48 protein-coding genes (2 of these 48 cut by a window edge) are annotated in these 57,671 nt (G+C 46.8%); 17 read left to right on the forward strand and 31 right to left on the reverse strand.

Annotated elements, in window-relative coordinates:
• The 4 genes from DC345_RS06195 to DC345_RS06210 all read right to left on the reverse strand — a co-directional run.
• Positions 1-258, reverse strand: partial view of an amidohydrolase gene (locus DC345_RS06195; protein WP_113052365.1) — the 5' end (the start) only. The gene continues 1,035 nt to the left of window position 1, outside the view; only the first 258 of its 1,293 coding nucleotides appear in the window; it begins with the start codon at positions 256-258; its stop codon lies beyond the left edge, outside the window.
• Positions 259-337: 79 nt separating this feature from the next.
• Positions 338-631: a hypothetical protein gene (locus tag DC345_RS06200; RefSeq protein ID WP_113052366.1), complete on the reverse strand. Its 294-nt coding sequence runs from the start codon at positions 629-631 to the stop codon at positions 338-340.
• Positions 632-719: 88 nt separating this feature from the next.
• On the reverse strand, positions 720-1,817 hold the full coding sequence (locus DC345_RS06205; RefSeq protein ID WP_113052367.1) for a saccharopine dehydrogenase family protein: 1,098 nt from the start codon (positions 1,815-1,817) through the stop codon (positions 720-722).
• The gene (locus tag DC345_RS06210) at positions 1,801-2,508 is read right to left on the reverse strand and encodes a class I SAM-dependent methyltransferase (RefSeq protein WP_113052368.1); all 708 of its coding nucleotides are present in this window, start codon (positions 2,506-2,508) and stop codon (positions 1,801-1,803) included. Before DC345_RS06210 ends, DC345_RS06205 begins: the two co-directional genes overlap by 17 nt.
• Positions 2,509-2,637: 129 nt before the next feature.
• Here DC345_RS06210 and DC345_RS06215 point away from each other — a divergent pair, with 129 nt between their 5' ends.
• Positions 2,638-3,753 (forward strand): helix-turn-helix transcriptional regulator, encoded by a 1,116-nt coding sequence (locus DC345_RS06215; RefSeq protein ID WP_113052369.1) that lies wholly within the window; start codon positions 2,638-2,640, stop codon positions 3,751-3,753.
• A 145-nt stretch (positions 3,754-3,898) separates the two neighbouring features.
• Here DC345_RS06215 and yidC read toward each other — a convergent pair whose 3' ends face one another.
• The 3 genes from yidC to DC345_RS06230 form a co-directional block, all read right to left on the reverse strand.
• Positions 3,899-4,765, reverse strand: coding sequence for a membrane protein insertase YidC (yidC, locus tag DC345_RS06220; RefSeq protein ID WP_064638829.1), 867 nt, complete (start codon positions 4,763-4,765; stop codon positions 3,899-3,901).
• Complete coding sequence (locus tag DC345_RS06225; protein ID WP_181586503.1) at positions 4,702-5,052, reverse strand: hypothetical protein; 351 nt, start codon at positions 5,050-5,052, stop codon at positions 4,702-4,704. The genes yidC and DC345_RS06225 overlap by 64 nt, the downstream gene beginning before the upstream one ends.
• Positions 5,053-5,144: 92 nt before the next feature.
• The gene (locus DC345_RS06230) at positions 5,145-6,791 is read right to left on the reverse strand and encodes a DUF4153 domain-containing protein (RefSeq protein ID WP_181586504.1); all 1,647 of its coding nucleotides are present in this window, start codon (positions 6,789-6,791) and stop codon (positions 5,145-5,147) included.
• Between the two features lie 135 nt (positions 6,792-6,926).
• Here DC345_RS06230 and DC345_RS06235 point away from each other — a divergent pair, with 135 nt between their 5' ends.
• On the forward strand, positions 6,927-8,702 hold the full coding sequence (locus DC345_RS06235) for an ABC transporter substrate-binding protein (RefSeq protein ID WP_113052371.1): 1,776 nt from the start codon (positions 6,927-6,929) through the stop codon (positions 8,700-8,702).
• A 61-nt stretch (positions 8,703-8,763) separates the two neighbouring features.
• Here DC345_RS06235 and DC345_RS06240 read toward each other — a convergent pair whose 3' ends face one another.
• Together DC345_RS06240 and DC345_RS06245 are read right to left on the reverse strand one after the other, a co-directional pair.
• The gene (locus DC345_RS06240; protein ID WP_113052372.1) at positions 8,764-10,113 is read right to left on the reverse strand and encodes an FtsW/RodA/SpoVE family cell cycle protein; all 1,350 of its coding nucleotides are present in this window, start codon (positions 10,111-10,113) and stop codon (positions 8,764-8,766) included.
• Positions 10,110-10,445, reverse strand: coding sequence for a PadR family transcriptional regulator (locus DC345_RS06245; protein ID WP_024631897.1), 336 nt, complete (start codon positions 10,443-10,445; stop codon positions 10,110-10,112). The genes DC345_RS06240 and DC345_RS06245 overlap by 4 nt, the downstream gene beginning before the upstream one ends.
• A gap of 298 nt (positions 10,446-10,743) precedes the next feature.
• Here DC345_RS06245 and DC345_RS06250 point away from each other — a divergent pair, with 298 nt between their 5' ends.
• Positions 10,744-11,328 carry a P-loop nucleotide/nucleoside kinase family protein gene (locus DC345_RS06250; RefSeq protein WP_113052373.1) on the forward strand — a complete coding sequence of 195 codons (585 nt, stop codon included), beginning with the start codon at positions 10,744-10,746 and terminating at the stop codon, positions 11,326-11,328.
• Between the two features lie 175 nt (positions 11,329-11,503).
• On the opposite strand, the gene DC345_RS06255 is transcribed toward DC345_RS06250, so the two are convergent.
• The 4 genes from DC345_RS06255 to DC345_RS06270 form a co-directional block, all read right to left on the reverse strand.
• Positions 11,504-13,660, reverse strand: a complete 2,157-nt coding sequence (locus DC345_RS06255) for a cytoplasmic protein (protein WP_113052374.1) — start codon at positions 13,658-13,660, stop codon at positions 11,504-11,506.
• Positions 13,661-13,968: 308 nt separating this feature from the next.
• A complete protein-coding gene (locus tag DC345_RS06260; protein ID WP_113052375.1) occupies positions 13,969-14,934 on the reverse strand; it encodes a sugar phosphate isomerase/epimerase family protein in 966 nt (321 codons plus the stop codon).
• A gap of 72 nt (positions 14,935-15,006) precedes the next feature.
• On the reverse strand, positions 15,007-16,212 hold the full coding sequence (locus tag DC345_RS06265) for an ROK family transcriptional regulator (protein WP_113052376.1): 1,206 nt from the start codon (positions 16,210-16,212) through the stop codon (positions 15,007-15,009).
• 223 nt (positions 16,213-16,435) lie between these two features.
• Complete coding sequence (locus DC345_RS06270) at positions 16,436-17,275, reverse strand: YitT family protein (RefSeq protein WP_113052849.1); 840 nt, start codon at positions 17,273-17,275, stop codon at positions 16,436-16,438.
• A 376-nt stretch (positions 17,276-17,651) separates the two neighbouring features.
• On the opposite strand from DC345_RS06270, the gene desA reads away from it, so the two are divergent.
• The 3 genes from desA to DC345_RS06285 all read left to right on the forward strand — a co-directional run bounded on the left by desA (position 17,652) and on the right by DC345_RS06285 (position 20,548).
• Positions 17,652-18,710, forward strand: a complete 1,059-nt coding sequence (gene desA, locus DC345_RS06275) for a Delta(5) desaturase DesA (RefSeq protein WP_113052377.1) — start codon at positions 17,652-17,654, stop codon at positions 18,708-18,710.
• 93 nt (positions 18,711-18,803) lie between these two features.
• Positions 18,804-19,952: a sensor histidine kinase gene (locus tag DC345_RS06280; RefSeq protein WP_113052378.1), complete on the forward strand. Its 1,149-nt coding sequence runs from the start codon at positions 18,804-18,806 to the stop codon at positions 19,950-19,952.
• Positions 19,949-20,548 (forward strand): response regulator transcription factor, encoded by a 600-nt coding sequence (locus DC345_RS06285; RefSeq protein WP_090896853.1) that lies wholly within the window; start codon positions 19,949-19,951, stop codon positions 20,546-20,548. Before DC345_RS06280 ends, DC345_RS06285 begins: the two co-directional genes overlap by 4 nt.
• Before the next feature lie 144 nt (positions 20,549-20,692).
• On the opposite strand, the gene DC345_RS06290 is transcribed toward DC345_RS06285, so the two are convergent.
• The 3 genes from DC345_RS06290 to DC345_RS06300 all read right to left on the reverse strand — a co-directional run bounded on the left by DC345_RS06290 (position 20,693) and on the right by DC345_RS06300 (position 23,303).
• Positions 20,693-21,601: a hypothetical protein gene (locus tag DC345_RS06290; protein WP_113052379.1), complete on the reverse strand. Its 909-nt coding sequence runs from the start codon at positions 21,599-21,601 to the stop codon at positions 20,693-20,695.
• A gap of 60 nt (positions 21,602-21,661) precedes the next feature.
• Entirely contained in the window at positions 21,662-22,402 is a 741-nt protein-coding gene (locus tag DC345_RS06295; protein WP_076291010.1) for a polysaccharide deacetylase family protein, read from the reverse strand.
• 397 nt (positions 22,403-22,799) lie between these two features.
• A complete protein-coding gene (locus tag DC345_RS06300; protein ID WP_076291009.1) occupies positions 22,800-23,303 on the reverse strand; it encodes a ferritin in 504 nt (167 codons plus the stop codon).
• Positions 23,304-23,476: 173 nt separating this feature from the next.
• Here DC345_RS06300 and DC345_RS06305 point away from each other — a divergent pair, with 173 nt between their 5' ends.
• The gene (locus DC345_RS06305; RefSeq protein ID WP_113052380.1) at positions 23,477-24,739 is read left to right on the forward strand and encodes an amino acid permease; all 1,263 of its coding nucleotides are present in this window, start codon (positions 23,477-23,479) and stop codon (positions 24,737-24,739) included.
• Between the two features lie 52 nt (positions 24,740-24,791).
• Here DC345_RS06305 and DC345_RS06310 read toward each other — a convergent pair whose 3' ends face one another.
• The 4 genes from DC345_RS06310 to DC345_RS06325 form a co-directional block, all read right to left on the reverse strand.
• Positions 24,792-24,911, reverse strand: a complete 120-nt coding sequence (locus DC345_RS06310) for a hypothetical protein (protein WP_024631887.1) — start codon at positions 24,909-24,911, stop codon at positions 24,792-24,794.
• Positions 24,912-25,032: 121 nt separating this feature from the next.
• Positions 25,033-25,290 (reverse strand): YolD-like family protein, encoded by a 258-nt coding sequence (locus DC345_RS06315; protein WP_076291006.1) that lies wholly within the window; start codon positions 25,288-25,290, stop codon positions 25,033-25,035.
• Between the two features lie 163 nt (positions 25,291-25,453).
• Positions 25,454-27,148 carry a DUF11 domain-containing protein gene (locus DC345_RS06320; RefSeq protein WP_113052381.1) on the reverse strand — a complete coding sequence of 565 codons (1,695 nt, stop codon included), beginning with the start codon at positions 27,146-27,148 and terminating at the stop codon, positions 25,454-25,456.
• Positions 27,145-33,879: a DUF7507 domain-containing protein gene (locus DC345_RS06325; protein ID WP_258530573.1), complete on the reverse strand. Its 6,735-nt coding sequence runs from the start codon at positions 33,877-33,879 to the stop codon at positions 27,145-27,147. Before DC345_RS06325 ends, DC345_RS06320 begins: the two co-directional genes overlap by 4 nt.
• Positions 33,880-34,085: 206 nt before the next feature.
• Between DC345_RS06325 and DC345_RS06330 the strand changes: the two genes are divergently transcribed.
• Positions 34,086-35,204, forward strand: a complete 1,119-nt coding sequence (locus tag DC345_RS06330) for a GGDEF domain-containing protein (protein WP_113052382.1) — start codon at positions 34,086-34,088, stop codon at positions 35,202-35,204.
• A 103-nt stretch (positions 35,205-35,307) separates the two neighbouring features.
• On the opposite strand, the gene DC345_RS06335 is transcribed toward DC345_RS06330, so the two are convergent.
• Both DC345_RS06335 and DC345_RS06340 read right to left on the reverse strand, forming a co-directional pair.
• The gene (locus DC345_RS06335; RefSeq protein WP_113052383.1) at positions 35,308-35,829 is read right to left on the reverse strand and encodes a hypothetical protein; all 522 of its coding nucleotides are present in this window, start codon (positions 35,827-35,829) and stop codon (positions 35,308-35,310) included.
• Positions 35,830-35,880: 51 nt separating this feature from the next.
• On the reverse strand, positions 35,881-37,572 hold the full coding sequence (locus tag DC345_RS06340; protein ID WP_258530574.1) for a sensor domain-containing diguanylate cyclase: 1,692 nt from the start codon (positions 37,570-37,572) through the stop codon (positions 35,881-35,883).
• 258 nt (positions 37,573-37,830) lie between these two features.
• Between DC345_RS06340 and DC345_RS06345 the strand changes: the two genes are divergently transcribed.
• Genes DC345_RS06345 through mnhG form a run of 6 tightly spaced genes read left to right on the forward strand, consistent with a single transcriptional unit; the run spans position 37,831 to position 43,739 of the window.
• Positions 37,831-40,785: a Na+/H+ antiporter subunit A gene (locus tag DC345_RS06345; protein WP_113052851.1), complete on the forward strand. Its 2,955-nt coding sequence runs from the start codon at positions 37,831-37,833 to the stop codon at positions 40,783-40,785.
• 1 nt (position 40,786) lies between these two features.
• Complete coding sequence (locus DC345_RS06350) at positions 40,787-41,125, forward strand: Na(+)/H(+) antiporter subunit C (protein ID WP_024631879.1); 339 nt, start codon at positions 40,787-40,789, stop codon at positions 41,123-41,125.
• Positions 41,118-42,596, forward strand: a complete 1,479-nt coding sequence (locus DC345_RS06355; protein WP_113052385.1) for a Na+/H+ antiporter subunit D — start codon at positions 41,118-41,120, stop codon at positions 42,594-42,596. Before DC345_RS06350 ends, DC345_RS06355 begins: the two co-directional genes overlap by 8 nt.
• A gap of 6 nt (positions 42,597-42,602) precedes the next feature.
• On the forward strand, positions 42,603-43,079 hold the full coding sequence (locus DC345_RS06360; protein ID WP_113052386.1) for a Na+/H+ antiporter subunit E: 477 nt from the start codon (positions 42,603-42,605) through the stop codon (positions 43,077-43,079).
• Positions 43,079-43,363, forward strand: a complete 285-nt coding sequence (locus DC345_RS06365; protein ID WP_053782045.1) for a Na(+)/H(+) antiporter subunit F1 — start codon at positions 43,079-43,081, stop codon at positions 43,361-43,363. The genes DC345_RS06360 and DC345_RS06365 overlap by 1 nt, the downstream gene beginning before the upstream one ends.
• On the forward strand, positions 43,347-43,739 hold the full coding sequence (gene mnhG, locus DC345_RS06370; protein WP_113052387.1) for a monovalent cation/H(+) antiporter subunit G: 393 nt from the start codon (positions 43,347-43,349) through the stop codon (positions 43,737-43,739). Before DC345_RS06365 ends, mnhG begins: the two co-directional genes overlap by 17 nt.
• A 137-nt stretch (positions 43,740-43,876) precedes the next feature.
• Here mnhG and DC345_RS06375 read toward each other — a convergent pair whose 3' ends face one another.
• From DC345_RS06375 to DC345_RS06400, 6 genes are all read right to left on the reverse strand, one after another.
• Positions 43,877-45,049: a rhamnogalacturonan acetylesterase gene (locus tag DC345_RS06375; RefSeq protein ID WP_113052388.1), complete on the reverse strand. Its 1,173-nt coding sequence runs from the start codon at positions 45,047-45,049 to the stop codon at positions 43,877-43,879.
• 42 nt (positions 45,050-45,091) lie between these two features.
• Positions 45,092-46,111, reverse strand: coding sequence for an alpha/beta hydrolase family protein (locus DC345_RS06380; protein WP_113052389.1), 1,020 nt, complete (start codon positions 46,109-46,111; stop codon positions 45,092-45,094).
• A gap of 218 nt (positions 46,112-46,329) precedes the next feature.
• Positions 46,330-48,591, reverse strand: a complete 2,262-nt coding sequence (locus tag DC345_RS06385) for an MMPL family transporter (protein ID WP_113052390.1) — start codon at positions 48,589-48,591, stop codon at positions 46,330-46,332.
• A gap of 41 nt (positions 48,592-48,632) precedes the next feature.
• Entirely contained in the window at positions 48,633-49,790 is a 1,158-nt protein-coding gene (locus DC345_RS06390) for a type III polyketide synthase (RefSeq protein WP_113052391.1), read from the reverse strand.
• 213 nt (positions 49,791-50,003) lie between these two features.
• Positions 50,004-50,624 carry a flavin reductase family protein gene (locus DC345_RS06395; protein WP_397333651.1) on the reverse strand — a complete coding sequence of 207 codons (621 nt, stop codon included), beginning with the start codon at positions 50,622-50,624 and terminating at the stop codon, positions 50,004-50,006.
• Between the two features lie 154 nt (positions 50,625-50,778).
• Positions 50,779-51,774 (reverse strand): iron-hydroxamate ABC transporter substrate-binding protein, encoded by a 996-nt coding sequence (locus tag DC345_RS06400; RefSeq protein WP_258530575.1) that lies wholly within the window; start codon positions 51,772-51,774, stop codon positions 50,779-50,781.
• A gap of 260 nt (positions 51,775-52,034) precedes the next feature.
• Between DC345_RS06400 and DC345_RS06405 the strand changes: the two genes are divergently transcribed.
• Complete coding sequence (locus DC345_RS06405) at positions 52,035-52,637, forward strand: hypothetical protein (protein WP_113052394.1); 603 nt, start codon at positions 52,035-52,037, stop codon at positions 52,635-52,637.
• A 132-nt stretch (positions 52,638-52,769) separates the two neighbouring features.
• On the opposite strand, the gene DC345_RS06410 is transcribed toward DC345_RS06405, so the two are convergent.
• Both DC345_RS06410 and DC345_RS06415 read right to left on the reverse strand, forming a co-directional pair.
• Positions 52,770-54,011 carry a multidrug effflux MFS transporter gene (locus DC345_RS06410; protein ID WP_113052395.1) on the reverse strand — a complete coding sequence of 414 codons (1,242 nt, stop codon included), beginning with the start codon at positions 54,009-54,011 and terminating at the stop codon, positions 52,770-52,772.
• A 41-nt stretch (positions 54,012-54,052) separates the two neighbouring features.
• A complete protein-coding gene (locus DC345_RS06415) occupies positions 54,053-54,799 on the reverse strand; it encodes a GTP pyrophosphokinase (protein ID WP_113052852.1) in 747 nt (248 codons plus the stop codon).
• 243 nt (positions 54,800-55,042) lie between these two features.
• Between DC345_RS06415 and DC345_RS06420 the strand changes: the two genes are divergently transcribed.
• The gene (locus tag DC345_RS06420; protein WP_113052396.1) at positions 55,043-55,912 is read left to right on the forward strand and encodes an alpha/beta hydrolase family protein; all 870 of its coding nucleotides are present in this window, start codon (positions 55,043-55,045) and stop codon (positions 55,910-55,912) included.
• A 133-nt stretch (positions 55,913-56,045) separates the two neighbouring features.
• The gene (locus DC345_RS06425; RefSeq protein WP_181586506.1) at positions 56,046-56,774 is read left to right on the forward strand and encodes a YoaK family protein; all 729 of its coding nucleotides are present in this window, start codon (positions 56,046-56,048) and stop codon (positions 56,772-56,774) included.
• 23 nt (positions 56,775-56,797) lie between these two features.
• On the opposite strand, the gene DC345_RS06430 is transcribed toward DC345_RS06425, so the two are convergent.
• Positions 56,798-57,671 carry the 3' portion of a LysR family transcriptional regulator gene (locus tag DC345_RS06430; RefSeq protein WP_113052398.1) on the reverse strand. 23 nt of this gene lie beyond the right edge of the window, so 874 of the gene's 897 nt are visible here — the last part of the coding sequence; its start codon lies beyond the right edge, outside the window; it ends in the stop codon at positions 56,798-56,800.

Below are 57,671 nucleotides of genomic sequence, written 5' to 3' on the forward strand. Positions count from 1 at the left end.
TTTACGATCAAGCCAGTCCATGAGCTTCAGATCATCCGAGAATGCTCGTAACAGACTCATCGGTGTATGCTGGTGAGCATTGATCAGTCCCGGCATGGCCAGTTTATGTTGACCATCCATAATGTCATCACCCGGTTGGGCCATAATGTGGGGAGCAATCTCTGCGATACGGTCGCCTACAATGCGAATATCCCCCTTGAAGGGGGAATCGGTGTCTTTCATCGTTAAGATTGTGGCTTGCTGGATTAAAACACTCATTGTTTCACAACTCCTCTAGATTTGGATTGCCTTACTTCCAAATCCGAGGATAAGCCTTCACGTAACGGCAAGGTCAAGATTAAGTTAATTTTTGAGTCGTCATTGTTCTAAAACTTTGAATAAAAGGCTTGGGATCTGTGTTGACCATATAAGGATAGACTCCGGTGCTGGTATGTAGATAGAAAAATCCACCTTCATTCCCCATTCTCCGAAAGGACATGTCGAACACTTCTGTAATATTAAACTCGCGGTATTTCGTTACAATCTTGTCCGAGTACAGGATCATGGACCGATCGCTCTGCATTACTTCCTGTGCGAGACCCGTCACTTCTCTCTGTACTTTGTAATATGGCAATACAGCAATGCAGTTCATGATCTGCCTCCGTTCTAGCATGATTATTTGTTCCATCATAGCAGATCGGAGAGCCTGAGCAAAAAAATGATCCAACCACATATATGATTTACGTGATCTTCGTTGTTACTTTCAATGGAAAACGAAGTGCTTCCTGAACATGCTGCAAGGAAAGGCATTGTTCAATGTGATAGACACCATGCGGCAGTTCCGTCCGATACATTCGCTCCGCTACTGCCGCCGCAACTGCTGCTGTTGCATCTGCTTCACGTTCGCCAATCAGCAGCTGCTCGACATGGACTTGTTTGCCCTTTTTCCATCCCACTGCATCTACCTTAACTGCATACATCGGCTCCCCTCCGGGAATAACCCCAAAAGCCTTAACCGTACCATTACGAAGGGAGGGAATACGAAGTAGTGTGAACAGCCCCATACGTTTCGAGATTGCCATGGATCTGGTCATCCAACGGGAATCGAGACATAACCGGGTGGACACCGTCGGAATACGAAGTGTACGAGCAACGACGTGTTGATCCGAAAAGTTAAACCGATACGCTTTCCTGCGGCCCAGGTCTGCACCAAAATCAATCCATTTCCCATCGTGAAAGCTTTGCACTTCAGCTGGTTTACCCTTTTTCATGACCTGATAGGTTGCATTCATCTGATCCACAGTCCACTCTACCGCGGCTTTCCCGTGTTTCTCACCCAGTCCCAGCATGACGGTAATGTCCGCTTCGTCCACTTGATCCATATGGGCACCTGCTTCACGCACAAGCAGATTGGTCACACCAGGCGACAGTCCCACACTAAGCATGGCTGTTGCTTTGGAACGCTGCATTTTGGAATGCAGCTGTTCGACCTGACCCAGAAAGTCATAATTGGCTGAAATATCGATATAATCTGTCCCTGCTTTCGCACAAGCCTCGACAAATCGGGTATCCGTCTGGTCCACACACATGACCACCAACTTGACCGATTGAAGCACAACAGGGTCAATCGCTTTTCGCACATCTAATTGAAGCGGATGGACTATACCACCCGTAGATCGACTGAATTCCTCAGCCCGATTCATCCGCGTACCTGCCGCCCATACCTTGCCGGGAAACGAGCGTCCCAGCTGCGTACATATCATTTGCCCCACCTGACCATATCCGCCAACAACCCAAATCTGATCTTTCACAGACTCTATTTTAGATTCGATTTGCATAATATCCCTCCACCCAGAATGCTCCGAAATAACGTGTAATGTGCGAGAACCCGCATCCTTTCATTAGCTCTATCATTTGTTCAGATGAGATGGGATCCGACTCTCGGCCAAGTGAAGCTGCAAACCGCTCCCATTCTTCAGGCTGAATCCCATTACTTAACATGTGTTCCTGCCAGGCTTGCATCATGGTTGGATATACAGGCGAATGAAGATCGGCATTCACTGCTGCAATAATGAGTGGCGCCCCAGGCTTGAGTCTGGCCGCTAGATTGGACAGAAACCGTCTTTTGGACTCGATCCCCTGAATAAAATGCAGCATTAGCATACTTGTCGCCCCGTCGTAGACCTCATCTTCCGGTAACGCTTCAAGCGTCATGGATTTAAGTTGCACTCTGGCGTCGATACCCGTTTCCTGGATTCTACGTTCTGCTAACTGAAGCATCGGCTGGGAAGGATCTACTCCAGTAAATGTCCATCCCGCATGGCGAGAACCAAGCACAGATATTTCCTTACCTCCACCCGCTCCGACAATTAGTATTTCAGCTTGGTTGTTATCTGTGATAGAAGCGGCAAGTAGCCGCTCCATCAGATCATGCATATGAGAATAACCCGGAATTTTCAAGGCTATTGATTGTTCGTAACGGTTTTCATCCGCCGTATCCCAGCTCATAGGGGGTTGATTGTGGTCCATTGATACTACACTCCTCGTGGATTCAAGTTAGACTTGACTCTTCGTTCGTCTAATTTCATTATAAAAGGATACGCAGAGCGTACAATCCCAGAACAATGGGATATCTGCAGGAGGAGAGGAGAAAGCTTTATGACATCACGTATGGAACGGAACCAGCGACTCATTACTTCTCTCGAAAAAGGAACCTGGACCTCGCGCACCTACCGGGAAGCTGTACTAAAACAAATTCAGAATATCGTTCCCTATGACGCGTATTGCTTCACAACGGTTGATCCACAGACTCTTCTCTCAACGGGTGCCGTGACGGAAGACGGCATTGAAGCCATTCATGATCGACTTTTCGTTAATGAATACATGGAAGAAGATATACATAAGTATGCTGATTTGGTTCGCAGCGGTGAATATACAGCGATTCTTCATGCATCGATAAGCGAAAACCCTGTACCAAGCGCCCGATATCATAACATCCTTCAACCAGCAGGTTTCGGTGATGAACTTCGGGCTGTACTGGTCAGTGGCGGAGCCTGTTGGGGCTATTTAACCCTATATCGCAAAACGGAACAACCCGTATTCACGGAAGAGGAGCGACTAAGCATTCAGGCCTGGACACCTTCAATTGCATTGATGTTACGATCCACAAGTCTGACTCTTGTGGACGAGATTAAAAGCGGAAGTCCCTCGGACCCAGGTATTATGATTACATCGGACGCTTTCGAGCTGTTATCCGTGAATGCTGCCGCTCAGTATTGGCTGTCGCAATTACGTTTACTGGAGCATGTGGGACCCGATGTATTGCCCCGCCCAGTCCGTGCAGTCAGCTCGCATTTACAGCGTCAGCTTCGTACAGATTCCGATCTGATGGTTGCGCAAGAACCTATCCTTCATTCGCCTTCCAAAGTTTGCATTCAACTCCAGGATGGCCGTTACCTTGTGCTTCATGCCAGCCGCATGCAACAGTTTTCAGGTCCGGATCAGATTGCAATCAGGCTTGAACAGGCGATGCCGCAGGACTTACTGCCTTTACTCGCCGAGAGTCATGGGTTGTCCATTCGGGAACGGGAACTATTGGGTTACGTGCTGCGCAGTTATTCTTCCAAAGAAATTGCGGAAGCGATGCATATATCAGCCTACACGGTACAGGATCATTTAAAATCCATTTTCGCCAAAACAGACGTATCCTCCCGCCGTGAGCTAATCTGGTATTTTGTATCCCGTTTCCAGTTGTCTGATGAACCAGCTATTTGAATGTTATAACCCTGGACATACAAAAAGATGCCTTGTCCCATGGGACAAGGCATCTTTGCGCTACATTATGGTGAAGAACATCAGTTATATCAACACATACGTTATATTTATACGATTCTACTGCACCATTCTCATAAGTGCAAACTTAGGACTTAGCGGGCTTCGCAGGTTTGATGTTTTTGTTCTTCACCTGCACAGCCACGGGCTCTTGCGGGTGTTCAACCGGATACAATTTGCGGAACAACAACGTCTGCAAGACCAGGAATGAACCGCCGATCGTCCAATACAGCGGCATCGCTGCAGGTGCCGAAAGCGAGAAAAAGGCCATCATCAAAGGAGAGATATATCCCATGATTGCGAATTGTTTTCGCTGTTCCGGCGCCATATTGGCTTGCGAAACCTTGGCTTGGATCAGATAAATTATTGCTACCACGACTGCAAGCACATAGTCAGGCGCTCCTAATTTGAACCATAGAAAGGAGTGGGAAGATAGCTCCGGCGTAAGCCGGATAGCCGTGTAGATACCTGACAAAATGGGCAACTGAATTAGCAGTGGCAAGCATCCAATATTCAGCGGATTGAATTTGTGCTTTTTGTAGAGCTCCATCGTTTCCTGGGAAAGCTTCTGCTTATCGGCTGGGTCGTTTTTGCCCTCATACTTTTTCTTGAGCGCATCCATCTCCGGCTTCATAGCATTCATGATCACTCGGGTGCCTTGCTGAGATTTGGCTTGTCGCATCATCAATGGCAACAACGCAAGACGGATAACGAGGGTAATCACAATAATGGCTACCCCATAACTTCCATTAAATATCGTTGCGATGTGCTGAATAAGATACGACAGTGGAAATACAACATAATGGTTAAAGAACCCTGGTGTTGATGAATTAATCTCGGAGACGTTGTTACTGCATCCAGCCAGTAGCATAACTGCAAAAAGAATTGCAATCAGGCCATAGATCCGTCCCTTGCCAGATGTAAAAGTGAACCCCTTGCTTGTCTTATGTTCCATATATATCCTCCTCGTTGTTTTGTAGAAAGTACATACAACGAGGGATGGCAATCTGGTTCATCTTCATCCGGGGATTCTCTTCGTCTGACGATTCGACTTAACGCTTCAGGTCTGTGTTGTCCGTCCAAGGACAAGGTTGGCAATCCAGGTTCCAGACCACCTCCGGCTCCACCTTCCATCCAGTACTCTGTAATGCCGCAATGCAGATGGGCAATATAAGCATAACTGACGGTAAAAATGAGGCCGAGTGAAAATATATACGGTATCAATTCCTGAAGTTCAAACAAGGGATTCACCCCCTTTATAGGTTAGTTTTTATAGTATAACACTTACATATTGATTTTGCATAAATTCATTGCTGGAAAACAGGTAGATGAATTCACTCCATTCTCCATTTGGACAATTCTAGCTTAGCTCTATGTCTTGCCATATTAAAAGAAGTCCATGAACTCTCTGCTTCACCCAAGTCGAAGTTGGCTTGACGATCCAACATCTCCCCTTTCAAATCCGGGTACTCCCTCTGGGCAAACTCTCGCAATAGCGGAACGGCATCTGCAGATAAACTCGCCAAGTAGGATGCATCAATAATGCCTGTCTCATGATATCGTGCAATATTGAGCTCCGCAATCCGTTTATCCATACCCACATAATTGACTGTCACATAGGCTGTAAGGGACAGTACAATATACCAGCGGATCAACGGTATGGATGTATAACGGATTCGAAGAGCTGCAATAAGCAGCAGCAGGGCCAGAAAAATCATAAATGCATGTACGAGAAATCGAATGTAGGTGTATCCGTAAGCCTGTTCATACAGGTTGAGGCGTATAAACGCCGAGTACAGCATGATAGCGGAACAAGCCACCAGTATAGAGAGCAGCACCTGATGCACAACAGAACCTATTTTGCCGCTTGAACGGGTGAACTGAAGAGCGATGATCAGGATGAAAAAATTAATGCCTGTTACCAGTATCAGCTCCACAAATCCACTTCTTGCATACTCCGCATAAGACAAGTCTGACGGAAGATGCCCCTCACCCGCTCCAAAAAGATAAGAAAATTGTACAAGCACAAACAGAACGTACACACAGTTAATAACCAGCAGCATCGTGCCCACAATGACGGGGTCCAATCTAAAAGGTCCACGATGAGCTTGAGAATGAATCGTCTCAGGTGCGATTTTATTTACTTGCTTATCCCCTATGATTGAGTTCGAGGAAGGATTCTCTTGTATGAAATTCACGGAAACGTCTTCTCGCTTTTCGATTTCTGAAGCAACCGTAATTACTTTTCCATTTTTCCAATGTGCATTCTCTCTTTTCTGCACTTCATATTGCATCGGCTGCACGAATCCCCATACGTAACTGAACAATAAAACGCCCGCGATGAGAATCCAGATCATTCTCGGTAGCCCTGGTGTCAGTGTCAGTTGATTTAACCATTCCGGAAAACCAGATAAATACTGATTAAAAATTCCATCTGCAGAGGAGAGCAGTGCTATTACCACGATGAGGATGGGAACGGATGCGATAAGGCCAATGAATACTTTGAAAGCAGCCGTTTTCTGTGTTTTGCCCAATCCCCGCCCTCCTGTTTTCACCACAATACTTGCAACAGTTCCCCAATGACGGATGGATTGTGGCAGCAAATGGTCCAAGGCGGTACCGATCAATTCAATATTCCACCATTGTCTCTGTTTTCTGCCGACTAGATAAGTCATATGTAAGATAATAAGCCCTGGTACGACCAGGAAATTAAGTATACGCAGCGGTTTATTGTCGTATAACAGAAACGTCAGCGCCAGCATCAGCACCACCCCAGCCACAAAAGCATTAATCATGGTCAATGGCCGCATACGGTCTCTGGCAAACAAGAACATAAAGCCATAAAAGAGGATAACAAAGATGGGATAAGAAACACCAGGTTCCTTACCATAAAACAAATACTGATGAATGATAGCTAACATGAATGCCGATAGTAGCGTAATTAAAGCGCGATTGGGTGAAGCCATTATCTTATCAATCATGGGAAATACCTCCATTAACTTTCTAGGTTTAATTCTAGATGATAAAATAAGAATATAAATAGAAATTAAAAACGATAAAACTTCTTATTTTATAATATGATGCATCAGCTACAACCTCCAGGAGGAATCTAAACCTTGAAATTACATCAGCAATATTTGCTGCTCCATAGCCAGTTTGGTCAACTTGCAGAGCATGAAGTAACGCTTTCTGACCTTGCGAAACTGCTTGAGTGTACACACCGTAACACATTAACGATCGTCAAAAAAATGATTGCCCAAGACTGGATACGGTGGGTGTCCCAGCGCGGACGTGGACGGCGTTCTACACTCACCCTGCTTGTTCCGGCTGATCAAATTGCTGCAGAATACATGATGCAGGCCATGAATCGCCGCGAGTTGCAGCAAGCCGCCGAACAGGTTGGTGCTTATTCTAGTTCTACGACAATGCAGGATCACCTAAACCAGTGGCTGCTTGGTTATTCTGGACACCATACGGAAGCTGGTAGCCATTATGAGCGAATTGATACGCTCAGGTTACCGATCCGCCAACAACTGCATGCGCTTGATCCTCTTTTTATCAATTTGCTGGCAGAATCTTTTGTCACCAGTCATGTGTTCGACGGGCTGGTTCAACGTAATGAACATGGAGAGATTGTTCCTTGTCTGTCTCATACCTGGGATGTCAGTTCAGACCGGAAAACATGGTTCTTTTATTTGCGTAAAGGGATTACTTTTCACAATGGACATCTGCTGACAGCCGCGGATGTGGTGTATACATTTGAACGACTGCAATCCACAGAACGGCGGACATTATACCGCGATGTGAGCAAACAAATTCTATCGCTTGAAGCAGCAGATCCCTTGACCGTTTGTTTCAAACTCAAAGCACCTCACGAATTGTTTTTGCCCTTTCTTTCTACGAGCCGTGCAGCGATTGTTTCACAAGCCACGTACAGGCAACATAGAGATGGAGACAAGGAACCAGATGTACCGAATACCATGCAAAAGCCTATAGGAACCGGGCCTTTCAAGGTTACAACCTGGGATGATCACCTGTGCAGACTTGAAGCTTTTCCAGTATATTTTCAAGGCAGAGCGCATCTGGACCGAGTAGATATTCTACAAATTCCGTGGAGTGCTCCTGCACATTTGGATGAAAAGCAAGATATCGAATCTCCTTTCTTCCACCTTGTTCATAATCCATCCTCGTCTGAGGGTAGGGACTGGACACAGATTAGTGCAGGCGTGATGGTACGCAAACTACTCACTTGTAATACACAAAAAACCGGACCGCTAAGCGATCCGGATGTAAGAGCACATGTTCATGCGTGTATTACTAAATTGTATGGGAATGGCATGAATGAAAGTAATGGTGATTCAGGAGATGCTGATAAAGTGTTGATGCACGCAGAAGAATTGACTTATCTGTCTCAGCACCCCACTTTTGAGCTACCTATCCCTTTGCACATCACAACCATTCCTCAGTATCGGATGGATGCTAGACGTTTGGCATCGTCATTGGAAATGTACGGCTTCACATGTACTGTCCGCATAGGCACGATGGAGCAATTCAAAGGCAACCTGAGACTGGAATCCGATCTGATTCTCTTCTCCCTGATTCGGGACCGGGACGAAGAATTACGCAGATACGATCTCTATCTCACTTTATCCGAACATCTGGAGGACTCTTCCAAGAAGAGTGTTCAAGAGATGCTGCAAACCGTTGTTTCTTCCCAAATATCCGCGGACCGAACTGCCGAATTGGATCAGATCGAAAAATTTCTGGTGCAGCAGAGTTTATTGTTCCATTTAACTGAAAAACCTGTGGAGACGGCCTACCTGCCTTCCGTTCGCGGCCTCTCCTTCAACAGCCAGGGATGGGTAAACCTCCGGCACATCTGGTTTCCGTGAATGCTCGTTAAACGAGCATAACAATCCATTCGTTTCAAGATGCGGTAATGATTTTGGATACTTATGAACTGGTCATTGGGTCGGCATCCACTTTCTGCCGTATTTCTTCATTTCTCTTCGAAATGGTATCCTTCCGACGATAAATACCGAGAAGTAAACCGAGCATGGCATAATCAAACATCAGGTGATTTCCGTATCCAATAAAAGGAAAAGAAATACTTAGGATTGGAACCTTCCCGGTAGTCATCGCCAACGAATAGATGATTTGCAATGCAAACACGGCGGTGATACTGACAATAATCATACGACCAAAATCATCCCGGATGCGAGGAAGCGTCTTCACCATACTGGCAACAAACCAGATGATACCCACCAATAACAGTATCCCGGCTGACCAGCCAAACACATCAATAAGCAGCACACCTGGGTAATTATAATAACTCGTTTTAAACATGTCGAACGTTGTATTAACCCCATTACCCCACCAGCCGGATGATCGAATAACTTCAATAATGGAATTGTTGCTATAGCCACTCCCGTTAGGGTCATCCTGAAGATTCAAAACGACAGACAGCCTCTTCAGGCGGCCGTTTTGATCTGCAAAAAACAATAACAATAAAAAAATACTTCCTGTTATAGCAGCACCTACGACGGTATAAAGCCATTTTCGCGTGAGCCAACCAAATAAAATAATGGACATTGTGCCAAACAGAAACATGCGAACCCAGTCCGACATTTGAAACAATAGCACTACAGGTAACGCTACCATAGCAGTGTAGGTCAATATGGATTGCATATTGCAATTGGCACGAAGCTTGTCCAGCATAATGGCACCTATAGCAATTGGCAAAATCCACACTGAAGCTGTGGTTAGGTCTATTGTTAAGCCAAATAAGCTCCAATACCTGCTATTACCATAAAAATCTGTAGTTATCATTGGACTGATCCACAACATGACATTAAGCAGAATATAGTTCCACCAGGCCGCTCTTTTCAACTTACGATAATCAAAGTAGATAAAGAACAACATCATCATTACACCTATAACGGTATACACCACATGCCCCCGATATAAGGGATGATACTTTTCATCTGTAACATTGGTTGTAAAAATCCACATTAACAATAGACTAACTGTAGCCAATCCAATTAGTCCAACTAACAGCCCCCAATGCATGCGATGACGATGCAATCTGTGCATACTTTTGCCCACCACTGCGGGATCACCCATCTGCTCAATGGCGTATGCAGCTGCCTCTTCCTGGCTCAGTCCCTCCTGTTCCTTGTCCAACATCATTTCTTCCATGTGGTTGCCAAACTCATCACGCAGATCAGTATGTACTTCACGTGCCTTAACCTGACTACACAGTTGATCAAGATAATGTTTAATCTTCTCATGTCGATCCGTCATGTTAAGCCCCCCTCCCCAAGCACCCGATCCACTGCACCGCGGAATAAAAGCCACTCGGCTTTTTTATGCTGTAACGCCTCCACACCCTTGTCACAAATGGAATAATATTTACGTTTCCTACCTTCAACCTCCATCCAGTAAGACTCCACCCAACCCTCAAGCTCCATCGCGTGCAGAATGGGATATAACGTACCTTCCTTTAAATTAAATACACCTTCGGATTGACGATGGAGTTCCTTGATCAATTCATAACCGTAAAGCGGCTGTTCCTTCAATAACGTAAGAATCAATGTCTCCGTGCTGCCTTTAATCATTTGTTTGTTTACCTGCACAGCTGTCACTCCCTTTTGTTCATGCTTCAACGTCCAAAAACAACAACCACTTTTACCACACTTTTTAAAACTTCTAATGAACCTAAAAAACCACTCGGTTATATACATCGGAAATCTATGCATAGTAAAACTAGGTATAATATTACCTGATCCTTCCTTTTCTGTCTAGCTATCTATTGAAGGCGTTTATGATAAAATAAACAAGTCCTTTCACACCAGAGGGGTCATCATGAATATCTTATTCGTACTCACATATTACATATTCTTTCTATCGATTATAAGGAGGCAATTTCAAACCATGAGCAAACTGATTTTCTTTCTTGGCGGGGCCGGGAGCGGCAAAACAACTCTTGCCAAAGCCCTCTCGCGTAAACATAAAGCTGCTTTTTTGGATATGGATATCCTGCTGCGTCCTGCTGCTGAAGCCATCATGACCCTGCAGGGACTCGATCCATCCGATCGGGATTCACCGGAATACAAACGGCTGTGCCGTGATTTGGGATACCGTATTACGATGGATGCTGCATTGGACAATGTGCAATTGGGTATCGATACGGTGGTTGTGGGACCCTTCACCAAAGAAATCGGAACTCCGGACTGGATCGAGCAGGAACTCGCACGGATTGGACGTTCCCTGGATGATACAGATGTACGTGTGGCCTATATTTATCTTGCAAATGAAGCGTTGTATCGTGAGCGAATTACAGCCAGACAATCACCCCTGGATGAGTGGAAGCTGGAGAACTGGGATGCCTTCACAGCTTCACTTGCCCGTAAGCAAGTAGCCTGGCCATTGCCCGCCCTCGCCGTGGCTTATATCGATAATTCCGATGAGAACCCTGATATCGCTTTTGCTGAAGTCGAACAACGAATGTACGAATAAAATGTGAATTGAATGGAATGACCTTGAACTTCTCCATTCTCTTTTCATGCTGCTTATATGCTCAATAAAACTAATTCACACCCAAAAGGGGTACTTGTCATGGTGACCCGCTTAGGTCCAACGTGACAAATACCCCTTTTACAATGATCTATGGCCCAAAATCCAAACCTACATGTTACAAAAACTGCTCCACAATATAGTCCTGCTCCAGAGGTGTAATCACGGTGCGCTCCACGGGTGGGCCTTCTGTCAAATACTCTGCCACCTCAGCCACACGAATCGACTCCAGTTCCGCTGTAAATACGAGATTGGCCATCCCTAATGTCTCAACTAATGTTCCCCGCGCTTTAGCGTGAAGCATGAATAAGGTATATAAATCGGGACGTTTCAACTCCGTCATTGCCCGAGCGATCAAAGCCACATCGGCTTTGTTGTTCTCCACCGGATGATGCACTTTAGACTGTCTTTTCAAGTCAAGATCGCACCACAAAATGCGCCGCTCCTGTACATCAATAATGGCTGGAATACAATTACGGGAATCTGCCGTCAGATCGATTCGCTCCTGCACCGTTGAAGGTTCGAATATTTCATCCGACTGTGGCGCCTGACGCATCATCCAGCCAGCATAACACTCCAGCAAATCCTTGATGACATTATCCCTGAATGCGTTAACCATGATTACAATATAACGTGCGCCTAACTTAGAAATGGATGGCAAATGCAGATCCATATACTTCGCCGCTCCATCCGGTGCAGTCACCTTAAGCCCGCTATTTGCAGCTACATATTCACTCGATTGCAGAGGGGTCCGGAATGTTTGGTCCATATAACGCCAATCCTCATCATACAGCACTCCTGACAGATCGGTATTCACACATTCGATTCGCTCCTCACCGCCCAAGCCTTCTCTCCACAACAGAAAAAAACGAACGGTATCTCCTGCGGGTAACGATATCCATGACGCACGCGATAGAGCTCGAAGAGATTCGCTTGCCCTTCGTTCTCCCGATGGAACCGAAAACTCTTGAAGTCTTTCATCAATATAGACATTACCGAGTGAAGGTAACTTGGCAAACCGTTTCAACAATGTATGTTCTACCGCAGATATTACCTTATGAACATCCTCAACATTGAGATGAGGCAATGGCTGAGTGGAGACATACAGATTTGCCATGTTACCTTTTGGGAAAAAGTTCCTCCTGACCTGAAGCTCCGTCCGTGTGCTGAAGTGGGCCAACACTCGAAGCAGCGCCCTTGTCGATACCTTTTCTTCCACAGTTTCCATTTTGCCGATCACTTGCTGTACCGCAACACCGGAACGTATCATTCGGTCCAGCTGACCGACCATCTCTCCCGGACGTTCGGCGAGCGTCTCCAGAATAAGCTGGTTTTCTTTCTGTTCAAATGCCCGCTCCACTCTGCCATGAAAGGTAAGCGGTCGTTCCCCATGTCGCAATTGGTCCAGCACCGCTAATGCCTCTGGATAACGGTGAAGATATTCACCCGGATGTAGTCGCTCGGCCAATCTCTTCCAGCGCTCTTTATATTGAAACAAATCTTCCAACGGGATTGAAGCACCCTCCAATAAAGCAAGTATGATCCGACGTTCAAATCGGGTAAATGAACGGAAACGGGTCATCTCCTTCAGACTGACATCTCCATCGGAACACGCCACCGCCAGCCGCAATATATCTGTTGCCGAGTGCAAATGTCGCTGGAATTGCTCCACCGAAGCACGCCCCGCCTTTAATAAAGCCGCACAATAAACGGCTGCATTTTCCCCTACTGGTATTTGCCCTGCTTCTGGCTCAAATGCGACCCAGCCTTCGTACTTGGTCGCAAACCAGATCAACTGCTCTCTTGCAACTAGCGATAACGCAGATTTCGCTGTAAGCAGGTTCATTCCCACTTGGTTAAAATCTGCTTCACTGCCGAGATGAATCACACGCAGTCGCAGCTTGTTGAGCAGTAATATGCGCTGCTCCTGCTCCTTTTCAAGAAGCTGCTGTCTCCATGAATACATCAGAGCATTTAAATAAAACTTACTTTCCTGAATATTCATTTTTCGCTTGGGAAATCTCGGATACACGAGGGTTTCCTTTAAATGGATTCCTTTTATCTGTTCAAGCTCTTCCATCAGTCGCTCGAACCAGGAAATGAATCTATCACGTTCCCAGGTGCGCAGCACCTCTATCAGATTCGTCGAAAACGTATATCCCAGCGATTCCAAATTTCTCAGTGCAGTCGCCAATATACGCACAGGCAGCTTGCCTTTGCGCTCTGCGATGATCACTTTCAAATTCCTGCTGAAATAGATTGAGAATAAGTCCATCAATTGTACTCTCCCACATGACAATAATATATTCAGCATTGGTATAATTGGCCTAGCTTTGTGCCGATTCTTCATATGTATGACACAGTCCAAAAACTAAAAAAATCAGGGAAGCGGCACCCCTAATACCATTGTAAGAGTTCAGAAGGAAGGGATACCATAGCCTGATTAATGCATATTATATCTTATAATTGCAGATTAGAGAATATCACATCGAAAGAGAGCGGCAGAAAACCACTTAACCTGAAAGGTAAGAGTATTCTGACCGCTCTCTTTACATTTATTTATTGTCGCTGTTCACCTGCAAATTATCCGTGCTGACTTGCCGCTTGACGTCCGGCGATACGAGCTGTAATTAACTGATGACTGTCATCAATCTCTTCCGGCGTGCATGCTGCTTTCAACTCATATACTTTGACCGGAGAACGATCAATAATATCCAGAAATGAATCAAAAAACGCCATGTCCTTACTATGGATATACGGACACCAATGATCCGACAAGCCTACCGTCTCATGAATATGGACTCCGACGACATGGTCGATCAATTCGTTTGCTTCGCGTACATTATCATAGAGCCCCATACGGTCCATCATCATCCCGTGACCGATGTCGTACCATAAGCCGAGTGGTGCCCCTTTCATACTGCGGATAATTGCACCCGCCTCCTGCAGCGTCGGCATCTGGTAACAGCGTGATCGGGTCTCAATCCCGAAATTCACCCCGTACCCGCGCTGTTCAGACAACTCACACACTTCTTCCAGACTCTCCTGAATCCTTTTCAGATAATGTGTGCTCACTGCTTCACGCTTCTCTATCATCTCTTGCCACAACGATTGATAGTCCGAGGAGTCCGGCCCTTGATCGTGATATATCTTTTTCAATGCTTCATCAATATTATATTCAAACGGCACCTCACCTGGATGCACGACGACTGCCTTCGCACCATATCGGTGTGCATACTCTGCTGAACCGAGCAGCAGTTCAATGGCGCGCTTACGACGAGGCTCATCGTCGAAACCGAGCAGAACCGAATCGGTTCCATAATCGGTATCTGGTACATGCGGAAACGTGTTGTGCACACTGGATATTCCGATTTCTCCCCGTTCAATCATCGGTTCAATTGTTTGTAACAATTCATTTGTAACGTTATAGTTGAGCTCCACCTGTCTAAACCCTAGAGATTTGATCTCCTCAATCATGCCCTGACCCGTAGTGTGACGTTTGATATTCCAGCAAGTTGAAAATGAATATTCCTTTTTGTCGGTAAACATGGCTTCGTCCTCCTAATATGCGATGTTCAACCCGTTCAATGTCTGATGAATCTTCTCTATTTTCAAATCAGCCTAGTTGATGTTTAATGTTGCCTCTTGCTGAAGACTCCACATCGTTTGTTGTAACGCCACCTGCACTGCTCCGGTCACTACAGCCCGCTCGCCCAGCTCTGAACAGATCAGTTCCGGCTGCGCCGGGAATTGTTCAGATACGATCTGTCTGAGGTGCGGCAATAACACATCCCCGTTTCCCCCAATACCTCCGCCAAGTACAATGAGATGGGGAGCGAGAACGACACAGATATGCCGCAGAGCCGATGCGATCATTTGACTGTATTGTTTCAGAATGTGCACAGCCTGCGTTTCTCCACGTCGGGCAGCTTCGAACAGTTTCTCAGGAGTCTGCTGTTCACGAAGATCTTCTATACCAGAATCAATGTCCTCAAGAAGACTGGCATCCCACTGACGCTTGGCCAGTTCCATCAGACCATCAGCAGACAGGATATCCTCCAATCGACGGCCCTCTTCCAACAACATCTCCGCGAGTTCGCCTGTCAACCCACCCATGCCTCGTAGCAATTGTCCGTTCACCATGATGCCTGCACCCGTTCCAGTACCGATGGAGAAAAAAACAAACAGATTGGAATCCGCTGCGGCTCCCCTCCTGTACTCACCCAGTGCAGCCAGGTTCACATCGTTCTCCAGGATCACTTCACACGAAAATACCCCCGACAATGATTCAAGTGAGAGCAACTTTTCCAATCCCTCTAACGGGGCAACGATTCGGTCAATATCTCCAGATCCCGGGACTACAACACCAGGGATGCCAAAACCAACACATTGAATCTGCTCCCAATTCAATTGGTTTTCCGTCAGTAATTCATCCATATGGCTTCGAAGAACATCAAGGAGAGTCGTCCCCACTCGATCAGCACTTTGAACGAATAACATCGGATACGTTCTGTAATCCATAATCTCACCATTCAGATCAGAGAGTGCGATCCGAATTCGGGTTGCCCCAATATCGATTCCACACACATAATAAGCTGTTTCGTTGAATCGAATGAGTGTTGCTTTGCGACCCTGTGCATTGTCGGCTCTACCGGTTTCCAGCACCAGATTTCGTTCAATCAGATGTTCAATCGCCGACGACACCGTAGGTTTGCTGAGTCCGGTCTGACGACTGATATCTGCCCTGGACATTGCACCAGTTGCGATCAGCGCATCCATGATCAGATTCTCGTTCAGATTGCGGATATATTGAGGTGTGCCAGCCATTTTATCGCCTCCCTGTATAGTTAGTTAAGTTTCTTAACGAATTAAATTTAATATATCATCGGCCTTTATACGTGTACAGCTTTTTGTCTGTATCGGATGATATGATTTCAATATCAAATCCTGAAATCGTCGAGATCATTTAATTTCAACTTTTACACTATATAAATCGAAAAAAGCCGCAGTGATAAACACCGCAGCTCCTTAATTCCTTATATACGCTTCATTACGATTTGGACAATTCGATGAACCCTTCACCAAATACGTCACGCACGTCATGGATCGTTATGAAAGCAATTTCGTCCTCCGCTCGCACAATCTTCTTCAGCATTGGAACTTCTTGTTTGCTAATAACAATATATAAGATCTCTTTCGGGTTCTTTGTATAGTAGCCATGGCCGGACAGAACGGTGACTCCCCGATCCATCTTCTCAATGACCTGTTGAGCAATGGCGTCCTGCTTGGTAGATATAATCGTAACTGCTTTTTTCGGATTGAGCCCTTCAATAATGAACTCCATCGTTTTGGTGCCGACGAACAGCATGACAATCGTACACATCAAACCTTGCGGCCCTATAATGAAGAAAGACGAGAATGCCACGATCAGATCGAAGAATAACAGTCCATAACTGATGTTCCAATCCAGATATTTGTTGGCAAGACGGGCCAGAATAACCGTACCCGCCGTTGTACCACCTACTCTAACAATCAAGCCGATACCCAGACCGGCAAATAATCCACCAAAAATAGTATTAATCCAGAGCTCGTCCGATGCAATCGTCCAGCTCTCGGTCAGGTGCAGGAACAGCGAGTTGAATACCACCGCAATAATGGTATACACGGTTGTCGTTCTGTCCAGAAACTTGTACCCCACAATCAGCAGGATACCATTCAGGAGCAAGTTCATCAGTCCTGGAGACCATTCAAAAAGGTAATACAAAATAATAGTAATCCCTGTAACGCCGCCTTCAGCCAAATCATTCGGGATGACGAACAGGTTTACTGCAAGTGCAAACAGAAATGCACCCGCCATAATAAATAGAATATCCGTTATTCTTTTCTTCATCATGCACTCCATCCAATCCATCAGAAAATCAACCTATCAACCAATTTCATAAGTTGTCATAACCACTCAATGATAGATTCTACCATGCCATGAACAAAATTTGTATACATAATACAAATTGTTGCGCGAATTGTACAAAGGAATTCGAAATCCGTGCTTATTTAGGCTATATAAAGCAGTTTAACTTCATCCACCCATGACAAATGTCATGGGTCGTCATTGATATTCATCATTACAGTGTACTGACGTTTATGACTTACTGTACTGGATGCATTCTTATACAATGATAAAAACGCCTCACTTGGAGACATCTTCCCAGGAAGCGTTAGGTTATAACTGATTACAGTTATTAACCATTGAAGGAGGACGTACGTCAATGAGCAGATCCAAGGAAATGGCGCTAAAAAAAGAAGTCACCCCTTATGAGAAAAACAATCTTCGCCTGAGTATTCAACAATTAGTGAATTCCATACTGCCATTATTATTATTATGGGCCGCAGCGTACTATAGCTTGTCTGTGTCCTACTGGTTAACATTTCCGATTGCTCTCGTAGCCTCGGGATTTGTACTTAGAACGTTTATCATCTTCCATGACTGCTGTCATGGTTCATTCTTTAAAAGCAAACGTGCCAACGACATTCTCGGCACCATTACAGGGGTATTAACCCTGACGCCTTACCTGCAATGGAAAAACGAGCACTCCATTCATCACGCAACCAGCAGCAATCTCGACAAACGTGGTGTTGGCGATATCTGGGTTATGACCGTTGAAGAATACAAAACAGCTTCCCCTTGGGGTCGTCTCTTCTATCGTATTTATCGTAATCCGTTTGTCATGTTTGGTATTGGTCCCATTTATGTATTCCTGTTCGCTTACCGTTTTAACCGTAAAGGTGCAAGACGCAAAGAACGTATGAATACTCATCTGACTACAGTGTTAATCGTAGCCCTCTATGCCTCCATGTGTTGGTTGATCGGCTGGCAGGCTTTTGTACTGGTGCAAGCACCCGTATTTTTCTTCTCCGGTTTCTTCGGTATCTGGCTGTTTTACGTACAGCATCAATTCGAAGATACGTATTTTGAACATGAAGATGAGTGGAGTTATGTAAAAGCAGCTGTAGAAGGTAGCTCATATTACAAACTGCCGAAACTGCTGCAATGGATTAGTGGCAATATCGGGTTCCACCATGTGCATCACTTGAGCCCACGTGTTCCCAACTATTATTTGGAAGAAGCACATAACGCAACACCGCCTTTGCAGAAGGCAACAACGATTACACTGCGTTCCAGTCTGGCTGCCCTGCGCTTCCGTCTGTGGGACGAAGAATCCAAGCGTTTCATCAGCTTCGGCGAGATCAAAACGTTATCCCGCAAGCCTTACGTTCAACCGCCTATTCGAGTAAACAACCAAGCGGGTCTGACAGAGAAGCCTTAACTCTGTCGGATTCGTTTTCTTGTATTCAGGCTAAAGTCGTGCTACAGTCAGGCTAAGTTTGAGTACAATGCAAGTCCGAGGAGGAGAATTTTCATTCAAAAGTGGATGCAGCTCTTTTATAAAAATACAGGTTTAAATCCTTATGTATGGCTCGTCTTTTTTATCCTTCCCTTCTATTATATTTCACAATATTCCAAATTGTGGCCCATGGTTGCGGGGATTTTCATCATTCTGTTCTTCTTTGTTTGTTATCTGCTTGCCTTCATCACAAAGGGCTGGCAGGTCTATATGTGGATTGGATTGTTGATCGCCATATCGATAACGATGACCATCGCTTATGATTATGCCTATTTCTCATTGTTTCTTGCTTTTTTTATTGGGAATATTAAAAATAAAGCCGGTTTCTTCACCCTCTATTCGGTGAACTTGGCAGCCAGTTTTCTAACCATTAATTATAGTTTCATCAAACAGAGCACCCTGCTACTCAGTCAGTTCCCGTTTGTATTCATTAGTTTGATGGCATCCATTCTGCTTCCGATCAGTACGTATAACAAAAATAAGCGTGAACAGCTGGAAGGCCAACTGGAGAATGCAAACAAAAGGCTGGATGATCTTGTAAAAATGGAAGAACGGCAGCGTATTGCACGTGATCTGCACGATACCCTTGGACAGAAGCTCTCTCTCATCGGTCTGAAAACCGATCTGGCGAAGCGTCTGCTCCGCATAAATCCAGATCAGGCCGAGATTGAACTGAACGATCTGAGACAGACAGCGAGTACGGCACTAAAGGAAGTTCGGGAAATGGTAACGACCATGCGTGGAACACAACTGGTGGATGAGCTGTTCCGTGCTGAACAGATTTTGAAGGCCGCTTCCATTGAATTTGTACTGGAGGGCAATCCGAAGTTGCAGGATACGTCACAGTTAAATGAAAATGTGCTCGGCATGTGCCTGAAAGAAGCCGTGACAAATGTTGTCAAACACAGTCAAGCAGCGGTATGCACCATTCGGATCCAGGAAACACTGGCCGATAATATACTAACGGTTCAGGATAACGGAGTCGGAATCGAGCGTACCCGCAAGCAAGAACGGCGCGGTACCGGAATCTTGGGAATGAAAGAACGACTTGAATTTGTGAACGGTTGTTTGGATATTCGTTCCGGAGCAGACATGGAAGGTACAGGCATTGTCATCCATGTTCCCAAGCTGGTCCGCAAACCGATAAAGGAGGTTGAACAATGATTAGGATCGTAATCGCCGAAGACCAGCGTATGATGCTGGGCGCCTTGTCTTCCCTACTCAATCTGGAAGAGGATATGGAAGTGGTAGGTCGTGCAAGCAATGGACAGGAAGCTCTTGCTCTGGTCAGGGAGCTTACACCAGACATCTGTCTGATGGACATTGAAATGCCCGTCAAAAGTGGCCTGGAGGCCGCTGAGGAACTTAAAGGCCTGAACTGTAAAGTCATTATTTTGACAACCTTTGCCCGGACCGGATATTTCGAGCGTGCTTTGAAAGGCGGTGTACGCGGTTATCTGTTAAAAGATAGCCCGATCGAGGAACTTGCCGAAGCAATCCGTCAGGTCATGAATGGAAGACGTATTTTTGCCCCCGACCTGGTGGACGAGGCTTATGTTCAGGAGAACCCGCTGACCGAACGTGAAAATGCCGTTCTCGGCCTGATGGCGGACGGTAAAAATACAAAGGAAATAGCCGGACATTTATTTATTACAACCGGTACCGTGCGAAATTACATCTCTATTATACTCAACAAGTTAAACGCAAGTAACCGCATTGAAGCTATCACCCGTTCCAAAGAAAAAGGGTGGTTTAAATGAAAGTACCGCTTTAACCCAATGAAACATAAATAAGCAAGGTGCACCTTCCCATCGGTGCACCTTGCTTTTATAAGGATAGGCTGGACTGGAGCACTCACTCCAACCCAGCCTATTCCCCCTTTGAAACCTTATTTCCGGGCCATGTTACTTTACAGAAACAACCATGCCCAAAGCTTCCAGTGGCACCTGTTCGGTCTGGAGCTGATGAATCTGCTTGCCATCTTGCCAGGAGATCGTTACATTGACGCTTTTACCACCGCTTGGGTACTCCACGTTTACGAATCCTTTATCCTTTGGTGCAGGAAGTGTATGGGACTCCAAATATTCCACCATTCTCTTCGCAATTCCCGGATTATTCATGTTATCTTCGGAAACGGATCGAATTTGAAGCGTCCATCTGCCTTCTGTCCAAGTCAGATATTGACTGCCCGCCGCACCTTCGGTCATCCCCTTGATACCATGTCCCAGATCCACTGTCATATCCTTAGGAAAGTCTTTCAAGTCTGTCTCAGGGAAAATATCGGTACTGTTCGGATCTTTGTACGTCTTCACTTCATAGGATGCCAGAACAGGCACCTTGCTGCCAGAGGCCGTCAACGAAGCATCATTCACCGCAACAGGCTGGTCAGTGGAATAATAGTTAATGTGGAACGCATCTGAAGTATTCGATGTGATCGATGCAGTCAGATGTTTTCCCTTTTCCAGGGAAAATGAAGTAGGTAATGAAGCGTTCTTCATCTTCAGCTGACTGCGAATGTCCATAATGACATCGTTCCCACTTTGCTGGGTTTGACCGTCACTGCCCGTTTCCGAATTCGATGTCCCGCTTCCTGCAGAACCTTTGGTCCCCGTTGTTCCTGTAGTATCTGTTCCGCTATCTTTCGTTCCATTGGAGAAATCGGCTCCTCCACTGCCTGACTGAGCCTGTTCGCCAGCCGCGGGGGACGTGTTGTCCGCTGATGATGGTTTGGTATCCTGACCACCACACCCCGCAAGAGCAAGCAGCACGGCTGTTGTCACAGGAATCGTCATCCATAGTTTAGGTTTACTCATGTTGTTGTCCTCCTTGAAGCCGTTATTGGAATCAGCTTACATTGTTGTCTAGCTTGAATTTTAACGTTTGTCATTCCAGAAATTCACGGGCTGTACTTTCTTGGTCAGCACTTCAAACTGGTAACCTTCTGCTTTCAGTGTTTTTAACACTTGAGGAAGAACTTTCAATGTCGCTTCCTGATCATGCATCAGGACCACTGGGGTGGTTCCGCTCTTTTGCACATTATGGATCTGCTTCATCACACTGTTGTACACTTTTTGGTGATCTTTCTTGTATTTCCAATCCTCGGAATCAACATTCCAATCCCACAGATGAAATCCACCCTGACCCAGTAGAACATTGCGATATGCCGGTTTGAGATACGGTTTGCTACCGTACGGAGTACGGACAAGACTGGTTTTGACGCCTGCCACTTTATTCAAGCTTTCATTGGCCTGCTGCATTTCTTTCAAGCCACTGTATGCGGATTTATAAAATTTACCGGGAACATGCGTTACGCCATGCAAACCCAGTCCATGTCCGTCTGCAACAATACGCTTAGTAGCCTTTTGAAACTTCTCCATCTGAGGTCCAAGCATGAAGAATGTCGCCTTGGCATTGTACTGATCTAGGATATCCAGTAATTGTCCCGTGTGGGCGGTCGGCCCATCATCGAAAGTTAGATATATGATCTTGGAGCTCGCTTTATTTCCAGCATGTTTGGATGCGGATGATGCAGCTGAAGCCGACTGCGGCAAAAGCAATGGAATGATCAATAGAATAGCAAGTGCGGTGATGAACGTTTTACGAATATGTAGCATAATTAAAAGTCTCCCTTATGTCTTGTATTTCCCCGGGTGTCTATGTTTCTCTCATTGCAGCCCTTGGCGATAATCCTAATACTATCAAAAAGAGTGCGTCCCATTCTCGCTTCAAATGCTACGTTCGAGTTACACTTTTGTCAGATTACCCAAAAAAATAAAACGAATTTGATAGATTTGCTCGAAAAAGAACATCCGTCGGGATAGATCAATGTTGACATATATTCTATTAACCCAAATTGTGGTTTCTGATAGATTCATTTATGGAATTTATATGAAGCAAGCGATGAAGATTAAAATGGTATAACAAAAAAGCCTGCTCGAGAGCAGACTTTTCATATGTAGATCGATTTTCTTGTCGTTCGAATCAATCCTGGTTGCTTTGCTTAGTCCCCTCTTACTCCGCAGGAGCTGTAAACGAACGTTTACCAAATTCGGCGTCCAGCATGTAGAAAGCATTGCTGTCTTTTTCGATGCGGCGCAACTTCTGGATGATATTATCAAACAGAGCTTCCTCTTCGACTTGCTCATCGATGAACCATTTCAGGAAATACATCGTGGCATGTTCACGCTCATTCAGAGCAATATCTGCCAGATTGTAGAATTTTTTCGTGTTTTGCTGCTCGTGTGCATATCCGTGTTCAAACACATCCAGCATCGAGGAATATTCATTCTTCGGCTCAGGCAATGCAGCAAGCGTAGCGCGTTGTCCGCGGTCATTCAGGAATTTGTATATTTTCATCGCATGGAACCGTTCTTCCTCAGCCTGTACGATGAAGAAGTTGGCAAATCCGTCCAAGCTTTCGCCAGAACAGTATGCGGCCATCGCCTGATATACGTGAGCCGAATAAAATTCGAAGTTCATCTGTTCGTTTAAAGCTTCTGTCAACTCTTTACTCATTAGGGTACACCTCATTCTTTCTCTAGGGATGGTTTTATTTTATCATAACGTCTGCACGACTTACATCGAATTTTCTACAAAATTCGCCAATGACTGAATGCATCTCTTCCTATATAATTACATAGTTCTCGCTCTAAAATCATTTTATTCTGGAAGGCAGGCCTTTTTATTTCATGAACACATCTTCTTCTCAGCTCAAAAAAACCATAGGCATGCCGCAAGCTGTTGCGCTTTATATAAGTGCAGTTCTCGGTTCAGGTGTCCTGATTGTACCCGGACTTGCTGCCGAACTGGCAGGGCCTGCTTCACTTCTCGCCTGGGGAGGCATGGTGCTGCTGATTCTCCCGCTTGCCCTGTCCATGGGATTACTCTCAGCCCGTTACCCGGACGCAGGCGGTGTATCCCATTTCGTTACCCTCGCTTTCGGACAACGGGCAGGAGCCTTAGTCGGCTGGTTCTTTCTAATGTCCGTTCCCATTGGTGCTCCCGTGGCTGCCCTTACAGGTGCAGGCTACATGACAGCTGCGCTGGGACTCGGGGAAGGATATAGAACAGCGATTGCCGCTATCATGCTGGCGGCTGGACTGATCATTAACATTGTGGGCATGCAAGTCGCAGGAAAGGTACAGATTGGCGTTGTGCTGGCGATTATTATTGTGCTCGTTATGGCATTTGTATTTGCTATTCCGAATATGGAATCCATACATTTCACACCATTTATGCCAAGTGGTTGGGTCAGCGTGGGGCAGGCTGGAGCCATTCTATTCTGGTGTTTTATCGGTTGGGAAGCTGTATCTCACCTATCTGAAGAATTTACTGATCCACGCAAAGCAGCTATTAAAGGCGTAACCATTGCAGCCATTATTGTAGGGGTGCTCTATTTCCTGACTGCACTGGCGACAGTCGGAACTCAAAGCTATCTACATGGCGGAGCAGATGTCTCTCTCGTATGGATCATTAGTCAGGCTCTCGGTTCCTGGGGTGGATTACTTGCTGGGCTGACTGGCATATTCATTTGCACCGCTACAGTCATTGCGTATGCTGGTGCCGCATCCCGTGTCGCCTATGCACTGGCAAGACAAGGAGCTGCCCCACAATGGATGTCCCGCTTATCCAGTCGGTACCATACACCAATTGCTGCCATCGGCTTCCTGGCCATCTGCTTCACTCTCGTGTTAGGCATATACGGATCAGGTCTGGTGTCACTCACGACTCTTATTCAGTTGCCTAATGCAACGTTTATTCTCACCTATCTTGGCGGATGCGCAGCCGGAATACGATTACTCAAAGGCAGTCGTATTGGTGTAACAATCAGTTGGATTTCCTTTGTGGCGACAGCTATTGTGTTCCCATTTGCTGGATGGGCCGTTCTCTACCCAGTGGTGATCGTTGTTCTCTACGGATTGCTCAACCGTAAACGACAACACAAAATATAAACAAAAAAGCTCTGCCACAATGGCAGAGCTTCCTTTATTCATCTGGAATAAATCATACCAGGAATGCTTTGGAGATGATAACCAACAGGATAAACAGAACCAGAATGGCACCTACAGAAGTAAAACCTCCGTATCCGTAGCCTCTTGCTTCTCCACCTAATACTTCGCTCATTGACCGTACCTCCTCTGCAACAGGTATGGGTTATCTTATGCAGGGAGAACAGATTTGACAGGGCTGATGCCCTGTTTCAGATCCTGTTTATCATTTTTTCGATTCAATACGTAGTTTCAATTTAATACCGTGGAGAATCAATACGCATAATATCCAGGAACGGCACTTTCGCCGTAAATTCTTCCTCTGTATACTCAACATGCACTAGCCGAGTACGTGAGTCCAACTTCACAATGACCCCATGAACCTGATCTTCCTTGCCCCATACGGTCAGCAACACTTCCGAACGTTCATGAAATGCCTCGACCAGTTGGTTCCCCAGCTCTTCCAGTTCAAACTCGTCCCGGGTAGGTCTTTTTGCAACTTTTGCTTTTGCCAATGTAGCGGCCTCCTCTATAGCTAATCCGACGTCCCGAATCCACGGGTTATTTGCCGAGGTCATATTTAATTAGTATACCATTCATTCACGTTCGTGTAATGTCATGACTCCATAGTGAAGCAAAAAAATAACTTCATTTACAGGAAAAAGCTATTGTTTTCCATCATTCATCGCCATCTTCAACAATAATGGTGTATACATTCGAAATGGACTGTCCTGAATGTCTCTGACCGTTCCACTCGTAGGTATACATCGCAGTTACGGAGCCCTGCTGGATTCCCAGTTGTTCAGTGGAGGATATTTGTGCAACGTAAGTAATCCATTTCTCCGCTCCAGGTTCCAATTCACCCAAATGTAAATATCTTGGTGAAGAATACCCTGAAAAGATCGCTCGATCCCGTACTTCTGCTTCCCCAATCCATTTGGCACCTGGAGGGAGTACATCAGCCAATTGCACCCGTGCGGGCCAAGAACCTGTGTTGGTCACATGTACATGAAAGGTTACATTTCCTCCCCTTTCGATCAAGTCAGGCTTCACTTCCACATAAACCGAGATGATGGGAAACTTCAACTGGATTACAGCCGAGTTGGAGGAAATTATTCTTTGCACAGAACGAGAATCTGATAAGCGAAATGTATAGAGCAGGCGAGCCTTATTCATCAGTTCGAAGACGGCAGGTACACCCTGCTCCTGTTCTGTGAGGCTCACTTCAAATTGGATATTAACCACGGATCGTGCAGTCAACGTTCCCAGATTGATGCCTTTGACTGGATTTGTTCCTAGCCGTTTCACACCATTCCACCCGAGGCTCCCCTCAACATATCTCATGCCTGGCGGAAGAAAATCCGTCACGATAGCATCTACTGCAAAAGAACCTTCATTGTGTACCGTTATTTGGTATTGAACGGTATCCCCAGGAGTAGCGGTAGATGGATTCACATTTTTCGCAATCGAAATCCGAGGTTGGATGACTTGCAAAGTTGCTACGTTCGAGTATACATTCTCCAACGTGTCACCTGAAACGTACTCTAGGGATGCCTGAATTGTTAAATTCTCAGCTATGCTTCCTCCCGTGACCTGTACTCGAAATTGAATTGGAACAGATTCTTCGGGCAGTACATCACCTATCATAATTCCGGAGTCAGGTGTCGTCTCGGGAACAAAAATTTCATTCACAATGACACTTCCCGGAAGAAATTCAATACCTTTAGGTAACGGAATCGTTACCCTGGCATCGTTTCCTATTATAAAACCCGGGTTACTCACCAAAAGGTTGTAAGTGACAATATCTCCGACAAAAGTTTGCACACGATCTGCATTCAAAACCAACGACAGACTTGACGAGACCAGGTTTACTTCTACCACGTTGGATTTCTCTTCTCCCTCAACCGTTCGGCCTTCAGGCGTCACAAACTTATAACGTATCTTCGCTTGATTCACCAGTTTCAAGGTATGGGGAAGACCGACGATGATCACCTGAAAATGAATTCGCAATATCGCTCCAGGTACAACTTCCTGTGCAGGAATCCCTCCCTCCGGTGATACTCCCGGCAGCGGAGCTCCATCCAGGAGTACACTGTTGGGGAGAAGTGAAGTGTCCGAAGAGAATGAATCCAATACATGGACCATAGCAGCACAATTCCCCGAATTCACAATTTCAATCAGATAGGTTAGTGTCTGCCCCAGAGCAGCCTCAGCAACGTTACAAAACTTGTGGACCTCCAGCCTGGGGCCGATCCATGGTGTAACTACCGTATTAGAATAGGCCACCTGTTCCAGTTCAGTCGCACCCGAGCTGAATCGAACCAGTGACTGATTCTGTAGCGTGTGGGACAACGGACCGGAAGATTGGCTCATATTACCACAACCCCCACTCTGAATGTAACGGTAATTGAAGCACCGGCGGCAATTGAACCGAGCGTTATCCCTGTATTCGGATTTCCGGTAGGCCTTGCCACGCCATCCACCGTAACACTTCCCGCCACAAATACGGTGCCTGTTGGTACAGGATCTACCATAACCACGTTATTGACTACCTCAATGCCACTATTGGTTACCACAACTGTATAGGTGATCACATCGCCAACAACAGCATCAACTGCACTTGTGCTTTTGACAACAACGACATTTGGTGCAGATACAGGAATCACCAGAACGTTGGAGGATACCGTGCCCGTCAACTGACGTCCATCCGGCGGACTAAAGGTATAACTGGCTACCGCCTGATTGACCAACTGCTGATTCTGTGGCAATGAATCTACAGTAACTTCCAGAGTCACCGTTACATTAACGGACCCTCCTGGAGGTATCGAGCCAACAACAATCCCTGATTCCGGATTCGCCCCAGGCTGTGGAACACCATCAATCAGGACGCTGTTGGGAAGTAATACTGCCCCATTTGGAATGTTATCCGTAAGTGTCAAAGTAGCTGCTAAATTTCCACTGTTCGAAATGGAAAAAGAATAGGTAATGATGTCACCGACGGTCGCATTGGACGTACTCGCTGTTTTGGTTACTGCAATGATCGGCTGATAAATTGGCGTTACCACGGTATTCGAATAGGCCGCTCCCGAGAACACACCCGATGTGAAACTTACCGATGACTGACTGCTCACTTGTGGTGGTGAAGGCAGTGTATTGACCCGAACTGCATACGATACGGATACAGATGCTCCAGGTGCCAAGGAACCAAGCGCTATACCCAGTGTGGGGTTAGCTGAGAGGCGCGGAACGCCGTCAACCAGGACACTGCCAGTTACAAAGGTAACAGACGAACTAATTGGATCGGTTAAGACAACATTGTTGACAGGATCAATTCCATTATTGGTTACGACCATCTCATATAAAATCGTATCGCCCACTACAGCATCAATTACCGGTGTCGTCTTGACGACACTGACATTCGGAGCAGACACCTGAATATTGAGAGAATTGGACGAAAGACTGCCTCCCAGTGTTCTTCCATCCGGCAGCGTGTAGGAATAGGTTGCTGAAGCCTGATTGATTATGGCCTGGCTTAAAGGGAGGGTGATGATTATGACCGAGAACATGACTACAGTTGTTGTGGAGATTACACCCAGTGGAATCCCTGAAGCTGGGTCCGCTCCTGGTGCTGAAGCTCCATTAATAATGACACTATTCGGCACAAGTTCTGTTCCTGCCGGAATGGTATCGGTTAACGTGACAGATGCCCCAAAGTTCCCTGCATTGGTGATGGTGATGCTGTACACGACGGTATCCCCTACCGTTGCTATAGCCCGGTCTCCTGTTTTGACTGCCGACAGAATCGGTTGATATACCGGGGTAGTGACCGTATTGGAAAATGTGGTAGCTGAAAAAACACCTGATGTAAAGCTCACCGTAGACTGATTGTTTAATACTGCACTGGATGGAAGTGCTGTAACCTGCACACTAAACACAACGGTCACGGTAACTCCAGGCGCGATGGAACCAAGCGTTATTCCGGTTGAAGGATTGACACCCGGTCGAGAAACACCATCAATAAACACACTATTTGCTGTAAGTACAGTACTTGCCGGCAATGCATCCGTGAAGACCACATTGCTGACAGTCGCTATTCCATTATTAGTTACTGCAATGCTGTACGTTACGACATCACCAACAGATACAGACGTAGATGTCGTAGATTTCACTACATCGACATCGGGAGCCGACACCGAAATGGTAAGTATATTAGACAAAACTGAACCCGTGATATTGCGTCCGTCAGGTAGCGTGAAGGAAAGAGCAACCGAAGCCTGATTCACCAGCTGTTGCGGGGTCGGCAAAGTATCAATAACTACGGAAAAGGTAACTGTTGTTGTTGCCCCAGCAGCAACAGTGCCTGCCGGAATGCCTGTTGCAGGATTGGCTGCAGGTAATGGCTGACCATTTACAATCACACTATTCGGAACAAGAATGGTTCCTGCAGGGATATTGTCCGTTAGGTTAATCTGGGCACCATAGTTCCCTTGATTGTTGACAGTAATCGTGTAACTGACGGTATCCCCAACGGTAGCATTTTGTGTGCTCGCCGTTTTTTGCGCTGACAGAATGGGCTGAAATACCGGTGTAACCACAGTATTGGAGAACGTTGTGCTTGAGAATGCCCCAGAGGTAAAACTGACCGTGGATCGATTGCTTAATTGACCGCTTGGTGGAATCGCATTGACATTGATACTGAAAGTGACAGTAGCGGACGTTCCCGGAGCGAGCGTACCTAGAGATATTCCCCCTGCTGGATTGGAAGCGGGCTGTACTACCCCATTTATAGTGACACTGCCTGCAACAAAAGAGGCCCCCGTAGGGATTGGATCAGAAAACTGAATATTGTTTACCGGTTCTATTCCGCTGTTTGTTACCAAAATGGAGTAAGTAACTGTATCCCCTACGGCAGCCGCAGTCGAAACTGTACTTTTAACCACGGCAACGTTTGGTGAGGAGACTGGAAATGTCAGTGTGTTAGAAGTGGCTGTTCCTGTTAACGTTCGTCCATCAGGGGGTGTGAATGTATAAGATGACGTCGCAAAGTTGCTAAGTTGCTGCGGAGACGGAAGTGAGTCCACTACAACGGCGAACGTGACAACAGCTGTTGCTCCCGCTGCCACAATACCTACCGGAATCCCCGTTCCGGGAGTTGCTCCAGGCTGTGGTACCCCAGATACCACAAGGCTGTTGGGTACAAAAGTCGTAACTGCAGGAATTATATCCGTCACCGTCACGTTTGCCCCCAGATTGCCTGTGTTACTGACAGTTACCGTGTATACAACCGTGTCACCTACTGTTGCATTTACTGTATTCGCTGCTTTGACGAGTGAAATTTGCGGTTGTATGACCGGAGTCTGTGTTGTATTGGACGATGATGACCCCGAAAATGAACCGGATGTGAAGCTGACCGTCGACTGATTGTTAATCTGTGAAGGGTTCGGCATGGTAATCGTCACCTCAAAAGTTACGGTAACCTGAGCTCCTGGAGCCAGAGTACCGAGTGGAATGCCGGCGGTCGGATTGGAGAGCGGGAATGAAGTCCCGTTCACAATGACGCTTCCGGGTACAAATGGGGTATTCGAAGGAAGAGGATTGACATAGATCATATTGTTAACCGCTACAGTCCCGTTGTTCCGGATAACAGATGTGTATCGTATGACATCCCCCACTACGCCATAGGCAGCATTGCTGCTGTCTACAACGGTTACATTCGGCAGAGAAACGGGAATTGTGACTGTATTTGATGACGAAAAACCGGCAATCGTTCTTCCACTCGGAAGAGTGTAGGAGTATGATGTAACCGCCTGGTTAGCCAACTGCCTTGAACTAGGCAAACTCGTGACCGTTGCAACAAAGGTGACCGTTGCATTTGAGCCAGCCGCAATCGAACCCAAATTAATGCCGGTTGCCGGGTTTACACCTGGTGTAGGCACACCATTGATAATGACACTGTTTGTGCTGAATACAGCTCCCGCAGGAATTGGATCTGTCAAGGTAACCGTCGCGGCAATATTGCCTGAATTGTTGACCTGAATGGAGTAATTAAAAGAATCTCCTACCGTCAAATTCGAGGTACTAGCTGTTTTTGTTACTTGGATCACTGGTTGATATATGGGGGTATTCACCGTGACAGACGAAGAAACGCCATTAAAACTGCCTGACGTAAATGCTGCACTTGCCCGGTTGCTGACTGAACCTGTGGACGGAACGGATGTCACTCTTGTTTGATAGGTCACCGTAACGCTGCTCGAGCTGTTTAATGCACCCACAGCAATGCCCGAAAGTGGACTTGCATTCCTTGCAGCAGTTCCATTAATAGTGACACTGCCGGAGACGAATTCCGAACCGGTTGGCGTATCAGAGATCACCAGATTTTGTACCGCACTGCTCCCTGCATTTGTTGCAACAACCGTATAGGTAAGTACATCCCCTACGGTGGCATCCAGCGTACTTACTGTTTTGCTAATTAATATATTGGGGCTTGATGCAGGTATACGAACGACATTGGACAAACTGCTTCCTGAGAGATTTCGTCCACTCGGAAGCTGGTATGTGTAACTAGTGGCCCCCTGATTTTCTAGCGTTGGCGGTGATGGGAGTGTAGTGAGTGAAGTTCGGAACACAATCGTTGATGTCGCTCCTGGCAGCAGACTCCCCAACGTTATTCCGGTTAATGGACTGGCCCCAGGACGCGCAGTACCATTCACAGTTACCGAATCCGGAATAAACGTCAGGCCTGATGGTATCGTATCGGTTACATTTACTTGAGTTGCTATGGTTCCGTTGTTCGTTACCACAAGTGTGTATGAAATCTGATCTCCTAGTGTCGCATTGGTTTCGCTCGCCAACTTGTTAACGCCGATTGCCGCCTGGTATACAGGGGTTGTAATGGAATTGGAGTTGGAAATGCCCGTGAACGCACCTGAACTATAGGAGACGGAAGCAAGATTCGCAAGCGAACCCGTAGAAGGCAACGATTGAACACTTACCTGGAAAGTCACTGTTGCAGAACTTCCTGTAGTAAGTGTTCCAATGGAGATTCCACTACCTGGATTCGCTCCTGCTACAGCTGTTCCACTTACAGTTACACTTCCTGGGACAAATGCAGACCCTGCGGGGACAGCATCTGTGAGAATCACGTTGTTAATCGGCTGAATGCCACCGTTCGTGGTCACTACGGTGTAGGTAAATGTCTCCCCTACAGCCACATCGCTAACCGAGGCCGATTTTACCGCAGTTACATTGGGTAATGTCACCGGAATTGTCACAATATTCGATGTGGTTGTACCAGTAATGGTCCGTCCGTCAGGTGAGTTGAACGAATAGGAAGCGGTCGCCTGGTCCACAAGAGTTGGTGGTGTAGGCAAGCTTGTTACGAGTACCTGGAAGGTTACGGTATTTGTACTTCCTGCCGCAAGACTCCCCAAATTAACGCCAGTCGCAGGATTAGCACCTGCAATAACATTACCATTCAGGCGGAAGCTGCCCGCTACGTACGAGCTGCCACTTGGGATGTTATCTGTCAATGTAACGACCGCCGCGATATTCCCTCGGTTGTTCACCTGAAGCGTATACGTTACCGTGTCTCCCACCGTGGCGTTGGCTGTACTCGCCGATTTCACAATCGACAGGTTTGGTGAATATACAGGAAGTGTGGAACTGTTGGAGGGGATTACTCCTGAGATGGTCGGACCATCGGCCACACTTTGAAAAGTAAAAGCTGCATTGGCTGAATTCACCAATTGCAATATGCTTGCGTCCTGGCCAATGAGCGCACGATAGGTTACAACGATACTGTTGGATAGGTTTAATGAACCAAGTGGAATTCCGGCGGTCACATCGAGTGTTGGGCGGGACACACCAGCGACCGTTACACTCCCTGGTATGAAGGTGAGACCTACAGGCAATGAATCAGATAGAACAACGCTGGCTGCACTGGCTGTACCTGCATTGCTGACTGTAACGGTATAGAGAATGCTATCCCCTGCTACCGCACCAGAGGCAACGGATGCCTTGGCCACTGTAATTTTTGGTGCGTTGATATCAACCTGAATGGCATTGCCGTTAACGATATAGGCATCACCTGATGTGGTTAACGTCAACACGGCTGAAGACTGATTATTAATCAGTCTGGCAGACACATCCACATTGGTTATATCCCAGCCTTGACGTCCGCCGGAAATGTTGGTGCCCGGTGCTCCATTGATCTGGTTCCGTGTTCCGAACGTCCCCGTTGTATTGAGAGCTCCCGTATCTCCGTTAATTTGGGAAGCAAAAAAATTGGCAGCCAGGTTGTTGGGCCCCGACAAGGCAACCGAAGTAGCCGACGTTGGCCCGAACAACGCCTGATCCCCAGTCCGGTTCGCGTCTCCCTCCTGCGCACTGAACAGCGCTCTTCCCCCGAGCGTGCCAGAGATCGGAGTCGCAAATCCGGTCAATGTGGTAACCACCGGTGCGGAAGTTGATTGGACAAGCACTCCGCCTGCCCTCAGTGACATGTTTCGGAACGGCAAGTTCGGATTTTGATATATGACTCCAAGCGTCCAGCCTGCATGATTGGCCGTGGCATCATTCGTAATGACAATTGTCCCTACAACTGCTCCAGTGATATATGTACCGGCTCCTCCACTTTGGACAAGCGACGTAACATTGGCAGAACGTACATAACCTGAAGCACCATTTCCAAAATCAAATTGATTGTATGTCGCCGGGTCAGGAGTAACGCTGGATGTCCCTGCAGGGGTGATAAACGTGACAGGGTTGTTGATGGCTGAGCTCAGATTCACGGTTCCATTAATATAACTTCCGCCCCAGATCAATTCTGCATATAAAACTGTACTCCCCGCAGGAAGAACCAATATGGCAGCTGAGCTGTTACTCTGGTACAAACTTGTCGTACCTGCTGGATATGTCCCATAAGTCAAGGCGGTATTGGTCGTTGTGAATGCCCCAATACTGTCCTGTGTTCCGGGTACCCCTGCCGTATCAGAACGACTCAAACCGAGTGTATTGCCTGTAAACGTAATTGCTCCCGTTGCATTGACGGTTGAACGAACGACAAGAGGAATAGAGATCACCTCCTTCATCATAATTACAGCCATATAGATTGGAGCCTTAATACACAGTCTATGAGCCTAATTCAGATTTTTGTTTGTCCTCTATAAGAACTTTATGCGCTTTGCACTTATGTAAGCTTTGTTTTAATAATACAAATTAAATGATTTGCGTTTCGTGCAATGTGTTTTATAATTAAAGCATACGAGAGCAATGTCTGTCGTATCATTATGATGCAGTCAGCGGTGATATATTGAAGAGTCCTAACTTACATAGCAACCATATCCCAACCGAGTACGAATTCAAGCATTCCAAATGGATCAAAAAAATGCTTCGCGCTTACTGGGTCGTCGTTTTAACGCATGTTGTCATTCAAATAGGCTGCTTTCTGTTTCTCGATTATGATCGAACTCCAGAAGATTTCATGATCTATGTTTTATTTTGGCCTACATTAGCCAGCTCTTTAGCTATTCTAATCGCCAGTTGGGTAGAACACCGGTTCAGTTCATTTTCCTTCTATTCCATGTCCATGGCCAGCACAGTCATTGCCTGGACTATCATTCATGTCAATTATGATATTCGGATCATCCTTGCCATTTGTCTGTTGCCGATCTTCGCTTCGGTTCTGTTCTTTAGCAAGAAAAAAGTATGGACGGTATGCCTCATGCAGATGATTGGTTATGTCATCGTACTCTGCGATCCAGACTATCGGCTGTACTTATCTTCGTTTGACATGGTTTCCATTCCGGCTTTTCTCATTGTAGGTACATATGTCGCACAGTTAATTGTTACAAGCGGCGTCGAGGTACTGGATGATCTCCAGGCCAGTATGCTTGCCAAGCAGGATCTAATCGTGCGAAATGCAATAATGACCAAGCAGTCCAAAACAGACGGATTAACCAATCTGTATAATCAAAGCTCCTTTAAGGACTACTATGAAAAAGCGTTTGAATATGCCAATAATGGCATGAGTCTACATTTAGCTCTAATTGATATTGATAACTTCAAGTCAATAAATGATACATATGGGCATCGGGTGGGAGACGCCATTCTGGAGAGAGTCTCTCAGGTCATTCAGGAGAACATTACATCAAGCGATATTGCAGCACGTTATGGTGGAGAAGAATTTGCACTGTTAATGTTTGAGCAACCTTTCGAGCAGGCATATGCCTTGGTGGAGCAGATCCGCAAGAAGATCGCCCGTCATGTTCATTTGGAGCTTGAAGGCGCTTATATTACGGTAAGTGTCGGGCTCAAAAGCTACAGTGCCCATCTGTCCAAAGACAAGTTGTTTGAGGAAGTGGATGCGTGTCTCTATGCGGCCAAACGAACCGGAAAAAATAAAACGATGACGTCCCTTGATCTGGTCTAGTACTCCATATAAAATGCAAAAAAAGTAGTGCTGCTCACCGGGAAGCCGGCTGTACAGTACTACTTTTTTACTGACTGCTAATCGTCAATCCGTATTTATCGGTTCATTCTGCCCATTCCCAGCGATGGGCATTTTGCTCCAGCCTCGGATGGAGCTTATCAGGTTCTCCATCAATAATCAGACGAACTTCCTTAATCCAATCCTTGAACGAGTCAAATGATGCAAACTGATTTGCCATCTCCATCGTGAGATACAGGAAAAGGGGAGCTGGATATTCCTCTGCAATATGACGAAGGGCCGCTTCGATCGGCGTATACTTCTTTCGCTTGCCCTCCCAGCCTTCCACCCGTACACGAAAGGATGTATGCTCTCTTCTCCAATCATGAAGACGGTCTTCCCTTTTGTAAAAAGGCTGCACACCATCCTTGCTCATTCGCTTCACCGTATTCTCATGCAGCGGATAGAGCACAAGTTGCACAAAGGAACGTGTGTCTGCAATAGCAGCGGCGCGTTCAAGCTGCTCATCCGTTACGTGCTCAAATGAATCATAGAAAATCAGCGTGCCTTTTCGGGTAGCCGGGGGCGGTTCATAACCATAGGGTACATTGGTATATTTTCCAGACATCTCATCGCTCCTTGCCTGTATGCGGATCAGTTACTGCTACTTTATATTATATTATTCTCTAATTGTTTTCTTCAATTCTGGATAAAATGTCATTCTATTTTTGCCCGCACGTTTCGATTCATACAGCGCCTCGTCTGCCATACGGATAATTTCACTTGGATTGCCACTGTTGGTGGGATACTCTGCACCCCCAATGCTGCATCCAATATGAATTCGTTCATATTCAATAATAAACGGCTTATTCAGGCGCTGTATGATATCTTCTGCATAGATACGAGCTTCTTCTCTTGGGTTGCTTCCCACAGAACGGAGCACAATGAGGAACTCATCTCCGCCAAGTCTTACCGTGATTCCCTTGTCATGACGAAGACTGGTCAAACGCTGAGCTACTTTTTGCAGCAGAATATCTCCGGTCTGATGTCCAAGCGTATCATTCACACTTTTGAATCCATCCAGATCAAGGTAAAGGAACGTTAACGTGTGATTTTCACTTTCCATCTCCAATGATTCTTCCAGATAGAGTTCGAGTGCTGTACGATTGGGCAGACCGGTCAATTGATCATAATGCGCAAGATTCTGCATAATAACCAGTTCCGAGTCCTTATTTGTTAGGGAAGTCAGCATATCTCCCAAGGAACGCGACAACACTTCAATTTCCCTGAAGCCCCGATTTTCCGGAATCTGTACTTGCTCTCCAGCACCAAGTCGATTCGCCACTTGAGTCAGCCGTGCAATCGGAGCCGAGATTTTCCTGGAAATGATCCAGCCAATTAATGCAAATAGCACCGTAACCGAGAGTCCTGCCCACACATTGAACCAGAGCATGTCGGTCACGGAAGAAAAGGCTGTTGATTTAAGCTGACGAATAACCACAGTCCATCCAAGTCCGGGATAATCAAGATGCCCCTGGCTAGCCGCAAACCCGGTTACATATTCTCTTCCATCCGGCCATTCTTCTATGGACCAGCTGCTTTTGTTCAGTCTTGCCCCTTCAATGCCAGATAACTTCAAAGGAAGACCAATCCATTCTTTAGGACCAAGCAACACCGTATTTTCCCTTTGGCTGACAATAAACATCTCGATATCCTTTTCCTCATATTTCAAAGGTTGCAGGACACTTTCCTCCATTTCCTTCGCCCAGGCCCAGCTCAAATGTGCCGCAAGTACGCCAGCAATCTCTCCGTTCTTGTATTTCACAGGAAAGCTAATATCGACAAATTGCAGTGGTTCGCCGGTCGGGTTCGGAAGCAGCTTCGCCAAAAGGACCGCATCATGGACATCTCCAATAAATTTACCCTTAATTCCTTCCTGATACACGGGGCGTTCGGATAAATTTTCACTCAGCAATATGCCGTCTGTGGAAGCCAGCACTTTTCCTTTTGGATCCATGAATCCAACCCATGAGAAAGTGGGAAAGCTATCTTGGAGCTGATCGAGCAGCATCTGCATTTCGGCAGGCTGAAAACGGTCTTCCAAGGCAATCATTCGACCCAGAAGATTCAATTCGCCTGAACGCGACCACATGAAGCGATCCAGCTTGTCTGATGTCTGAGAAGCCGTGCTGATGAGGGAATGACCAATCTCCGTCTCCACAGCAATGGATGATTTTTGACTAAGAATATACCCAATCGTCAGTGTAACCAGCAGGGATAACACAGCGAAGGTCATGGTGAGTACAGTTTTAAGCTTGAATGACATAACTTCCTCCAATAATCGGTGAAACCAGCTTGCTTTTTTCAACATCATTCATGTTGTTTAAGAACTACGCGATGTCACCTTCGTTTACATCTTTATCGGAGATAATGTCTTTTTTCATTATACACATCCATACAATATGGAGACGTTATTTGTACCGTGTTTCTTCCATTCAAAGAATAGTCACGATTCTGTATATACATACTTGGGTTATGAATATAGAGAGCAAGCATGCTCACAGCGCCATATGAGCATCTGTTTGCCACAACAAAGAGCATTAGAAATTCAGTCATTGGGGGTGTAATGTTGAGCCTGCTTCATGTTGCTGTGATTCTGCCTTTTGCCGCTGGTATTGTACTTGCCATGCTGCATCGTTTCTTCCGTAAAATACATATGGGATGGCTGGTTTTACTTATCCCGGCCCTATTATTTGTTTATTTTGCGAGCCTCGTACCCGCCGTGTCTCAGCGGAATATGGTTTCCGGGTATATCCCCTGGATTCCGTCACTGGACATTGGATTTAATCTATATCTGGATGGCCTAAGTTTGCTGTTGACATTGTTAATCACCGGTGTAGGAACACTGGTGGTGCTCTACTCCATTTTCTACATGGATACCAAAGAAGCCCTAAACCGCTTTTACTTGTATCTGCTGATGTTTATGGGAGCCATGCTTGGCGTGGTACTGTCGGATAATATGATTGTGTTGTATGGATTCTGGGAGTTGACCAGTATTACGTCCTTTCTCCTGATCGCTTTTCACTACAAACGCAAAGCGTCTACCTCAGGCGCACAGAAATCGTTCCTCATTACCGTATTTGGCGGATTCGCCATGCTTGCTGGATTCATGCTGATGTATCTCATGACTGGCACATTCAGCATTCGGGCAACCATTACGGAATGGGGACAGATTCAGGACAGTTCACTATTCTTACCTGCTCTTGTGCTGATTTTGATCGGGGCTTTTACCAAATCCGCTCAGTTTCCGTTCCACATCTGGCTGCCTGACGCCATGGAAGCTCCAACACCCGTCAGTGCCTATCTGCACTCGGCGACCATGGTCAAGGCTGGACTGTATGTTGTAGCCCGGTTTACCCCCATCTTTGGTGGACAGGGATTATGGTTCTGGCTCGTCACCGGGGTTGGACTGCTCACACTGTGTTATGGATCATTCCTTGCCGTGAAAAAAAATGACCTTAAGGCGATCCTAGCCTATTCTACCATCTCACAGCTTGGTCTCATCATGTCATTGCTCGGCGTTGGCTCGGCAGCCATCTATTTCGGATATGGCGAATCCTCCGCGATGTACACGGTTGCCATTACGGCAGCACTGCTTCATCTGTTCAATCACGCTACCTTCAAGGCGGCACTGTTCATGGTCGTTGGCATTGTGGATCATGAGACAGGCACGCGGGATATAAGGAAACTCGGCGGACTTGCTTCATTTATGCCTGTGACCTTTACGGTAGCGCTCGTCGGAGCACTCGCCATGGCCGGAATTCCGCCGTTTAACGGATTTCTGAGCAAGGAGCTGTTCTTTCAGGCAATGGTGGAAGTCACACACCTCCGCATCTTTGGACTCGGTTCATGGAGTGTACTCTTGCCTGTCTTCGCCTGGCTTGCAAGTGTGTTCACACTGATCTATGCGCTTATCATTGTGTTCAAAACGTTCCTTGGCCGCATGCGCAGCGAACTTCCTGCGGAAAAACTGCATGAAGCTCCAGTCGGCATGTTGATTCCTCCGGTTATACTCGGGATTCTTGTGATCCTATTTGGTCTATTCCCGAATCTGCTGTCTGGATCATTAATTGAACCGGCGATGGCTGCTGTACTTCCATCGCTGCTGACCGGAAATGAGCATTTTGATGTTCATTTCTCACTGTGGCACGGCCTCACACCGGAATTAATCATGACCATCGGTGTAATCGCCCTCGGTATTACATTGTACAAATTGCTGCCGCGCTGGAGAACAATTTACGAGCACTATCCTCAAGGGTTAACGATAAACAATATGTATCATGTCGTACTCGATAATCTCCAGCATTATGCACGTAAATGGACGGAAGCCTATATGAATGGCTCGGTTCGTAATTATCTGGTATATATTTTCTCGTTCACTGTTGCATTGCTGGTCTACGCCTTTTTCCGTTCAGGAGAGAACATCACCTGGAATTTCAAGGGCAATGCCCCCTTTTCTTTCTATGAAGCAGTGCTGCTTGTCGCACTGATTGCAGCAGCGGTTTCGATCCCTTTTGCCAAGAACAGACTATCCGCAGTCATTATGACAGGTGCAGTAGGTTATCTCGTCACTTTACTGTTCGTGCTGTTCCGAGCGCCGGATTTGGCATTAACCCAGATGATTGTTGAAACGGTATCCGTTGCCCTGTTCCTGCTCTGCTTTTACCATCTGCCTGAACTGCAACGGGGCAAATCAAGTCGACGCTATCTTCGTGTGAATATGATTGTTGCCATTGCCGTAGGTGTGGTCATGACCTTTGTGGCATTAGCTGCAAGCGGAACCGCGTCACTGGAGAGCATTTCCGACTTTTACATTCAGGAAAGTTACAATCTGGCTGGCGGCAAAAATGTCGTCAACGTGTTGCTGGTGGATTTCCGTGGTTTCGATACCCTTTTGGAGATTATGGTACTTGGGGTCGCTTCATTGTCCATCTATTCCATGATTAATCTGAATCTCGAAGCGAGGGATCTTGGCGCCAGACTGAAATTCCGCAAGAAAGAACAGACTGAAGAAACCGATGCTGAGACAGATGACAACGCGGACAATACGAAAAAGTATGGGAACCGTGAACGAAGCTCATCAAAATGGGATACCGTACCACTCCAAAGCAATGATGTATTGTTGCAAACGACAACCAAGGTTGTTGTCTTTATCATTCTAACCTTTGCGCTGCATTTGTTCTTTGCAGGACATCATAATCCGGGTGGCGGGTTCATTGGCGGCTTGGTAACGGCAGCTGGACTGGTTTTAATTGCACTGGCATTCAGTACAGATACCGTACGCAAAGCGTTACCTATCGATTTTCGCACCTTGACGGCCATCGGGCTGGCCATTGCCTTATTGACTGGAGCAGGCTCGTTTTTGTTCGGCGTACCTTTCCTCAGTCAGACCTATGGTTACTTCGATCTTCCAATACTTGGAGAGACTGAACTTGCGACCGCGATGTTGTTTGACCTCGGCGTATATCTAGCCGTCCTGGGAGTCACCATGAATATCATTCTACAGATCGGGGAGGATCGCTGATATGGAAATATTGATGTGTGTGGCCGTTGGCATTTTGTTTGCAGTCGCCGTCTTTTTAATCTTATCGCGGAGCCTGCTCCGGATCGTGCTTGGCATGTCCATACTCACTCACGGGGTGCATCTGCTGCTGATTACGATGTCCCGTCTCAAAACTGGAGCACCACCGCTGCTTGGGGAGCAGGCTGAACGTTATGTCGATCCACTTCCCCAGGCGCTGATATTGACATCCATTGTCATTAATTTCGGACTAACCGCCTTTTTCTTTGTACTCTCCTATCGTTCCTATCTGAAGCTGAAAACAGACGATATGGAAGAAGTAAGGGGGCGTCCTTATGAATAATCTCGTTGTTCTGCCCATTCTGTTGCCACTGATTACCGGGGTTATAGCCCTTCTATTCTTCCGGCGGGTAAGCATCCAGCGGGTTGTGAGTGTTATTGGCCTTTTGCTGACGGCAGCCGCTTCAACCGTGCTGATTACCCAAGTGACACAATCCGGGATACAGACGCTCAATATGGGAGGCTGGGAACCGCCTTACGGCATTGTACTTGTTGCAGATATGGTATCTGCCTTGCTCGTCGTGGCCGCTTCGATCATTGCTCTTGCATGTCTGCTTTACGCCTTCCGCAGTGTAAATAAGGAACGGGAAGAACATCATTTTTACCCGTTCTTTCATTTCCTTATTGCAGGGGTGAACGGTTCGTTTCTTACCGGTGACCTGTTTAACCTGTTTGTATGCTTTGAACTGATGCTTATCTCTTCTTATGCACTAATTGTATTGGGAGGTACGGAAAGACAACTACGAGAAACGATCAAGTATGTCTTGATTAACATTGTCTCTTCTGCACTATTTGTTGCCTCTATCGGTTTTCTCTACTCTGTTACCGGCACATTAAACATGGCCGACTTGTCCAATCGGATCGCTGAAGTTGGACAGAGTGGAGTCATTACCCTGATCGCTGTCCTCTTCCTGATCGTATTTAGTATCAAGGCTGGACTATTTCTGTTCTTCTGGTTATCCGGCTCTTACGCAGCACCTCCGGCAGTGGTAACCGCCCTATTTGCCGGTTTGCTGACCAAAGTTGGCCTGTATGCCATTGTGCGAACATTCACACTGATTTTCTATCATGATCCTGATTTCTTCCACGCCCTTATCGGCTGGATGGCCGGAGCGACCATGGTACTCGGGGTAATCGGGGCCATTTCATATCGTGACGTCAATAAAATACTAATTTACAACGTAATCGCAGGGGTAGGTTTTGTAGCCTTCGGCATGGCCGCAGCAAGTCGTCCGTCACTGGAAGGACTGCTCTTCTACATGCTGCATGATATGCTCATCAAAACACTGCTATTCCTGCTCGGAGGCGCTCTGATCGCGGTCGCAGGCACCTCCAAACTCGACAATATGGGCGGGCTGATCCACCGCTACCCACTGCTTGGTTGGATGTTCTTCATCAGTGCACTTGCACTGGCAGGTATTCCTCCGTTCAGTGGATTTCCTGGGAAATTGTTGCTATTTGAAGGCGGGTTACAGGCTGGCTTATACGGTCTGACTGGCATTGCCGTCCTTTCCAGCCTGCTGATGTTGTATTCGGTTCTTCGCATCTTCATCCAGGCGTTCTGGGGTGAACCGCCGGCAGGCGCAGTGAGAAGACCTTATGCCGTGAACGGCCTGCTCATCCCTGCCGGAATTCTGTTTGTGTTCATCATCGCGATGGGTGTGGGGGCTGAGGGCATGTTCCAACTGACCTCCCGCGCAGGCGACATTCTGCTGCATCCCAATGTATATATAGATGCAGTGTTGAAGGAGTAGATGCGTATGGCCTTTCAGATTGTGCTGAATCTGATCATTGCCTTTGTATGGATGTTTCTGAATAATGCGTGGAATGGTGTTGGCTTTCTCACGGGTTTTCTGCTGGGTCTGCTGCTGATTGGGAGCATGCGACGGTTCTTTCCGCAACGCTTCTATATCGTTCGTGTCTGGGCGATCATCAAGCTGATTGTCTTGCTTTTCAAGGAACTGGTACGGGCCAGTATTGAAGTTATTCGCCAGATTGTAAAGCCCAAGCTCGATATTCGGCCCGGCATATTTACCTACCAGACACAGCTGTCCTCTGACTGGGAAGTTACACTCCTTTGTCTGCTCATCTCACTGACGCCAGGTTCCCTCCCACTTGAGATTTCAGGGAATCAACGCAAACTATTTATTCACGCACTGGATATCAAAGACGAACAGAAAATGAGTGATGATATCAAAAATACGTTCGAAAAAGCCATTATGGAGGTGACACGATAATGTTATCCTCACTGTTGTTTATTTCCTTGCTTATTCTCTCCCTGGCCATTCTGGGTTGTCTGTACCGAGTACTTCGGGGACCCTCCATGGCCGACCGGATTACGGCACTGGATACGATCGGTATTAACGTTATTGCCATCGTTGCTGTTCTGTCCATGATGCTTCATACCCAAGCTTATCTGGATATTATTCTGTTGATTGGCATTCTCGCTTTTCTAAGCACAGTTGCATTTGCACGATACATTGAACGAGGGGCGGTATTCAAAAATGAAGGAGATCGTTGATGGAACCGCCGGAATTGTCATTGGACTCATTGTCTTGCTGGGAGCCTTACTGAGTGCATTTAGCGCATTCGGACTGATCCGACTGCCAGATGTATACTTACGGGCACATGCCGCCACCAAAAGCACTACACTCGGCGTACTTTGTGTACTGAGTGGAACGTTTCTTTTCTTCTGGTATTACGATAACTATATCAGTGCTCGGGTATTACTTGGCATTGTATTTGTATTTATCACAGCACCGGTAGCCGGACATCTGAACGGACGGGCTGCCTATCGCACAGATGTACCCTTGTGGGAACAGAGTGTACAGGATGAACTTGAACCACTCTTGAAAGGTAAAAAGGTCAACCATGAAGCCAAGGATATGATGGAATAGTCACTTGGTTTACAATCAAACACCCCCGGGCATGCCGTATATTACTTGGCTGTCCCGGGGGTGTTTTTGACTATACGATTTAGCTTATTCCAATCTATGTTTGTGGAGCAGCGGAACGAAGTTATATTTTAACCGGATCAAAATCCATTCAGTCCCTGCCTTCTCAGATCAGCCGCAACAATTCGTGCAAGCTGGGCAGCCCCTTCACGATTCGGATGAAGCGTGTCTCCTGTCATATACAAGGCCAGTGTTGCAGCCGGTCCTATGGACGTGAAATAGGCGGAACTGAGTTTGTTCAGTTCTACAAGTGTTACGCCCTCTTCCTGAGCGAGCGCACGTGTAGATGCATTGTACCAGCGATTTTCCGCAGTATGCACATTGGCTGAGTTGAAATCAGTTGCCCGACCCTGAGGCGTCGATAGAACGACTATGGCTCCTTTATTTTTTGCCTGACGGACCATGTCACGCATGATCTCCTTGAACTCTGCTTCGGTTGTATTGTTCTTGGCATTGGTATCATTAATCCCTAATTGCAAAATGAAGTAGTCTCCCGGCTTAATATACTTCAGAATCGCTTCCATTTGACCATCATCGCGGAAACCTCTTGCAAATTGACCACTAGAGGCCATATTGCGAACCTGAAACGTACTCGTATTCACGTAGGAAGGAAATAGCTGTCCCCACCCACCCTGTACACTGCTGCTGAGCGGATAGTAATTGCAGACCGTCGAATCGCCGCCAATATAGATTGTACGATTCGTCACCGTCTGATTTGATATTTTTCGGATTTCAAGTGCGCTTAGTGTAAATGCTGTCCCTTCTTTCCCTTCCGTAACCAAGAGATTTAACTGTCCATCCGTCACCGGAATTTGAAATTGATCGGTCGCCCCGTTCCCCGTCATATTGATGATCTGGTATACGCCTTCTGCCGCCACACTCGATCTGGCTGTATTGCCCAGGACCACCTTAACCTCGTAAAGACCGTTGGACAGATCCACATTAAACGTATTCGAACTTTTCGTTCCAAAGGTGACAAACTGTACGGCATCGCTTGCAACACCTGTTCCTGAGGCGGTGACATTACGCATATTGGCAGGTGTATTGAATCCATAACCTTTCGCTGAGGTGTAGGCCTCCGTTGCCGACACACCTGTGTAACCGTTCTCAACTGCACCCGCACCAAAGTCAAATTTGTACTCATTCGCCGCAGCTTGGGCGACCTGTCCTCCATTAGCTGTCAGAGCACCTCCAATCAGACTAGTAAACAGGGTTAGACAGAGCAAATACCGCACGGATTTTGACCATTTCATAACTAAACTCTCCTCTCAAAGGTTCATTTATATATGATTGCCTTACAGAACGTTATCCAGCCAGTCATAGGCTTTCGCTCCACTGATCTCATGGCCACCTGTAAAAAAGTCTGCATCGAGCCATTTCTGTGCTCCCGCCTGTTCATAAATCTCCGTCAATCGTGCATAGGCTTCTTTTGCTGTTGGCAGCGGAAATACCTGATCTTCACTTCCGGCTTCAATAAATAGCGGCCTAGGTGCGATCAGACCTATGATATCTGGCAGATCTGCTTCTCTCAGAATTCCTGGGATATAATTGTCGAGGCAATGATTTCTGTCTAATATGCTGCCCTGGAAGGTACTTGTGTAACCGCTCACGACAGCCGCACGGCACCGTTCATCCAGCGCAGCAGTGAATGCCGTCACGAGTCCGCCACCCGAGATGCCCATGCTGCCGATGCGTGTTGGATCAGCTTCAGGACGTGTGCTTACATAATCCAGCACACGCATCGTTTCATAGATTCGGTGCCCAGCAAGAGTCTGCCCTGTCATGAGCAGATGGGTGGCAATTTTGGTACAGGAGCTTGCGCCGGGTGGTGCATTCCGATCCTCCTCCAACCTTCGATCACCAAATCCAAGCAATTCTGGAGCCGCAACCACATATCCACGCTGTACAAGGGCGACCGCAAAGTCTTTATGCAAGCCAGGCTCTCCTTTACGCGGTGAACCGTTGGGCTCCATGCCAGAAATCTCCCTGCTGCCATACCCGTGTCCATGGCAGGCTAAAATGGCTGGGCGTGATTCTTTGGTAGCGCTTACTGAATTGGGTATCAACATATAGATCGGCATGCGCAACCCCGCGTAGGTCGTAATCTCAACCCGTTCCCGGATATAGCTATCACATGCGGTGCGTTCGAGCAGTACGGGATTAAGTTCCGCCGCCACGGATGGGAAACCGCCCAGCCTATCTATAATCCGTGCTCGCAACTGCCTCCGCCATTGCTCAAGAGATTGCCCCCTCTGATAGGCGGAGCGTCCACGCGGGCTTGTTTGTTTTTGCAGATAAGATTCGATATCCGACATTACCGTTCATCCCTCCTGTGGATTTCAAGTGATAGACTTATGTAAAAATATGTTGGACTTGTCCAGTCTATTATAAATCACGGTACAGTCGGTGAATTGAACATTATTGCCTGTTTTGGGCTGAATTCACACTATTTTGATGAAAAAAAGGATATCCTCGCATACCTGATCTTCAGGCTCCGAGAATATCCTTCTTACTGGCTGGCCTTCTATTCCTTCTATTCCCTGTACCCTGGTAACCACCAGTTCCATCTGCCCATCAGTTTCATGAGTGCAGGTACCAGTACTAGGCGGATAATGGTTACATCAATGAACACCGCCGCTGTAATTCCGATTCCCAGCTGTTTTACACCCGCCACGTCAGCAAAGGCAAACGGTACAGTCACGGCCAGCAGAATCGCTGCCGCCGAAGTAATGAGACGTCCGGTTGAAGCCAGTCCTTGCTGTACGGCCAGATCACTATCCCCTGTTCGTCTGTATACCTCCTGGATGCGTGTCAGCATAAATACGCCATAGTCCATTGATATACCGAAGACAAGCCCGGCAATGAACACAGGAATCATAATGGCAATAGCAGATGGCTCCATACCAAGATGGCCCTGATTGAAGACCAGTACAAGCACGCCGAATGAAGCAGCCAAGCTGAGCAGATTCATCAGAATGGCTTTGATCGGAATGAGCAATGACCGAAATGCTGCGAGCAATACAAGATAATTCGATACCACAACAAACACCAGCACTTTGGGCAGTTGTCCAGAAACTTCTTGCATGATTTCATGCTGCATGGCTGCTTCTCCCCCATAACGCAGGGGTATGAAAGACATGGCGTTAGCGATGTCCTTTTCCCTCATCTTTTCGAGCCAGGAAGCAGCCTCATCGGAGCCCGGTGCTCCGTGGATGGTAGCCATCATACGAATGGAATGGTCGGACACATATGAGCGCAGCCATGCAGGCTGCTGAGATTGGGTTTCTTTCCGCGCTTCACGCAAAGAAGGTGATGGAATGTTCATTTGTGATTTGATATGAGTTTGAGCTTGGCCTGAGAGCTTGTCCGGCAGCATGATCCCCCATGCGGATTCAACAGCCACTACATTCGAATCCTGTTGAAGCTCTCGCATTTTACTCAATGCCATTCGCCAATGGTATGTGGTCAACGGCTCTCCCGTTCCACCAATTACAATCTCTACAGCAGAGACGTTCTTTTGTCCAAAAATGCTCTGGATCTGCTCAGTCGCTTGGCGAGACTCCATTCTGTCAGGCAAGGAAGAAGCATCCGGGATGGCAATCTCTAACCGGGCAACCGGTAGAACAAAGAGAAGCAGCGCACCCGTTCCAAGCAGCGCCATCCGGACCGGCCGTTTCATAATCATGCCTGACCAGAATGACCAGATCGAACGTGACGGCAACGATTGTTGATACTGTTCCTGTTTTGAAGATATGAAATGCCCAGATCGTTGTCTAAAGATTCGCACAGAATAGAGCGATAGAATGGCTGGCAGCAGTGTTATATTCAGCAGGACCGATATGACGAGCACGATAATGGCTCCAAGGGATACACTCAGAAACATCGGCAATCTAATCCATAGTAGACCAAGCAGTCCTAACAGCACACAAGCCACAGAAAAGAATACGGCTCTTCCCGCTGTACGCAGCATTCTCTGGAGAACCTCTTCGTTGCCCCAACCTGTTTCTTCAATATTCTGAACTCGCTGGAGTTCTTCCCTGTATCTGCTGAGAATAATCAGGGCAAAGTCTATGCTGAGCGCCATTCCCACCATCGGAATCACGTTGATCACAAAGTTGGAGAGCGCCAGATGGTAACCCATCAGGGATGTAACTCCCATTGCCGTTATGACGCCGGATACTCCCATAACAACTGCAATCAGCGCTGCATAAATACCTCTGAATGCAAAACACAAAATGACGAAGGCAAGTGGCAATCCCACAACCTCTGCCCGTTCCAAATCGCGAAAACTGAGACGATTTACATCCTGCTGTACAACGGATTTCCCTGTTATTTGGATCGTTCCAGGACCGTCTATTGTAAGCACAGAACGCAGCTGTTCAAGCGGCGGCCCCATCTTGTGAGGCGGTACATCAAACGCTAGCAGAGCATAGGCCACATTCCCCCGCAGCATCCGGCTTCCACGTGCTTCAAGAGGAGAGAGTATGGACGTTACACCTGACAGTTTACTCACTTGCTGCAGACGATCTTTAATCCATCCCCGGAATTCAGCCGGGGTAGTGCCTGTCTTTTTTTCAAATAGAAGAATAACCGGATCAGCAGGAACATGGAACTCTTTCTCCAGAATAAGCTCTACAGCATGAGCATCTCCCTGATTCAAGTTCAACCCATGATCCTGAACAATACCAGGCAATTTCCAAGCCCAGACGGCTGACATCCCGATGACAAACACCCAGCAGAGAATGATGAACCGCGGATATCGGCTAATGAGGACAGCAAGGCTGCGATAACCCATACCCAAGCTCCTCTGATATCAGATTGGTATTTCCTTTTCTTTTACATTGCGCCTTGATTCACTGGTTCTCTTTCTTCAATGGATGCAGGAACATAAGTAAAAGGAAGCAATTCCGCCGTCAGTCCCGGTCCAAATGCAAGGGCAATTCCGCTGGAAGCTTCTTCCCTATTACGATAATCATCGCGGATGGCTTGCAAAACAAACAAAATCGTCACAGAGGATAGATTTCCATAATCCCGTAAAATGTTTCGGCTGTAAGCAACTTGCTCATCTGAAAGCTGGTACAGCTTCTGTACCGCATCAACGATACCTCTGCCTCCAGGGTGGATCGCCCAGATCTCTGGTAGCTCACTGCCGTTCAGCAGTCGTTCAACCTCTGGACCAAGATGCAAGCCCAGCAGTTTCGGGATCTGTGGCGAGAGATACAGATCGAAGCCGGTATTGCCCACCTCCCAGATCATCTCTTCCGAACAGTCTGGAAGCAACACGGAATGCCCGGCTCCCAATCTGAACAGTTCTTTGCGTCCTAATCCGGAGAGACCCACTACACAGGCAGATGCGCCATCTCCGAAGAAGGACGCTGCGAACAGATCATCCCGCTTGGCGGACGGTTGAAAATGAAGAGTGCACAGCTCCACACATACGATAAGAACCATAGCATCCTTGTCACTCGTCACAATTGAATTCGCCAACTGTACAGCTTTCAGACCGGCAGCACAACCCTGGAATACAAGCGGAATCCGGTTAATACGCTGCGATAGTTCAAGCTGCTGAATCAGCCGAACATCGAGACCGGGCAGGAATTGCCCAGTGCAACTGACGGTAATGAGATGTGTAATCTCTGAGGTCGAAATGACGGCATCCTCGAGTGCCTGACGTGCTGCCTGAATTCCAAGCGGAACGGCTGCTTCCTTATATTTGCCCATACGTTCGGCTGTGGTCGGAACGTTCTCAGCCTGGGTAAAGGGCAGATAACGGCAAGACTCTACTGGCTCCAGCAGATTCGGTTCACATGTATATCGTTTCTCGACACCACACTGGTTAAATATTCGCTTCGCCCACCTTCTGGAATCCGGCTCATGCTCCAACGCTTGTGCGAGCCGAGCAGACACATCTTTTTGCTCAATGCGGTGAACAGGCAATGCCGTTCCAATTCCCATGATACATGCAGCGGATGCAGTTCCATCGACTTGGTTCATCGGCTCCAACCTCCTTATATATAAAATAGGTTCATGTCACATGTGCAGGATATAGTACAAGTCTATTCGAGGCTTGCTCCCTTTATGTTCACGAAACACGCAAAGACGGACAACACATGCGAATTCCGCACATGTTGTCCGTCTTATTAAAGAATAATTGCTATTCTCTTTTCCTTACCCTTCCTTCAACAGGTTGTTCAACCTGCTCTGCTCTTACTCCGGCCTGACCACCGTAAATCTCTCGCCAAGTTTGGCATAGTCATTCCCGGCCAGCCTGCTGATCGGTTTGAGATGATCCATCAATATATAATTGGTGGCAGGATCATACACGTTCTCACTGAAATGATATTGTACAATACGAACCAGAAGCAGATCACTCACGGGTTTTCCCTCATCGTTCGATATCGGAATATGCTGATACAACTTACATTCCATCCGAATGAGTGCTTCCTGTATTGCTGGTACGGAGACCACAGTACTTGGTACAGTCGTCAGGTTTGTCCGTTCCAGCTCACTTTCGTCGGGCTCCAGCATGGCAGCCGTCTCGTTCATGTCAAGAGCGATCGATTCATCACAGATATGTACAACGAGTTCTTTCCCGGAAAGCGCATTGCGAGCCGTATCTTTCATAACGCCATCCTTGCGAGCGATGGATATCGATAATATTGGCGGGTCAGAGCTGACTATATTAAAAAAACTAAAGGGCGCTGCATTAATGACGCTGCCATCATGAGAAAGTGTTGTCACAAAAGCGATTGGACGTGGTACCACCGAACCACTCATCAGTTTATAGTTATCTCTGCCCGTCAATTCTCGCGGGTCCAAAGTATGTATCATAATCTATCCCCTTCCGTGATCGTAAAACGATACTTATCTCTCACGATCTTCTTCATTTATTATATATCGTAAAATGTTGAAATCACAAAAAAACTCCCTGGTGACCATCGCACCAGGGAGTGTACACATTCAGTTTCATATTAGATTTCTTTTATTTTACAATACTGTTCTGAATGTCTTCCATAATTTGAAGGTTCGCTTGAACTCCGCTATACAACCAGCTGCTCGAACGGGTAAATTCAAACAAGTTACCATTTTTTACTGCCGGGATGCTTTGCCATACCGGATCTTTCAGTGCTTCTGACCCTGTACCTTCATCACTATTCACAAAGAACAAATAGTCTACATCCATTTCCGCCAATTTTTCCAGCGAGATGGAAGACCAGTTCCCTGTCGCATTAGCAGAGATTTCTTTCACTACTTCAGGCTCAGCAAGTCCCAGTTCCTTGTACATCACTTCACCACTGGACACATTGTCACTAACGATGAAGAATTTGCCGCTAACCAACCAGATGGCCGCTGCCGATTTTGTTCCACCTGTAACCGTGTTGATTTTTTCCTTGATTTCTTTGGCTTTAACTTCGTAATCATCCAGCGCTTTTTGTGCTTGATCGCCTTTATTCAAAATTTCGCCGATTTTCAGCAGGGTTTTGCGCCAGTCGCTGTTGATCTCATCGCCAAGTACATAAGTAGGCGCGATCTTGCTGTATTGAGTGTATTTCTCACCTTCAACCACACTTTCGGAACCGATAATAATCAGATCAGGGTTGAAGCTGGTTACCGCTTCGAAAGGAAGGTCGAAGGCAATCGTCGGAATGCCGTCCAGATCTTTTTGCAGATACTCCTGGATTCCGTTAGCTACAGACCATTGGGCAACTGGCTTAACGCCGAGTGTAACCAGATTATCTTCCAGATACGAAGCGATGATACGCTCCGGATTTGCAGGAATTTTCACTTCGTGACCCATTGCATCTGTCAAAGTACGTTCTGTCGGAGCTTCTGTCTGTGTCTCTGTCTCCGTTGTTGTGTTGTTCTCTCCTGCTGCTGTACCGTTTTCTGCTGGTTTCGATCCGCATGCTGCCAGCCAAATGGACATGACCATTACGGAGATCAGAAGCATGATCATTTTTTTATTTCTCTTAAACACTTGACTATCCCCTTTCAATATAAACACCTCAATGGATTGAGTTGATATGACAGACTTAGACGTTTATACATTATTGATGCATATAATACTGGTATGTACTTTTGTCCAATTCCATTGACAATGATAATTGTTATCAACGAACTTGTCAATGCAGCTTTTGCCTTTTAAGGTCGAAGACACCTTCATTCGAACAATTCACGTTTAGGCGGATGCCGCCATATGCTAATTCCAGAATACGACGACAGGAAGGATGTTCGTACATGGATTATCCATATAACGTATACTCGGGTTATGATGAGGATCGTTCGTTTCAATTGCCACCCCTATTCCCCGGAGGTGCTCCAGGAGGTCAGCCAGTGCCAGGTTTCCCAGGAGCACCAGGTTCCTATCCCCCATTCATTCCCGGTGTTCCGGGCGGAGGCAGTGGTGGCCAACCTCCTTATTTTCCTGGAGGCGTCCCTGGTACGGCACCGGGTGTGCCCGCACAGCTATCACAGGGCAATCTGCCTACCTTGCTTAGTGCCTACCCTCGTCCAGTTGGTCAACCCCCTGCAGAGATGGTTTTCCTGTATAACCTGATTAAAAGCAGCCCCGGCCTTCTACCGCTATTTATCCAGCAACAGCCACAAAATCTGACCCAAGCTGTACAGTTTGCCCAATCAGGAGTAGCAACACCTCGTGATCCCGAGCAGCGTGTACTGCAAAATTTCTGTTATAACCGCTGGTCACTTGTATTCACATACAATGACGTTTACTTAATGTGGCCTTCCACCAATCTGTTCGGTTTTGTCATCGGTTACTTCTATCCGTTCCTTACTCCAGGTATCCTGCTTAATACACAGATTTTGTTTGCTCTCTGCTAAAGCACGTTCAGACATAGAACAAGCGCCCCAGTTGAAGGAACGTGCCTTCCAACTGGAGCGCTTTTTATAGTCAAAATATTCTTTATTGTCGGCAATTCATTTTTCTAGTCAGTGCAACCACACAAACACAATTCACGCCAACCGCTGTTTACCCTGACGTTGCCCTCTCTTGCCTTTGCCTACCATAACAACGTAAATCAGCAGTGCACCAAGATCCGCACAAGCGATTACAATGCCCATTGGTACAGCTGTGCCTTCTCCTCCAAGACCTACAAGCGGAGCGACAATACCGCCGAACAGGAACGTCATCACTCCAATAAGTGCTGATGCACTGCCTGCTGATTTCTCCTGATTGGCCATCGCCAGTGCGAAGGAAGCCGTATTGACCAGCCCCACACTGGATACCACGAGAAATAACGGGATCAGGACCGAAATCAGATTACCTCCCGCGAGAATGGCGATGAGCAGGGATGTTCCTCCCAGAGCGGCTGTTAACAGGCCTGCGATTAGTAGACGGGTTTCAGATACTTTACCTGCTAGTCTTCCGGCAATCTGACTAGCTAATATGATACCGAGACCGTTAATGGCGAAGCACAGACTGAACATTTGCGGGGAGATACCATATATCTTCTGAAGCACAAATGGTGAACCTGATATGTAGGCAAACATGCCAGCAGATACAAAACCTTGGGTTAAAGCGTATCCCATGAACAGGCGATCCCCTGCGATTTTGCGGAATGTAATCAGCGTCTGCTTCAGTCCTCCGCTGGATCGTCGTTCTGTAGGCAGTGTCTCCCCTAGACCAACCACAACAGCAACTAAAGTCAAAATACCGATGATACTCAGCAAAATAAATACGCCACGCCACGATGTATACGCAAGCAATTGCCCGCCTATAATTGGTGCAGCAATCGGAGCGACCCCATTAATCAGCATTAAGAGGGAGAAGAAACGTGTAAGTTCCGGACCGGAATACACATCCCTCACCACCGCGCGCGAGATGACTATTCCCGCAGCTCCTGCTGCACCCTGAATGAAACGCAGCACAACAAAGGAGCCCATCGTTGGGCTGACCAGGCAGAGTATGGAAGCAATCGTATAAAGTATAAGGCCCGCAATAAGCGGTGTACGACGACCACGCACATCACTTAAGGGTCCTGCCAGCAGCTGCCCTGCCGCCAGTCCGACCATACATGCCGTTAGACTAAGCTGCGCATAAGAAGTGGATGACTGGAACTCATCGGCCAGTGTGGGTAGTGCCGGCAAATACATATCCAGGGACAGCGGGCCAAAGGCCGACAGTGTCCCCAGAATCAATGCCATACGTACACGGGATGTAGAATTGGTGCTTAATGAAGCTGGTGTACTTTTCATATGAATAACATATTCCTTTCCCTGCGGTAGTTCACGTTTCCTTATTGTTCCCCGTTTCCTAACAGCTTGAGCAGGTTGGAAGGTAGTGTGAACTGTTGATTGTTAATGATAATACGGCGCAGTTCCTCTTCATCACGCTCGTTCTCGGCGTCCTTGATCTCCTGAATCTCCCGGTGAAGTCTTTCCATTTGCTGATCCAATGCGTTTGCAGAGTCTGCTGCACTTTTCAGTTCTTTTGTTAAACGTTCGGGAACATCCTTATTATATTTATAAAAGATTTTATGCTCAAGACTCGCCCAGAAATCCATCGCAATGGTACGAATCTGGATTTCCACACATGCCCGTTCTTCTCCATTAGACATGTAAACAGGTACCTCAACCAGAAGATGAAGGCTTTGGTAACCGTTTGGCTTCGGATTTTGGATATAATCTTTCACTTCCAACACGCGCAGGTCACTTTGGTTGCAAAGCATATCTTTAATGCGATAGATATCGGAGATAAAGGAGCAGGTAATACGTACACCGGCGATATCCTTAATATTTTCCTTGATACTTTCAAAGGTTAACTCATGATTTTTACGAAACATCTTGTTCATAATGCTCTCAGGTGACTTTAATCTGGATTTCGTATGTTCGATCGGGCTGTAATCATGCAGGGACTGAAATTCTTCCTTCAGCACCTCAATTTTGGTCTCCATTTGATCCAAAGCAAATTTATAGATCATCATAAATCTCGTAATTTCATATTTAAATTTCTTGAATTGATCAATCGGATGTGGAGCGTTCATCATAATTTTCTTCCTTTCTTCGTGCACACTAAAGTTAGTTTTATAAATAAGAGGACATCGGTCAATTCACATGTCTCCTGAACCATTATAAATCATATGGAGCCAATAAACGAATTTCTCGCACCTAACGGCTGTTGCTGGTGGAAAGGTATGGGAAACTCGTTTAGGCGCATCCTAAAGAAGAATCATGGTCCATTGGCACGCCATTTCCGATGAAAGAGGTCGATCCCCCTGCTCTATCATGTGACGTATTCGTCCGATGCGCTTCGGGTAAAAGGCTATTTATGCCTGCCTGACGGCTGTTTCTTACCCGCCTTCTCGCCGTTAGAAAACACCCATAGCAGCCCTGCCTTCCAAGGCTTCACCGTAACGCAAGAATCCATGCAAATGCAACAGCTCGCAAGCCGCTACCCTCCTGTAGAACAACACACCATGGACGGTATTGATGCACGTTGGCCGGTTCTGATCTATTGCCGGGGCGGGCTGGGCAACTATGGTGGGGTAAATACCGCTTGGCTGGAGCAATTTGTTCATAAAGGTTATATTGTGTTCGCTCCATCATATCGCGGTAATGAGGGTGGGGAAGGACGTGACGAGTATGGCGGACGAGATGCCGAAGATGTACATGCCGCTTACCGACTGGTGCAAGAATGGCCCTTTGCCGATACAAAGCGAATTTCAATGATGGGATTTTCGCGTGGAACAATCAATGCCGTACATACAGCAACGACTTACAATGAAGGACCTACGAAGGTACATAAACTAGTGCTTTGGAGCGGTGTCGCCGATGTGGAACGTACCTATCATGAACGAACCGACTTGAGACGCACTTTGAAAAGAGTACTTGGCGGTTCGCCACGTTCATCTCCGGAAGCTTATCTCGCTCGTTCTCCCTTGTCGAAGGCGCATAAACTCCATTGTCCTGTGCTGATCATGCATGGCACATCTGATACGCAGGTGAACTACAGTCATGGAACCCGGATGTATCATTGGCTGAAACGTAGAGGCGCCAACGTTACGTTTCACGCTTATGGGGGACAAGATCATCGCTTTCAGGAAAGCGTACATGAGGCGGCAGTGAACAATATGTTTGACTGGCTCGCAGCTCCTTAGCTTCAAGGTAGGGACGATTTAAACCTGGTTGCTGCTATGGGAAATTGGGCTTGCATCATAAACTTCATTTTGAAGGATCATGCGTTGTGGATGTATACTGGAAGGGTTACGTTTTTGGAAAGGACGGATGATTATGAATCAAAATACCCTCCAAAAGTACGCAATGCTGCTGTTATGCATGTCTGCCGGAATGGTCGACGTGATCGGATACCTGGGACTAGGGCATGTGCTTACAGCCAATATGACAGGCAATATTGTGCTGTTGGGGATCGCGATCGCCCGTGCTCAGGAATTTGTTGTGCTGCGTGCACTCCTTGCTCTCATTGGTTTTATTGCAGGAAATGCCATCGCTGCACACATGATTGGACGTGTGCAGACGAAAAATGGCTGGTCTTCCCGGGTCACAAACGTGTTCACTGTCGAAAGTATATTGCTTCTGCTCTTTGCCATCGCCATGATTAGTCCATATTCCGAACAATTATCCTATCTGCTGATTGCCATGCTGGCCACTGCCATGGGAATGCAAACGACTGCGGCACGCCGCATTGGGATTGCCGGTATCTCGACGACCGTGCTCACCAATAATCTTGCCGCCGTGGTTGAGGATGCGGTAAGCATCCTTCAGCGACTGCGACACGCAAGTATCCGCTCGCTGGTCAAAGCGCTATCAGTAGATTCCTACCTTCGTGCAGGTGCCGTTGCAATCTATTTGTGCGGCGTTATTCTAGCTGCGATGTTGTTCCACCACGTACCCATGATGGCAGTATGGATACCTGTTCTGATCGTTGGTGGAGTCACCCTGTACGCCCGATTATACTCCAGAGGAACGAACAAAACAGCGACCGATGACATTCAAAGTTAGCTATCATGCAATTATTGAACGATTTATTTCATTAATGATGCTTCCTGTCTGATGAGTTCAACCAGATGCTGTGCGGCAGGAGATAACACTTCGCCTGCTCGTGTACATACTGCTACTGTGTTTTTCAACTGTACACCTCGAACGAATACACGTGCTAACCTGCCCTGTTGCACATCTTCCTTTACGACCAGAGAAGAAATAAAGTTGGCTCCATAACCTGCCTTCACCGCACTGATCGTTTCGTTCAATCCATTGAACTGAAGCGCAATGCGGGGAGCGGCCAGGTTATTTGTTGTGCATAGAGAGACTAGACGCTCCCGTGTAGCGCTGCCTTCTTCACGCATGATGAAGGGCTCTGCCACCATCTCCCGAAGATCAATTCCCTTTCCCGCATAGGGATGATCGGGATGTACTACGAACCACATTTCATCTTCGAACAATACGTCCCAATGAACACCTGAATGTGTAATGCCACTTCCACCATAAACCGCAATCTCGGCCTCATAACGCAGCAATTGGTCAAAAGCCATCCGGGTATTGGTTGTGCTTACGACCAGCTCCACATCCTCGTGCATTTGCTTGAAACGGGCAATCCAGCCCGGCAGCAGAAAATTAGAGGGCAAATAGGTTGCGGTAAGACGAATCAGTCCTTTTTTGCCTGCCCGAAAATCCTGCACAAAATTCTCGACATCCTGTTCCAGCATGAACAGACGTTCCGCGTAGCCTGTTAATTGCATTCCTGCATCGGTAAGAACCAGTCTTCTCCCCTCTGAAGCAAATAATGGAATGCCCAACTCTCGTTCAAACTTCTTCACTTGAGAGGATACCGCTGGCTGGCTAATGTTGAGTTCTTCTGCCGCACGCGTGACTCCTCCATACCTCACGATGGCATGAAAC

Source organism: Paenibacillus taichungensis (genome assembly GCF_003287275.1).
Taxonomy (GTDB): domain Bacteria; phylum Bacillota; class Bacilli; order Paenibacillales; family Paenibacillaceae; genus Paenibacillus; species Paenibacillus taichungensis_A.

Bases quoted from the DNA above. Each gene is read 5' to 3' on its own strand.
- DC345_RS06405 (WP_113052394.1), top strand. From the start codon at position 52,035: ATGGATTATCCATATAACGTATACTCGGGTTATGATGAGGATCGTTCG.
- DC345_RS06320 (WP_113052381.1), bottom strand. From the start codon at position 27,148: ATGAGCCAATCTTCCGGTCCGTTGTCCCACACGCTACAGAATCAGTCA.
- DC345_RS06250 (WP_113052373.1), top strand. From the start codon at position 10,744: ATGAGCAAACTGATTTTCTTTCTTGGCGGGGCCGGGAGCGGCAAAACA.
- DC345_RS06375 (WP_113052388.1), bottom strand. From the start codon at position 45,049: ATGAAATGGTCAAAATCCGTGCGGTATTTGCTCTGTCTAACCCTGTTT.
- DC345_RS06305 (WP_113052380.1), top strand. From the start codon at position 23,477: ATGAACACATCTTCTTCTCAGCTCAAAAAAACCATAGGCATGCCGCAA.
- DC345_RS06350 (WP_024631879.1), top strand. From the start codon at position 40,787: ATGGAAATATTGATGTGTGTGGCCGTTGGCATTTTGTTTGCAGTCGCC.
- DC345_RS06255 (WP_113052374.1), bottom strand. From the start codon at position 13,660: ATGGACTTATTCTCAATCTATTTCAGCAGGAATTTGAAAGTGATCATC.
- DC345_RS06300 (WP_076291009.1), bottom strand. From the start codon at position 23,303: ATGAGTAAAGAGTTGACAGAAGCTTTAAACGAACAGATGAACTTCGAA.
- DC345_RS06360 (WP_113052386.1), top strand. From the start codon at position 42,603: ATGGCCTTTCAGATTGTGCTGAATCTGATCATTGCCTTTGTATGGATG.
- DC345_RS06265 (WP_113052376.1), bottom strand. From the start codon at position 16,212: ATGGCTGGCACACCTCAATATATCCGCAATCTGAACGAGAATCTGATC.
- DC345_RS06205 (WP_113052367.1), bottom strand. From the start codon at position 1,817: ATGCAAATCGAATCTAAAATAGAGTCTGTGAAAGATCAGATTTGGGTT.
- DC345_RS06260 (WP_113052375.1), bottom strand. From the start codon at position 14,934: ATGTTTACCGACAAAAAGGAATATTCATTTTCAACTTGCTGGAATATC.
- DC345_RS06240 (WP_113052372.1), bottom strand. From the start codon at position 10,113: ATGACGGATCGACATGAGAAGATTAAACATTATCTTGATCAACTGTGT.
- DC345_RS06295 (WP_076291010.1), bottom strand. From the start codon at position 22,402: ATGCTACATATTCGTAAAACGTTCATCACCGCACTTGCTATTCTATTG.
- DC345_RS06200 (WP_113052366.1), bottom strand. From the start codon at position 631: ATGAACTGCATTGCTGTATTGCCATATTACAAAGTACAGAGAGAAGTG.
- DC345_RS06335 (WP_113052383.1), bottom strand. From the start codon at position 35,829: ATGTCTGGAAAATATACCAATGTACCCTATGGTTATGAACCGCCCCCG.
- DC345_RS06310 (WP_024631887.1), bottom strand. From the start codon at position 24,911: ATGAGCGAAGTATTAGGTGGAGAAGCAAGAGGCTACGGATACGGAGGT.
- desA (WP_113052377.1), top strand. From the start codon at position 17,652: ATGAGCAGATCCAAGGAAATGGCGCTAAAAAAAGAAGTCACCCCTTAT.
- DC345_RS06415 (WP_113052852.1), bottom strand. From the start codon at position 54,799: ATGAACGCTCCACATCCGATTGATCAATTCAAGAAATTTAAATATGAA.
- mnhG (WP_113052387.1), top strand. From the start codon at position 43,347: ATGAAGGAGATCGTTGATGGAACCGCCGGAATTGTCATTGGACTCATT.
- DC345_RS06285 (WP_090896853.1), top strand. From the start codon at position 19,949: ATGATTAGGATCGTAATCGCCGAAGACCAGCGTATGATGCTGGGCGCC.
- DC345_RS06290 (WP_113052379.1), bottom strand. From the start codon at position 21,601: ATGAGTAAACCTAAACTATGGATGACGATTCCTGTGACAACAGCCGTG.
- DC345_RS06355 (WP_113052385.1), top strand. From the start codon at position 41,118: ATGAATAATCTCGTTGTTCTGCCCATTCTGTTGCCACTGATTACCGGG.
- DC345_RS06325 (WP_258530573.1), bottom strand. From the start codon at position 33,879: ATGGCTGTAATTATGATGAAGGAGGTGATCTCTATTCCTCTTGTCGTT.
- DC345_RS06215 (WP_113052369.1), top strand. From the start codon at position 2,638: ATGACATCACGTATGGAACGGAACCAGCGACTCATTACTTCTCTCGAA.
- DC345_RS06385 (WP_113052390.1), bottom strand. From the start codon at position 48,591: ATGGGTTATCGCAGCCTTGCTGTCCTCATTAGCCGATATCCGCGGTTC.
- DC345_RS06340 (WP_258530574.1), bottom strand. From the start codon at position 37,572: ATGTTGAAAAAAGCAAGCTGGTTTCACCGATTATTGGAGGAAGTTATG.
- DC345_RS06270 (WP_113052849.1), bottom strand. From the start codon at position 17,275: ATGAAGAAAAGAATAACGGATATTCTATTTATTATGGCGGGTGCATTT.
- DC345_RS06390 (WP_113052391.1), bottom strand. From the start codon at position 49,790: ATGAACCAAGTCGATGGAACTGCATCCGCTGCATGTATCATGGGAATT.
- yidC (WP_064638829.1), bottom strand. From the start codon at position 4,765: ATGGAACATAAGACAAGCAAGGGGTTCACTTTTACATCTGGCAAGGGA.
- DC345_RS06380 (WP_113052389.1), bottom strand. From the start codon at position 46,111: ATGTCGGATATCGAATCTTATCTGCAAAAACAAACAAGCCCGCGTGGA.
- DC345_RS06425 (WP_181586506.1), top strand. From the start codon at position 56,046: ATGAATCAAAATACCCTCCAAAAGTACGCAATGCTGCTGTTATGCATG.
- DC345_RS06210 (WP_113052368.1), bottom strand. From the start codon at position 2,508: ATGGACCACAATCAACCCCCTATGAGCTGGGATACGGCGGATGAAAAC.
- DC345_RS06365 (WP_053782045.1), top strand. From the start codon at position 43,079: ATGTTATCCTCACTGTTGTTTATTTCCTTGCTTATTCTCTCCCTGGCC.
- DC345_RS06230 (WP_181586504.1), bottom strand. From the start codon at position 6,791: ATGATTGATAAGATAATGGCTTCACCCAATCGCGCTTTAATTACGCTA.
- DC345_RS06410 (WP_113052395.1), bottom strand. From the start codon at position 54,011: ATGAAAAGTACACCAGCTTCATTAAGCACCAATTCTACATCCCGTGTA.